The organism is Streptomyces sp. NPDC050548 (assembly GCF_044457385.1).
Taxonomy (GTDB): domain Bacteria; phylum Actinomycetota; class Actinomycetes; order Streptomycetales; family Streptomycetaceae; genus Streptomyces.
In genome coordinates this window covers 115073-170451 of sequence record NZ_JBITGV010000005.1, presented here as the reverse complement: position 1 = coordinate 170451, position 55379 = coordinate 115073, and the positions used below count along the sequence as shown (strand labels likewise).

At 69.8% G+C, this 55379-nt stretch carries 53 protein-coding genes (2 of these 53 running past the window's edge); 21 read left to right on the top strand and 32 right to left on the bottom strand.

The features are described from left to right. Positions 1-174, bottom strand: partial view of a M1 family aminopeptidase gene (locus ACIBJH_RS16430; RefSeq protein WP_399117524.1) — the beginning only. The gene continues 1686 nt to the left of window position 1, outside the view; 174 of the gene's 1860 nt are visible here — the first part of the coding sequence; the start codon lies at positions 172-174; its stop codon lies off the left edge, out of view. 292 nt (positions 175-466) lie between these two features. Between ACIBJH_RS16430 and ACIBJH_RS16425 the strand changes: the two genes are divergently transcribed. Genes ACIBJH_RS16425 through ppk2 form a run of 3 tightly spaced genes read left to right on the top strand, consistent with a single transcriptional unit; the run spans position 467 to position 2804 of the window. Next, positions 467-1621, top strand: coding sequence for an anion permease (locus ACIBJH_RS16425; protein ID WP_399117523.1), 1155 nt, complete (start codon positions 467-469; stop codon positions 1619-1621). A 17-nt stretch (positions 1622-1638) separates the two neighbouring features. Continuing rightward, positions 1639-1872 (top strand): hypothetical protein, encoded by a 234-nt coding sequence (locus ACIBJH_RS16420; protein ID WP_399117522.1) that lies wholly within the window; start codon positions 1639-1641, stop codon positions 1870-1872. A gap of 41 nt (positions 1873-1913) precedes the next feature. After that, on the top strand, positions 1914-2804 hold the full coding sequence (gene ppk2 / locus ACIBJH_RS16415) for a polyphosphate kinase 2 (protein ID WP_262056599.1): 891 nt from the start codon (positions 1914-1916) through the stop codon (positions 2802-2804). Between the two features lie 105 nt (positions 2805-2909). Here the strand turns inward: ppk2 and ACIBJH_RS16410 are convergent, their stop codons facing one another. After that, complete coding sequence (locus ACIBJH_RS16410; protein ID WP_399117521.1) at positions 2910-3296, bottom strand: luciferase family protein; 387 nt, start codon at positions 3294-3296, stop codon at positions 2910-2912. 113 nt (positions 3297-3409) lie between these two features. Next, positions 3410-4696 carry an aminotransferase class I/II-fold pyridoxal phosphate-dependent enzyme gene (locus ACIBJH_RS16405; RefSeq protein ID WP_399117520.1) on the bottom strand — a complete coding sequence of 429 codons (1287 nt, stop codon included), beginning with the start codon at positions 4694-4696 and terminating at the stop codon, positions 3410-3412. Positions 4697-4843: 147 nt separating this feature from the next. Here ACIBJH_RS16405 and ACIBJH_RS16400 point away from each other — a divergent pair, with 147 nt between their 5' ends. The 3 genes from ACIBJH_RS16400 to ACIBJH_RS16390 all read left to right on the top strand — a co-directional run bounded on the left by ACIBJH_RS16400 (position 4844) and on the right by ACIBJH_RS16390 (position 7735). Further along, the gene (locus ACIBJH_RS16400) at positions 4844-6322 is read left to right on the top strand and encodes an AlkA N-terminal domain-containing protein (protein WP_399117519.1); all 1479 of its coding nucleotides are present in this window, start codon (positions 4844-4846) and stop codon (positions 6320-6322) included. Positions 6323-6353: 31 nt separating this feature from the next. Continuing rightward, positions 6354-6839, top strand: a complete 486-nt coding sequence (locus ACIBJH_RS16395; RefSeq protein WP_399117518.1) for a methylated-DNA--[protein]-cysteine S-methyltransferase — start codon at positions 6354-6356, stop codon at positions 6837-6839. 95 nt (positions 6840-6934) lie between these two features. Continuing rightward, positions 6935-7735: a DeoR/GlpR family DNA-binding transcription regulator gene (locus tag ACIBJH_RS16390; protein ID WP_399117517.1), complete on the top strand. Its 801-nt coding sequence runs from the start codon at positions 6935-6937 to the stop codon at positions 7733-7735. Here the strand turns inward: ACIBJH_RS16390 and ACIBJH_RS16385 are convergent. Beyond that, positions 7732-8469, bottom strand: a complete 738-nt coding sequence (locus ACIBJH_RS16385) for an SIR2 family NAD-dependent protein deacylase (protein WP_399117516.1) — start codon at positions 8467-8469, stop codon at positions 7732-7734. The genes ACIBJH_RS16390 and ACIBJH_RS16385 overlap by 4 nt on opposite strands. Positions 8470-8618: 149 nt before the next feature. Between ACIBJH_RS16385 and ACIBJH_RS16380 the strand changes: the two genes are divergently transcribed. Continuing rightward, on the top strand, positions 8619-8819 hold the full coding sequence (locus tag ACIBJH_RS16380) for a type II toxin-antitoxin system VapB family antitoxin (RefSeq protein WP_399117515.1): 201 nt from the start codon (positions 8619-8621) through the stop codon (positions 8817-8819). A gap of 23 nt (positions 8820-8842) precedes the next feature. On the opposite strand, the gene ACIBJH_RS16375 is transcribed toward ACIBJH_RS16380, so the two are convergent. After that, positions 8843-9340 (bottom strand): NUDIX domain-containing protein, encoded by a 498-nt coding sequence (locus tag ACIBJH_RS16375; protein ID WP_399117514.1) that lies wholly within the window; start codon positions 9338-9340, stop codon positions 8843-8845. A 212-nt stretch (positions 9341-9552) separates the two neighbouring features. After that, a complete protein-coding gene (locus tag ACIBJH_RS16370) occupies positions 9553-10272 on the bottom strand; it encodes an SDR family oxidoreductase (protein ID WP_399117513.1) in 720 nt (239 codons plus the stop codon). Between the two features lie 54 nt (positions 10273-10326). On the opposite strand from ACIBJH_RS16370, the gene ACIBJH_RS16365 reads away from it, so the two are divergent. Together ACIBJH_RS16365 and ACIBJH_RS16360 are read left to right on the top strand one after the other, a co-directional pair. Next, a complete protein-coding gene (locus tag ACIBJH_RS16365) occupies positions 10327-10959 on the top strand; it encodes a TetR/AcrR family transcriptional regulator (RefSeq protein WP_399117512.1) in 633 nt (210 codons plus the stop codon). After that, positions 10956-11786 carry an SDR family NAD(P)-dependent oxidoreductase gene (locus ACIBJH_RS16360; RefSeq protein WP_399117511.1) on the top strand — a complete coding sequence of 277 codons (831 nt, stop codon included), beginning with the start codon at positions 10956-10958 and terminating at the stop codon, positions 11784-11786. Before ACIBJH_RS16365 ends, ACIBJH_RS16360 begins: the two co-directional genes overlap by 4 nt. A gap of 64 nt (positions 11787-11850) precedes the next feature. Here the strand turns inward: ACIBJH_RS16360 and ACIBJH_RS16355 are convergent, their stop codons facing one another. Beyond that, a complete protein-coding gene (locus ACIBJH_RS16355; RefSeq protein ID WP_399117510.1) occupies positions 11851-12927 on the bottom strand; it encodes an ADP-ribosylglycohydrolase family protein in 1077 nt (358 codons plus the stop codon). A 198-nt stretch (positions 12928-13125) separates the two neighbouring features. Here ACIBJH_RS16355 and ACIBJH_RS16350 point away from each other — a divergent pair, with 198 nt between their 5' ends. Next, on the top strand, positions 13126-14244 hold the full coding sequence (locus ACIBJH_RS16350) for a glycerate kinase (RefSeq protein WP_399117509.1): 1119 nt from the start codon (positions 13126-13128) through the stop codon (positions 14242-14244). 73 nt (positions 14245-14317) lie between these two features. Here ACIBJH_RS16350 and pssA read toward each other — a convergent pair whose 3' ends face one another. From pssA to ACIBJH_RS16305, 9 genes are all read right to left on the bottom strand, one after another. Continuing rightward, positions 14318-15139, bottom strand: a complete 822-nt coding sequence (gene pssA, locus ACIBJH_RS16345) for a CDP-diacylglycerol--serine O-phosphatidyltransferase (protein WP_399117812.1) — start codon at positions 15137-15139, stop codon at positions 14318-14320. A gap of 22 nt (positions 15140-15161) precedes the next feature. Continuing rightward, positions 15162-15818 carry a phosphatidylserine decarboxylase gene (locus tag ACIBJH_RS16340; protein WP_019071293.1) on the bottom strand — a complete coding sequence of 219 codons (657 nt, stop codon included), beginning with the start codon at positions 15816-15818 and terminating at the stop codon, positions 15162-15164. A gap of 169 nt (positions 15819-15987) precedes the next feature. Continuing rightward, complete coding sequence (locus ACIBJH_RS16335; protein WP_200711546.1) at positions 15988-17193, bottom strand: acyl-CoA dehydrogenase family protein; 1206 nt, start codon at positions 17191-17193, stop codon at positions 15988-15990. Between the two features lie 2 nt (positions 17194-17195). Next, positions 17196-17708 (bottom strand): MaoC family dehydratase, encoded by a 513-nt coding sequence (locus tag ACIBJH_RS16330; RefSeq protein ID WP_383950957.1) that lies wholly within the window; start codon positions 17706-17708, stop codon positions 17196-17198. 5 nt (positions 17709-17713) lie between these two features. After that, positions 17714-18685 carry a CoA ester lyase gene (locus ACIBJH_RS16325; RefSeq protein ID WP_019071296.1) on the bottom strand — a complete coding sequence of 324 codons (972 nt, stop codon included), beginning with the start codon at positions 18683-18685 and terminating at the stop codon, positions 17714-17716. Then, on the bottom strand, positions 18682-20721 hold the full coding sequence (locus ACIBJH_RS16320) for a protein meaA (protein ID WP_399117508.1): 2040 nt from the start codon (positions 20719-20721) through the stop codon (positions 18682-18684). Before ACIBJH_RS16320 ends, ACIBJH_RS16325 begins: the two co-directional genes overlap by 4 nt. Before the next feature lie 10 nt (positions 20722-20731). Continuing rightward, positions 20732-22069: a crotonyl-CoA carboxylase/reductase gene (gene ccrA / locus ACIBJH_RS16315; protein ID WP_399117811.1), complete on the bottom strand. Its 1338-nt coding sequence runs from the start codon at positions 22067-22069 to the stop codon at positions 20732-20734. A 424-nt stretch (positions 22070-22493) separates the two neighbouring features. Next, positions 22494-23303 (bottom strand): TetR family transcriptional regulator, encoded by an 810-nt coding sequence (locus ACIBJH_RS16310; protein WP_399117507.1) that lies wholly within the window; start codon positions 23301-23303, stop codon positions 22494-22496. 148 nt (positions 23304-23451) lie between these two features. Beyond that, the gene (locus tag ACIBJH_RS16305; protein ID WP_399117506.1) at positions 23452-25257 is read right to left on the bottom strand and encodes a 3-hydroxyacyl-CoA dehydrogenase family protein; all 1806 of its coding nucleotides are present in this window, start codon (positions 25255-25257) and stop codon (positions 23452-23454) included. Positions 25258-25596: 339 nt separating this feature from the next. On the opposite strand from ACIBJH_RS16305, the gene ACIBJH_RS16300 reads away from it, so the two are divergent. Further along, positions 25597-26172: an adenylosuccinate lyase gene (locus tag ACIBJH_RS16300; protein ID WP_399117505.1), complete on the top strand. Its 576-nt coding sequence runs from the start codon at positions 25597-25599 to the stop codon at positions 26170-26172. A gap of 17 nt (positions 26173-26189) precedes the next feature. On the opposite strand, the gene ACIBJH_RS16295 is transcribed toward ACIBJH_RS16300, so the two are convergent. The 4 genes from ACIBJH_RS16295 to ACIBJH_RS16280 form a co-directional block, all read right to left on the bottom strand. Further along, complete coding sequence (locus ACIBJH_RS16295; RefSeq protein ID WP_399117504.1) at positions 26190-26723, bottom strand: GNAT family N-acetyltransferase; 534 nt, start codon at positions 26721-26723, stop codon at positions 26190-26192. A 41-nt stretch (positions 26724-26764) separates the two neighbouring features. Then, positions 26765-27163: a RidA family protein gene (locus ACIBJH_RS16290; protein WP_399117503.1), complete on the bottom strand. Its 399-nt coding sequence runs from the start codon at positions 27161-27163 to the stop codon at positions 26765-26767. A gap of 66 nt (positions 27164-27229) precedes the next feature. Continuing rightward, entirely contained in the window at positions 27230-28810 is a 1581-nt protein-coding gene (locus ACIBJH_RS16285; protein WP_399117502.1) for an alpha/beta hydrolase, read from the bottom strand. Positions 28811-28949: 139 nt separating this feature from the next. Further along, the gene (locus ACIBJH_RS16280; RefSeq protein WP_399117501.1) at positions 28950-29996 is read right to left on the bottom strand and encodes an Rv2578c family radical SAM protein; all 1047 of its coding nucleotides are present in this window, start codon (positions 29994-29996) and stop codon (positions 28950-28952) included. Positions 29997-30164: 168 nt separating this feature from the next. Between ACIBJH_RS16280 and ACIBJH_RS16275 the strand changes: the two genes are divergently transcribed. The 4 genes from ACIBJH_RS16275 (at position 30165) to ACIBJH_RS16260 (ending at position 36708) form a co-directional block, all read left to right on the top strand. Next, complete coding sequence (locus ACIBJH_RS16275; protein WP_399117500.1) at positions 30165-30608, top strand: SRPBCC family protein; 444 nt, start codon at positions 30165-30167, stop codon at positions 30606-30608. A gap of 166 nt (positions 30609-30774) precedes the next feature. After that, the gene (locus ACIBJH_RS16270) at positions 30775-33165 is read left to right on the top strand and encodes an MFS transporter (protein ID WP_399117499.1); all 2391 of its coding nucleotides are present in this window, start codon (positions 30775-30777) and stop codon (positions 33163-33165) included. 150 nt (positions 33166-33315) lie between these two features. Then, complete coding sequence (locus tag ACIBJH_RS16265) at positions 33316-35817, top strand: SpoIIE family protein phosphatase (protein ID WP_399117497.1); 2502 nt, start codon at positions 33316-33318, stop codon at positions 35815-35817. Positions 35818-35979: 162 nt separating this feature from the next. Then, positions 35980-36708 (top strand): class I SAM-dependent methyltransferase, encoded by a 729-nt coding sequence (locus ACIBJH_RS16260; RefSeq protein ID WP_399117496.1) that lies wholly within the window; start codon positions 35980-35982, stop codon positions 36706-36708. A 55-nt stretch (positions 36709-36763) separates the two neighbouring features. On the opposite strand, the gene ACIBJH_RS16255 is transcribed toward ACIBJH_RS16260, so the two are convergent. Genes ACIBJH_RS16255 through ACIBJH_RS16230 form a run of 6 tightly spaced genes read right to left on the bottom strand, consistent with a single transcriptional unit; the run spans position 36764 to position 41681 of the window. Continuing rightward, positions 36764-37681 carry an SDR family NAD(P)-dependent oxidoreductase gene (locus tag ACIBJH_RS16255; RefSeq protein ID WP_399117495.1) on the bottom strand — a complete coding sequence of 306 codons (918 nt, stop codon included), beginning with the start codon at positions 37679-37681 and terminating at the stop codon, positions 36764-36766. A gap of 45 nt (positions 37682-37726) precedes the next feature. After that, on the bottom strand, positions 37727-38968 hold the full coding sequence (locus tag ACIBJH_RS16250) for a cytochrome P450 (protein ID WP_399117493.1): 1242 nt from the start codon (positions 38966-38968) through the stop codon (positions 37727-37729). A gap of 49 nt (positions 38969-39017) precedes the next feature. Then, positions 39018-39212: a ferredoxin gene (locus ACIBJH_RS16245; RefSeq protein ID WP_262056625.1), complete on the bottom strand. Its 195-nt coding sequence runs from the start codon at positions 39210-39212 to the stop codon at positions 39018-39020. A gap of 31 nt (positions 39213-39243) precedes the next feature. Continuing rightward, complete coding sequence (locus ACIBJH_RS16240; RefSeq protein ID WP_399117492.1) at positions 39244-40443, bottom strand: NAD(P)/FAD-dependent oxidoreductase; 1200 nt, start codon at positions 40441-40443, stop codon at positions 39244-39246. A 43-nt stretch (positions 40444-40486) separates the two neighbouring features. After that, positions 40487-41227 (bottom strand): SDR family NAD(P)-dependent oxidoreductase, encoded by a 741-nt coding sequence (locus tag ACIBJH_RS16235; RefSeq protein ID WP_399117491.1) that lies wholly within the window; start codon positions 41225-41227, stop codon positions 40487-40489. A 58-nt stretch (positions 41228-41285) separates the two neighbouring features. Then, entirely contained in the window at positions 41286-41681 is a 396-nt protein-coding gene (locus ACIBJH_RS16230; protein WP_399117490.1) for a carboxymuconolactone decarboxylase family protein, read from the bottom strand. A 228-nt stretch (positions 41682-41909) separates the two neighbouring features. On the opposite strand from ACIBJH_RS16230, the gene ACIBJH_RS16225 reads away from it, so the two are divergent. Beyond that, positions 41910-43538: a flavin-containing monooxygenase gene (locus ACIBJH_RS16225; RefSeq protein ID WP_399117489.1), complete on the top strand. Its 1629-nt coding sequence runs from the start codon at positions 41910-41912 to the stop codon at positions 43536-43538. A 73-nt stretch (positions 43539-43611) separates the two neighbouring features. On the opposite strand, the gene ACIBJH_RS16220 is transcribed toward ACIBJH_RS16225, so the two are convergent. Further along, complete coding sequence (locus tag ACIBJH_RS16220; protein WP_399117488.1) at positions 43612-44010, bottom strand: nuclear transport factor 2 family protein; 399 nt, start codon at positions 44008-44010, stop codon at positions 43612-43614. Between the two features lie 52 nt (positions 44011-44062). Continuing rightward, the gene (locus ACIBJH_RS16215; RefSeq protein ID WP_399117487.1) at positions 44063-44461 is read right to left on the bottom strand and encodes a nuclear transport factor 2 family protein; all 399 of its coding nucleotides are present in this window, start codon (positions 44459-44461) and stop codon (positions 44063-44065) included. A 156-nt stretch (positions 44462-44617) separates the two neighbouring features. Here ACIBJH_RS16215 and ACIBJH_RS16210 point away from each other — a divergent pair, with 156 nt between their 5' ends. After that, on the top strand, positions 44618-45667 hold the full coding sequence (locus ACIBJH_RS16210; protein WP_399117486.1) for a cyclase family protein: 1050 nt from the start codon (positions 44618-44620) through the stop codon (positions 45665-45667). Between the two features lie 74 nt (positions 45668-45741). Here ACIBJH_RS16210 and ACIBJH_RS16205 read toward each other — a convergent pair whose 3' ends face one another. Continuing rightward, positions 45742-47730, bottom strand: coding sequence for a pyruvate dehydrogenase complex E1 component subunit beta (locus ACIBJH_RS16205; protein ID WP_399117485.1), 1989 nt, complete (start codon positions 47728-47730; stop codon positions 45742-45744). A gap of 141 nt (positions 47731-47871) precedes the next feature. On the opposite strand from ACIBJH_RS16205, the gene ACIBJH_RS16200 reads away from it, so the two are divergent. Beyond that, entirely contained in the window at positions 47872-48585 is a 714-nt protein-coding gene (locus tag ACIBJH_RS16200) for a TetR/AcrR family transcriptional regulator (protein ID WP_399117484.1), read from the top strand. A 49-nt stretch (positions 48586-48634) separates the two neighbouring features. Here the strand turns inward: ACIBJH_RS16200 and ACIBJH_RS16195 are convergent, their stop codons facing one another. The 3 genes from ACIBJH_RS16195 to ACIBJH_RS16185 form a co-directional block, all read right to left on the bottom strand. Further along, on the bottom strand, positions 48635-49789 hold the full coding sequence (locus ACIBJH_RS16195; RefSeq protein ID WP_399117483.1) for an acyl-CoA dehydrogenase family protein: 1155 nt from the start codon (positions 49787-49789) through the stop codon (positions 48635-48637). Position 49790: 1 nt separating this feature from the next. Next, on the bottom strand, positions 49791-50849 hold the full coding sequence (locus tag ACIBJH_RS16190) for an alcohol dehydrogenase catalytic domain-containing protein (RefSeq protein ID WP_399117482.1): 1059 nt from the start codon (positions 50847-50849) through the stop codon (positions 49791-49793). 61 nt (positions 50850-50910) lie between these two features. Next, on the bottom strand, positions 50911-51675 hold the full coding sequence (locus tag ACIBJH_RS16185) for an enoyl-CoA hydratase/isomerase family protein (protein ID WP_399117481.1): 765 nt from the start codon (positions 51673-51675) through the stop codon (positions 50911-50913). Positions 51676-51897: 222 nt separating this feature from the next. Between ACIBJH_RS16185 and ACIBJH_RS16180 the strand changes: the two genes are divergently transcribed. The 3 genes from ACIBJH_RS16180 to ACIBJH_RS16170 form a co-directional block, all read left to right on the top strand. Further along, a complete protein-coding gene (locus ACIBJH_RS16180; RefSeq protein WP_399117480.1) occupies positions 51898-53433 on the top strand; it encodes a long-chain fatty acid--CoA ligase in 1536 nt (511 codons plus the stop codon). Between the two features lie 3 nt (positions 53434-53436). After that, entirely contained in the window at positions 53437-54216 is a 780-nt protein-coding gene (locus ACIBJH_RS16175) for an SDR family NAD(P)-dependent oxidoreductase (protein ID WP_399117479.1), read from the top strand. A 274-nt stretch (positions 54217-54490) separates the two neighbouring features. Continuing rightward, positions 54491-55379, top strand: the 5' portion of a protein-coding gene (locus ACIBJH_RS16170; RefSeq protein ID WP_399117478.1) for an ATP-binding protein. The gene runs 1877 nt beyond the window's last position; the window shows 889 of its 2766 coding nt (coding positions 1-889); it begins with the start codon at positions 54491-54493; its stop codon lies off the right edge, out of view.

Here is a 55379-nt window from a genome sequence, read left to right as displayed (position 1 = left end):
CGAAGTGCCGCTCTCGAAGCCGCCGTTGGCGACCACCTGCGCCGGGGTGCAGGCGGCGGCCACGGGTGCCGCGTCCGGTACCGCGGCGGCCGGGGTGACGGGGAGCGAGAGGGCGGCCACTGCCGCGACGGCGAAGACGCCGGCTGCGAGGGCCTTGTGGGGGGTCGGTCTCACACGGAACTCCTTATACGGCGGCCGGGATCCCGGCCTGCTCGGTGGCCGCCCGGCCGGACTGGGTGTGCCGGCGGGTGGCCTCGGGAACGCGCGTAGCTGTTGCGTGATCGCGGGGGAAGCTTCGCAGATTTGACCGGTCCATGCCATAAAAAGAAGGAAGTGTGCGCATGGAGTGGAGGAAGGTGCGAAGGGTGGGCGGAGGGGGCCGTACGTACGCCTACGTTGACCGGGCCATGCCTGTAATTGGCCTCCGGTTGGCCGAATGTACGCCTTCGGTTGCTTCCATCGAGCGATGGACCACATCACGTTCCTCGTGGCGGTCGTCATCGTCACGGCCTTGGCCTTCGACTTCACCAACGGATTCCACGACACCGCCAACGCGATGGCGACGTCCATCGCCACCGGGGCACTGAAGCCCAAGACGGCGGTTCTGATCAGTGGAGCGCTCAATATCGTCGGCGCCTTCCTGTCCACGGAGGTCGCCAAGACGATCTCCGGCGGCATCGTCGACGACACCCTGGTCACACCGGGGATGATCTTCGCGGGGCTCGTCGGGGCGATCCTCTGGAATCTCCTGACCTGGCTGCTCGGACTCCCGTCCAGTTCCTCGCACGCCCTCTTCGGTGGCCTGATCGGTGCCGTCTGGGTCGGCGCGGGCTCCAACGGGGTGCACTTCGACAAGGTCGTGGAGAAGATCCTGATCCCCGCGGTGGCCTCCCCGCTCGTGGCCGGCATCGCCGCTCTTCTCGCCACCTACCTCGCCTACAAGATCACCGCCCGGGCCCGCAAGGACTCGGTCACCAAGGGCTTCCGGATCGGCCAGATCGCCTCGGCCTCGCTGGTCTCCCTCGCGCACGGCACGAACGACGCCCAGAAGACGATGGGCGTCATCACCCTGACCCTGATCTCCGTGGGCGCGCTCGGCCACGACGCCGGTCCGCCGGTGTGGGTCATCGCCTCGGCGGGCCTCGCGATCGGCCTCGGCACCTACATCGGCGGCTGGCGCATCATCCGCACGATGGGCAAGGGCCTCACCGACATCCAGTCCCCGCAGGGCTTCGCGGCCGAGGCCGCCTCCACGACCGTCATCCTCACCTCCGCCCACCTCGGCTTCGCGCTCTCCACCACCCAGGTCTGCTCCGGCGGCATCCTGGGCGCGGGCCTCGGCAGGCGCCTCGCCGAAGTGCGCTGGGGCACGGCCGGACGCATGGTCATCGCCTGGCTGGTCACCCTTCCGGCCGCCGCCGCGGTCGGCGGTCTGTCCGCGACCGTCGTCAAGCACGGCGGCAACCTCGGTACGGCTCTGATCGCCCTGATCGCCGCCGCCGTGGCCGGATTCATCGTGATCGCCTCGCGCCGCAACCCCGTGCACGCCGACAACGTCAACGAGACCCACGAGGTCACCATCCGCGGCGGCGCGTCCACCGACGTCCGTACGGCCGCCTGAATCAAGGGAGTCGAGCCATGAGCCTGGACTGGAACGCCCTCGGCGAGGTCTTCGCGGTGAGTGTCGGAGTGACCGTCGGCGTGGTCGTCGTCTTCGCGCTGGGGGTGCTCGGCATCGCCCAGGTCGAGACCGCCCGCGAACGGGACGGCGGCACCCACGCCCTCGGGCTCGCACAGGCGGGGTTGTGCTTTCTCGCGTGTGCGGCTGTCGTGGCCTACGGCATATATCTCATCGTGCCGCAGTTCCACTGAATGCCGCTGATCAACCGAACACCATCGAGAAGGAGGCCGGGATGACCGAACTGTTGTCGGGGCTGCGCGTCGACTACACGGACCAGGACGACCCGGTGCTGATCCGGCCCGACGGCAGCCCGGTGGACACCTGGCGCGAGAACTACCCGTACGAACAGCGCATGGAGCGCAAGGAGTACGACTGGCACAAGCGCCTCCAGCAGATCGAACTGCTGAAGCTGCAACGCTGGGTCAAGGAGACCGGACGCCGGCTCGTCATCGTCTGCGAGGGACGGGACGCGGCCGGCAAGGGCGGCACGATCAAACGGTTCACCGAGCACCTGAACCCGCGCGGCGCCCGCGTGGTCGCCCTGGAGAAGCCCAGCGAGCGCGAGAGCGGTCAGTGGTACTTCCAGCGCTACGTCCAGCATCTGCCGACCGCGGGCGAGATCGTGCTGTTCGACCGGTCCTGGTACAACCGGGCCGGTGTGGAGCGCGTGATGGGGTTCTGCTCGGACGACGAGTACCGCCGCTTCATGCGCCAGGCCCCGCTGTTCGAGCGGATGCTGGCGGACGACGGCATCGACCTGATCAAGTTCTGGTTCTCCGTCTCACAGGGTGAGCAGCGCACCCGTTTCACGATCCGCCAGGTGGATCCCGTACGGCAGTGGAAGCTCAGCGCGATGGACCTGGAGTCCCTGGACCGCTGGGACGACTACACGGCCGCCAAGGTCGCCATGTTCCGGGAGACCGACACCGAGCAGGCCCCCTGGACCGTGGTGAAGAGCAACGACAAGAAGCGCGCCCGCGTCGAGGCCATGCGCAGCGTGCTGGCCCGCTTCGACTACGCCGACAAGGACGAGGAGGTCGTCGGCAGCCCCGACCCACGCATCGTGGGCGCGGCGGCGACCTTGCTGGAGGCGGGGGAGGACGACACGGCGGCGGTGTTTTAGTCCCGGTCCAGGTCAGCGCTCCAAAGGGGCGCGGGGAACTGCGCGGCCAGCCACAGCGGCGCGGCAGCCGAACAACAACACATCGCCACTCAGCCGGCGCAGCGCCTAGTCGCCGTCGCGCGGCACCAGTGTCACCCGGTGGAAGTTGCAGCCGGTCACGGGCGGGTTCCCGGAAGGGGGCCCGCCCGCGTGCGCCTTGAGCGCGACGCTGACCAGGCTCAGCAGCAGGTCGACGTCCGTCTCGCAGTCCAGGTGGACCGTCACCCAACGGGAGCCCGGGATGATCCGGATCGCCGTCGACTCACTGAGATCATGATGGAACCGGAGGATGGCCCCGACGGTGAGATGCAGATCCACATCGTGGTCCGAGTGGAAATGCACGATCTCGCTGTGGACGGACCGCAGCGCCCGCCCCGTGCCGCAGCTGGCCGGGCCCGGACTGAGGTCGGGCCAGCCTGTCAGTCGCTGCATGGCTCTCTCGGCCAGGGTCATGTCCCCATCGTGGACTGCTCACCGCTTCGCAACCAGAGGTTGAGCGATTTGTAACCGGTGCGTGAGGTACCGCACACCTCCGGAGCGTCCGGCGTGCGGTACCCCGCGTCGGGTCAACTCGCGTCCGCCACCAGCTTTTCGTAGCCCACGAGCCGTACACACGTGGCCACCCCGTCGATGATCTCCTCGATCTCCGAGGCGTCCGGGAAGGACGGGGCGATCCGGATCGTACGGTCCCCGGGGTCGTCGCCGTACGGGTGGGTCGCGCCCGCAGGTGTCAGGGCGAGACCGGCGTCCGCCGCGCGGCGCACCACCTCGCGGGCGCAGCCGTCGGGGACGTCGAGGGTGATGAAGTAACCGCCCCTGGGCGTCGACCAGGTGGCGAGACCGGTGTCGCCCAGCCGGTCGGCGAGGATGCGCAGCACGGTGTCGAACTTCGGCCGCAGCAGCTCACGGTGCTTGCGCATATGGGCGCGCACCCCGTCCGGATCGCGCAGGAACATCGCGTGCCGCAGCTGGTTGACCTTGTCGGGGCCGATGGAGCGCTTGGCGCTGCAGCCGCGCAGCCAGGCCACGTTGGCCGGGGACGAGCCGAAGAACGCCACGCCCGCACCGGCCAGGGTGATCTTCGAGGTGGACCCGAAGACGAAGACCCGGTCGGGGCTGCCGTGTTCGGCGCAGGCGGCCAGGAGGTCGGCGATCTCCACCTCTTCGTCGGTGAGGTGGTGCACGGCGTAGGCGTTGTCCCAGAAGATCCGGAAGTCGGGCGTCGCCGTCGGCATCGCGGCGAGCCGTCGTACGGTCTCGTCGCTGTAGCAGGTCCCGTCCGGGTTGCTGTACTTGGGCACGCACCAGATGCCCTTGACCGCCGGGTCCGCGGCCACCAGGCGCTCCACCACGTCCATGTCGGGACCCTCGGCCGTCATCGGCACCGGGATCATCTCGATGCCGAAGCGCTCGCACAGCGCGAAGTGCCGGTCGTAGCCGGGGACCGGGCACAGGAACGCGACCCGCTCCTCGTCGGCCCAGCGGCCCGCCGCCCCGGGAAGCGTGCCGAGCAGTGCGTGCACCAGGCAGTCGTGCATCAGCTCCAGGCTGGAGTTGCCCACGGCGAGCAGCTGCCCGGCCGGGACCTGGAGGAACCCGGAGAAGATCTCCCGGAGCTCCAACAGTCCGTCCGTGCCACCGTAGTTGCGGCAGTCCGTGCCGTCGGCGGCGGTGTAGCGGCCGTCGGGCAGCGTGAGCAGTTCGGCGGAGAGGTCGAGCTGCCGGGCGGAGGGCTTGCCGCGGGTCAGGTCGAGCGACAGCTTCTTCGTGAGGAGGGCTTCGTAGTCGCTCCGGGCCGCGTCGAGGCGGGCCGGGAGGGAATCGGCGCTGTGCGAGGGTGAGGGAGGGGTCACGGAGGTCGACGCTACAAAGCCGCGTCTCACACCACAAACCGATAAGCCCGGGCCTCACCGGGAGGGACCCGGGCGAGGGCCAGGCCACGCGACGTCGATGTCGGATTCCCGCCAGCCCCGGCCCGGCCCGTATCGGATGCTGGACACATGCAGAACGGGATGCACACCGACACGGAGCGCTGCGTGCGCGCGGTCCAGTCCAAGGACGCGCGCTTCGACGGCTGGTTCTTCACGGCCGTCCTGACCACCCGCATCTACTGCCGGCCCAGCTGCCCGGTCGTACCGCCCAAGCCCGAGAACATGACGTTCTACCCGAGCGCGGCGGCCTGCCAGCAGGCGGGTTTCCGCGCCTGCAAGCGCTGCCGCCCCGACACCAGCCCCGGGTCCCCGGAATGGAACCAGCGGGCCGACCTGGTCGCCCGCGCGATGCGTCTGATCGCCGACGGAACCGTGGACCGCGAAGGCGTCCCCGGCCTCGCCGCCCGCCTCGGCTACAGCACCCGGCAGATCGAACGCCAGCTCCTCGCCGAACTCGGCGCCGGTCCGCTCGCGCTCGCCCGGGCCCAACGCGCCCAGACGGCAAGGCTGTTGATCGAGACGACCGCACTCCCGATGGCGGAGATCGCCTTCGCCGCCGGCTTCTCCTCGATCCGCACCTTCAACGACACCGTGCGCGAGGTCTTCGCCCTCTCCCCGAGCGAGTTGCGCAACAGGCGCCCGAAGACAACGGTGTTGACCCCCGGCACGCTCACCCTCCGCCTGCCGTTCCGCACCCCCCTCAACCCCGACAACCTCTTCGGTCACCTGGCGGCGACCGCCGTACCGGGCGTGGAGGAGTGGCGGGCCGGCGCGTACCGCCGCACCCTCCGCCTCCCTTACGGCCACGGCATCGCGTCGCTCACTCCCCAGCCCGACCACATCGCCTGCCGTCTCACCCTCAGTGACCTGCGCGACCTGCCGGTGGCCATCAGCCGCTGCCGCCGCATGCTCGACCTGGACGCCGATCCGGTCGCGGTGGACGACCAGCTCCGTACGGATCCGGTACTGGCCCCGCTGGTGGACAAGGCACCGGGCCGACGCGTCCCGCGCACGGTCGACGAGGCCGAGTTCGCCGTACGGGCCGTACTCGGCCAGCAGGTCTCCACGGCGGCGGCCCGCACCCACGCGGCCCGCCTGGTCACCGCCCACGGCGAACCGGTCGACGACCCCGAGGGCGGCCTGACCCACCTCTTCCCGTCCCCGGAGTCACTGGCGGCGGTGAACCCGGAGTCACTCGCCATGCCGAACACCCGCCGCACCACGTTCACCACGCTTGTCGCCCAACTGGCCGACGGGACACTCCACTTGGGAGTGGAGAGCGACTGGACGGAAGCGCGCGCCCGCCTCCTGGCCCTCCCCGGCTTCGGCCCCTGGACGGTCGACGTCATCGCCATGCGTGCCCTCGGCGACCCAGACGCCTTCCTCCCCACCGACCTCGGAATCCGGCGCGCCGCCCAGGAGTTGGGCCTCCCGTCGACGCCGGCCGCGCTCACCGCCCGCGCGGCGGCCTGGCGGCCGTGGCGGGCGTACGCGGTCCAGTACCTGTGGGCGACCGACACCCACCCGATCAACTTCCTCCCCGCATAAGGGAATCGCAGACGAGCGGAGTACGCACGACATGAAGCACCACACCGTGATCGACAGCCCCTACGGCCCGTTGACCCTCGTCGCGGACGACGACGGCACCCTCTGCGGCCTCTACATGGTCGACCAACGCCACCGTCCCCCGGAGGAATCCTTCGGCACCCTCGACGACACCCCCTTCACCGAGGCGACCGCACAACTACAGGCGTACTTCGCGGGCGAGTTGAAGGAGTTCACCCTCGAACTGCGCCTGCACGGAACCCCGTTCCAACGCACCGTCTGGGACCAGCTCCGCCGCATCCCCTACGGCGAGACCCGCTCCTACGGCGACCTTGCCGACGCCCTCGGCAACCCGGGCGCCTCCCGTGCGGTCGGCCTCGCCAACGGCAAGAACCCCATCGGGATCATCGTCCCCTGCCACCGGGTCGTCGGCGCGAACGGCAGCCTCACGGGCTACGGCGGCGGCCTGGACCGCAAGCAGCGACTGCTGGACTTCGAGAGCGGGGCGGCGCTTTTCTGAGCGCTCACCCGGAGGGCGCCGGGTCCCGCCAAAGTGCTTTGCGGGCAAAGGAGTTGGAAGGAGCCGTTCGGCCGGTCCGTGTAGTGTCCTGTCGCGTGCTGGCCGAACAACGACATCAACTCATCCTGCGGGCCCTGAGATCCGGCGGCACTGTCACCGTGACGGATCTCGCCGGCCGCTTGGACGCCAGCGCCGCGACAATCCGTCGTGACCTCCTCAAGCTGGAAGCGGACGGGTTGCTGACGCGGGTTCATGGCGGAGCGGTCGTGGAGGAGGCCCCCGCGCCGTTCACCGAGGCTGCCGAGGCCCAGGTGGACGCGAAGGACGCCATAGCCGCGGAGGCGGCCACGATGATCGAGGACGGTCAGTCGGTCATCCTGGACTCCGGCTCGACGGTGCACCGGCTCGCCCGCCGGTTGCAGGGGCGCCGGATCACCGTGATCACCAACAACCTGGCGGTGTACGAGGAACTCGTCCAGGACGAGCACGTCCAGCTCATGCTGCTCGGCGGCATGGTCGTACGGGAGTCGCGGATGCTGGACGGCTTCATGGCGGAGGACAACCTTCGCCAGGTGCACGCCGACTGGCTCTTCATGGGAGCCTGCGGGGTCCGCGCGGGCGCTCAGGTCATGGACACCACGGTCGCCGAAGTGCCGGCGAGACGGGCCATGATCGCCGCCAGTGACAAGGTGGCGCTGCTCGTCGACGACACCAAGTTCCCCGGAACCGGCATGGTGAAGATCTGCGGTCCGGAGGACCTGGATGTCGTCGTGACCAACGCGGTGCCCGGCACCGCGGCCTGGACGGCTTTCGAGGAAGCGGGCGTGGACGTGATCCGGGCCAACCCCGTCGGAGCCGTCCAAACCGCCGCTGTCGTCGATGCCGTCGGCGGCTAGGAGTCCTGCACCTGGCCCAGCCGGCGCAGCAGCTCGGGCAGCGCCGTCCCGATCGGTTCCCGTACGACCTCGTCGGCGAGTTCGTCGTACGGCGTGGGCTCGGCGTTGACGATGATCAGGCGGGCCCCGTGATCGGCGGCGACACCGGCGAGCCCTGCGGCGGGCTGCACCTGGAGGCTGGTGCCGACGGCGATGAAGACCTGGCAGGCCTTGGTGATGGCGACGGCCTCGCCGAGGACTGCCGGGTCGAGGCGTTCGCCGAACATCACGGTCGCCGACTTCAGGATTCCGCCGCACTCCAGACACGGCGGGTCCGCCTCGCCGGCCGCGACGCGGGCGAGAGCGTCCTGCATCGGGCCCCGCGCGTGACACTTCGTGCACACGAAACTCCGTGCGCTGCCGTGGAGTTCGAGCACCTTGCGGGCGGGCACACCGCCGAGCTGGTGGAGTCCGTCGACGTTCTGTGTGATGACCCTGACCGGCACCCCGGACCGTTCCAGTTCGGCCACCGCCCGGTGCGCGGCGTTCGGCTCGGCCCGGAGCGCGCGGTTGTCGCGGCGCAGCTGCCAGGAGCGGCGGCGGATCTCGGGGTCGCCCATGTAGTACTCGTACGTCACGAGTTTCTCGGCCTCGGGGTCGCGCCGCCACAGCCCGTTGGGGCCGCGATAGTCGGGGATTCCGGAGTCGGTGGAGATGCCCGCGCCACTCAGGAGGGCGACGAGAGGCTTGTTCATGGGCCGAGGGTAGGTCGCGGGGGCGACAGGAGGCGAACGGATATCAACCGGCCGTCGCCCAGCGGGTCGCCGCGGTCGGAGAGCGGTGTGGTGGACTCCTCGCCTCGTGCGGATGTTCGGGTCGTGCCGGCTGGTGCTAGCGTCCACGCATGGCCAAGGTGAACGTCTCGCTCGACGCAGCGCTCGTCGTGGAAGTCATGGTCCTTGCGGGTGTGAGCAACCCGCAGGACGCCGTCGAACTCGTCGTCCGCGACTACATCCAGCGCGGCCACCGCACCGAGGCCAGGGTCGAGGCCCGCGACGACGCGCGGCGCGAGGCGGACGTGAAGCCCCGCGAGGTCGAGGGCTGAGAGCTGGGCTGTCGGGAAGGGGGTCAGCCCACCCGCCGCCCGTTCTCCAGCTCCGCCGTCCCCGACCCCTCCGCCAGCACATCGAGGCCGACCAGGACCCGGAGCCCCAGGGAACCCGGCAGGTACTCGGTGAGTTCCCCGCGCGGGACGAGGCGCCAGGACAGGAGTTCCTCCTCCTGGAGCCGGATCGACTTGAGGTCGTTCGCGGTGAGGACTCCGCCGTCGTACAGATAGGCCACCAGCGGCGGGTAGTCCGGCCCGTGGTAGATCCAGTCCACGGCGAGCAGTTGGCCGAGTTCGACGTCGAGGCCGATCTCCTCCAGCGTCTCGCGGCGCGCTCCCTGGCGCGGTGTCTCGCCGTCGTCCGATTCGATGGTGCCGCCCGGAAGGGCCCATCCCTCACGGTAGTTGGGCTCGACGAGCAGGACATTGCCCTCGGTGTCGCGGAACAGCGCGGCGGCCCCGGCGAGGATGCGGGGGAGACCGGCGAGGTACGTGGCGAAGTCTGGCGTGGTGGTCATTCAGGAAGGGTAACCAGCCCGCGCGGCCGCCTCTCCGACCCGCCGCCCGGCTCCGGGAAGCGACGGATCGCCGGGCTCGACGTCGGCCCGCCACCGTGGGGACGGCCGAAGTACTGTCACCCTCGGCCGACTTGTCGGTGGGCTTTTGGCGCCGGTGTCCCGCCCTGCCGAGGTGAGACGGCGGGGCGGGACACCACGGTGCGGTGAGCCTGTCAGCCGAGCGGGACCAGGCGTGCGCCCCCGTCGGTCTCGAAGACGGCGCCGGTGAGATTGGGATTGGTGGCGGTCAGGGCCACCACCTCGGCGATCTCCTGTGCCGAGGCGACGTGGCGGACCGGCAGAACGTCGGCCATCTGCGCGAAGTACGCGCGCTTGGCGTCCTCCGGCAGACCGCTCCACCAGGGCGTGTCGACGAGCCCGGGAGAGACGGCGTTCACCCGTATCGGAGCGAGTTCCGCGGCCAGCGGTCTGACCATGGCCTCGACGGCGCCGTTGAGGGCGGCGATGCCGGCGGTTCCCGGCATGCCGGCCCGCGCGGTGATGGCGCTGAGCAGGGTGATCGATCCGTCCGGCGCGAGGTGTGGCAGGACCGCCTGGATCGTGGTGATGTGCGGCCAGAACTTGGCCTCGAACGCGCGTCGCAGCATGGTCAGGTCGAGATCGGCGACCGGCCCCGGCCCCTCGCTGCCGGCGGCGGCCAGGACCAGCCAGTCGACGCCGCCGATCGCCTCCGCGAGGGCGCTCATCTCCTCGGGGTTGCCGGCGTCGGCCCGATGCCCGACCAGTCCGGGGTCGGTGTCGGCAAGGGCGTCGAGGCGCTCCTTGCCGCGGCCGGTGATATGCACCGTGGCACCCCGTGCCTGGAGCAGGCGGGCCGTCGCCAGCCCGATGCCGGACGTTCCCCCGACCACTAAGGCGGTGCGCTGGGACATGACATCTCCTTATTTCGAACCGTCGCGTCTCGAATTAAGCTAGCCTCCATGGTCATGGACAAGCAACCCCCTTCGGAGTCACGCCCGGGACGCAAGCGCAGCGAGGAGAGCCGGATGGCGATCCTGGTCGCGGCGTTCGAACTGGTCGACGAGGTCGGCTACGCGGGCCTGACGATCGAGGGAATCGCCCACCGCGCCGGATGCGGCAAACAGACGATCTACCGCTGGTGGCCCTCCAGGGCCCACGTTCTCCTCGAAGCGCTCGCCGTGAAGGCCGATCTGTACGTCACGAACGCCGACCACGGTTCCTACGCCGACGACCTGAAGGCCTTCCTGGAGGACTCGTTCCGGCTCGGCCGCCGACAGCGCGTCGTCGACATCCTGCGCGTCCTGATGGCGGAGGCCCAGATCGACGAGGAGTTCGGCCGGCTCTTCCGCGGTGCCTTCCTGCAGCGGCGGCGCGACGCGCTCCAAGTCGTCCTCGACCGGGCCCGGACGCGGGGCGACCTGCCGCCTCGTCCCGCCGCGTCCACCGTCCTGGACATCGTGTTCGGCACCTTGTGGTACCGCATCCTGGCCACGGGCGAGCCCATGGGCGCCGACCTCGTCGAGGAGCTCACGGCCCTCCTCACGCAGGCCCTACCACCCCCGACCGGCGCGGCGAGCACTCTGGGAGACCCGCAATGACCCCTTCCCTGACCATCCTCGTCACCGGCGCCACCGACGGCCTCGGCCTGGCCCTGGCCGAACATCTGGCGGCGGACGGCGCCAGCCTGATCCTGCACGGCCGCAACCAGGCCAAACTCGACCGCGTCGCGGACCGGTTCACGGCCCGCGGCGCATCCCGGCCCCGGACCGTGACCGCGGATCTCGCCGACCTCGACCAGGTCCGCCGTATGGCCGCCGGGATTCGCGCATCGACCGACCGGCTCGACGTCCTGGTGAACAACGCCGGCATCGGCGGCGGGCGGCCGGACGGCCGCACCCGCCGTACCAGCGCCGACGGCCACGAGCTGCGCTTCGCCGTCAACCACCTCGCCGGCTTCCTGCTCACTCTCGAACTCCTGCCGCTGCTGCGCGCGTCGGCACCGGCCCGCATCGTCAACGTTGCCTCCATCGGCCAACACCCGCTCGACTTCGGGAATCTGATGCTGGAGCACGACTACGACGGCTTCCGGGCCTACGGCCAGAGCAAGCTCGCCCAGATCGCGTCCGGTTTCGAACTCGCCGCCCGCCTGCCCGCCGGCGAGGCCACGGTCAACAGCCTCCACCCCGCCACCTACATGCCGACGAAGATCGTCCTCGCCGAGACCGGATACAGCATCGACACGCTGGAGGACGGAGTGACCGCCACCTGTCGGCTCGTCACCGATCCGGCACTCGCCGGCATCACCGGACGCTTCTACGACCGCACTCGTGAGGCACGCGCCCATTCCCAGGCGTACGACACCGAGGACCGACTGCGCCTGTGGCGGGCGAGCCTGGAACTCACCCGAGGCGAGAGTCCCTTGTGACGGGTGCCGCTGATGGACGGCGGACATCCGCCCGTGCCCCGAGTCTCATCGCGCAGGGGGCCGTCTAGTTGTCGGCGGCCTCCGCCAACTGCACGGTCCGTTCGGCCAGTTCACTGATCCGCACCCCGTCGAACCCGAACACCGCACTGTGCACGGTGTTTTCGAGGGGGTCCTTCCACTGTCCCGGGATCGCGACGGCACCGTTCAGCACCCCGGCGACCGAACCGGCCGTCGCGCCGTTCGAGTCGGTGTCGAGGCCGCCGCGCACGGTGAGGGTGATGGTGCGGGTGAAGTCGCCGTCGCCGTACAGGAGTCCGGCGGTGAGGACGGCCGCGTTCGGGATCGTGTGGATCCAGCCGAGGCCCGCCGTCTCCTCGGACAGTGTGGTGAGCGTGTCCTCCCAGGTCATCCGGGTCTCGTGCAGCGTGAGCACCCGGCGCACGGTGCGTGCGAGGCGGCAGCCCGGCGGGATCACGGTCAGCGCCGTGTCCAGCGCGTGCCGCACGGTCGGCGCGGTGAACGCCGCCGAGATCAGGGCCGCGGCCCACATCGCGCCGTAGACACCGTTCCCGGTGTGGGACAACACGGCGTCCCTGCGCGCCAGTTGGGCCGCGCGGCGGGGCATGCCCGGGCAGGTCCAGCCGTAGATGTCGGCGCGGATCAGGGCGCCGATCCACTCCTGGTACGGGTTGTCGTACGTCGCCGTCAGCGGCGGTTTGAGGCCGTTGGCGAGGTTGCGGTAGGCGGCGCGTTCGGCCGTGTACGTCTGGAGGTACGGGAGGCGCAGCAGCCACAGTTCGCCGACCTGCTCGGTGCTGAAGCCGAAGCCATGGGTCTCCAGGAGGTCGAGGCCGAGAACGGCGTAGTCGACGTCGTCGTCACGGCAGCTGCCGTGGATCCGGCCGCGCACGCACCGCTGCCACTCGGGGCGCAGGGCGACGCCGTCGTTCTCGCCGGTCGGCTCGGGCAGGTAGTCGGTGAGCGGCAGGGCGGCAGCCTGACGGAGATAGCGGTCGATGCGGTCGCGGGTCCACAGGTCGCCCTGCTCGACCGGCTTGCCGAGCATGTTGCCCGCGATCCGGCCCAGCCAGCCCCCGAGGACGCGGTCCGCGAGCGCCTGCTCAGTACCTACTGGGGTCATGTCTCCGGTCTACCCGATTCCGGGCCCGGCAGCGGCACAGCGGACGCTCAGCCCGGTCCCAGCGTTGGGTCGGGGCATGACGGCGGGGGCGTCCGCCGGTTAGGGTCGCAAGCGGCGCGACTGGCCCTGAAGTGTGCGGGGCCCGTAGAGCAAGGGGATGGCAAGGTGGCGGACGCTGGACAGAGGGGCACCCACAGGGTGCTCATCGCCGCGGACAAGTTCAAGGGGTCGCTGACGGCCGTGCAGGTCGCCGAGCGGGTGACGGCCGGGCTCCGTCGGGTCGTACCCGATCTGGCGGTCGCGGCGATGCCGGTCGCCGACGGCGGCGACGGCACGGTGGACGCGGCCGTCGCCGCAGGGTTCGAGCGACGGGAGATACGGGTCGCAGGGCCGCTCGGCGACGAGATCACCGCGGCCTTCGCGGTCCGCGGCGACACGGCCGTCGTGGAGATGGCCGAGGCGAGCGGGCTGCAACGCCTGCCCAAGGGCGTCTTCGCCCCCCTCACCTCCTCGACGTACGGCTCCGGCGAACTGCTGCGGGCCGCGCTCGACGCGGGCGCCCGCACGATCGTGTTCGGTGTCGGCGGCAGCGCCACGACCGACGGCGGCGCGGGCATGCTCTCCGCGCTCGGCGCGCGTTTCCTGGACGCGGACGGCGAACCGGTGCCCCCGGGCGGCGGCGCCCTGATCGACCTGGCCTCGGCCGACCTCTCCGACCTCGACCCGCGCCTCGCCTCCGTCGCCCTCGTCCTCGCCAGCGACGTCGACAACCCGCTCACCGGCCCCAAGGGCGCCGCCGCGGTCTACGGCCCCCAGAAGGGCGCCGCCCCGGACGACGTGGACGCCCTCGACGCGGCCCTCGGCCACTACGCGAAGATCCTGGAGGAGGCGATCGGCACCAGGGCAGCCGAGTACGCCGTCGCACCCGGTGCGGGTGCCGCCGGCGGCATCGGCTACGGCGCCCTCCTCCTCGGCGCCCGCTTCCGCCCCGGCATCGAGGTCATGCTCGACGTCCTCGGCTTCGCCTCCTCCTTGGAGGGCGCCACCCTCGTCATCACCGGCGAGGGCTCCCTCGACGAACAGACCCTGCACGGCAAGGCCCCGGCCGGCGTCGCCGCGGCGGCCCGCGCGGAGGGCAAGGAGGTCGTCGCCGTCTGCGGCCGCCTCGCCCTGCCCCCACAGGCCCTCGGCCACGCGGGCATCCGCCGCGCCTACCCGCTGACCTCGGTCGAACCGGACGTGGTGAAGTGCATCGCCGACGCGGGCCCGATCCTGGAGCGGGTGGCGGAGAACATCGCCCGGGACTTCCTGGTCTGAGTCCCGTGCGAAGGAACGCCGAAGGGCCCCGAGCCAAGTGGCTCGGGGCCCTTCGTTCCGTCTGCTGCGACGGCTACGGCAGCTGCGCCGCTCGCGCCTCACGCCTGTTGCCGCGGAAGGTGTTCACCCGGCGGGCCGTCGCGAACAGGGGGATCACCGCGCCCATGACCAGCTGGAGCGCACAGCCCGTCTGAAGGAGCAGCTGGCCGCTCGGGGCGTCGAACGCCCAGGCCGCCAGCAGGCCCATCGACAGGACGATCCAGGCGAGCATCGCGACCGCGAGGCGGCCCCGCGGCTTCGGATACTCGACCCGGCTCACCATCAGCCAGGCGGTGCCCAGGATCGCCATGAGCGTCGCCACGAAGGGCAGCTCAAGGAGCACGATCGAGACCACCGTCAGCGCGCCGAACGGGGAGGGCATGCCCTGGAACATGCCGTTCGGCGGCGTCACACACGAGAAACGGGCGAGTCTCAGCACCACCGCAAGCAGCACCACGATCGCGCCGACCGCGGCCACTCTCTGGTGCGCGTCGTCCGCGACCATGCCGTAGACGAGGACGAAGTACGCCGGTGCGAGGCCGAAGCTGATCAGGTCCGACAGGTTGTCCAGCTCCGCGCCCATGGGGGAGGAGCGCAGCTTGCGGGCGACGAGGCCGTCGAAGAGGTCGAAGACCGCCGCGCACAGCATCAGGATGACCGCGGTGGCCGCGCTGTGGCGGGCCATGCCGGTCGACTCGTCGTTGCCCGTCAGGTGCGGGATCAGGATGCCGGTGGTGGTGAAGTACACCGCCATGAAGCCGCAGGTGGCGTTGCCGAGGGTGAGGGTGTCCGCTATTGAGAGGCGGAGAGAAAGAGGCATCTCCTCCTCGTCGTCCACCTCGTCCGCCTCGGGCACCCAGCCCGCCTGTGTCTCCGGATCAATCACGGTCAATGCGAGTCACCCCAGCCACCGTCTTCTGACCGACCTCCACGTCCACCTCGACACCTTCGGGAAGGTAGATGTCGACACGCGAACCGAAGCGGATCAGTCCGATGCGCTCGCCCTGCTCGACCTTCGTGCCCTGCGGGACGTAGGGGACGATGCGGCGGGCGACGGCGCCGGCGATCTGGATCATCTCGATGTCACCGAGCTCGGTGTCGAAGTGCCAGACGACCCGCTCGTTGTTCTCGCTCTCCTTGTTGAACGCGGGAACGAAACCGCCGGGGATGTGCTCGACCGAAGTCACCGTGCCGGAGAGCGGCGCGCGGTTGACGTGGACGTTCAGCGGGCTCATGAAGATGGCGACGCGGGTGCGACCGTCCTTCCACGGCATGATGCTCTGCACCACACCGTCGGCGGGCGAGATGACCCGGCCCGGGGTGATCTCGCGCTCGGGGTCGCGGAAGAACCACAGCATGCCCGCCGCGAGCGCGGTGGCGGGTACGGCCACGGCCTTGGCGGCGCCGGACTTGCGCGCACGTACCAGGCTGAGGGCTGCGGTGGCGACGGTCGGCAGGAGCCACGGCGATGCTCCGCGCGCGAGGCGTACGCCTGCCAGGCTGTCGCGTGGTGCAGAGGTTTGGCTGTGGGGCATGGATGACCTTCGTAGCGGATGATGCCGCACTGTAACGGGGGACGGCGGCTTTCCCGGGATCGTACCGGTCGTGAGCCACAACTGGCTAAGCCAGTAAGTCGAGTCGGCGGCCGAAGAGCGTTGACGGGGTGTGATCTTCTTCTCGAAGAAAACACCCCGAAACGGACAATCAGCCCTGGAATCGATACTCTTCGAGCAACCTGCGCCCGATGATCATTTTCTGGATTTCGGCGGTACCTTCGCCGATCAACAGCATCGGCGCCTCGCGGTAAAGGCGTTCGATCTCGTACTCCTTGGAGAATCCGTACCCGCCGTGGATCCGGAAGGCGTCTTCGACGACCTCCTTGCAGTACTCGGAGGCGAGGTACTTCGCCATCCCTGCCTCAAGGTCGTTTCGTTCGCCGGAGTCCTTTTTGCGTGCCGCATTCACCATCATCGCATGGGCGGCCTCGACCTTGGTGGCCATCTCTGCCAGCTTGAACTGGATCGCCTGGTGCTGGGCGATCGGCTTCCCGAACGTGTGACGCTGCTGCGCGTAGGAGACGCCCAGTTCGAAGGCACGCTGAGCGACGCCGCAGCCACGCGCCGCCACATTCACGCGGCCCACCTCGACTCCGTCCATCATTTGGTAAAAACCTCGGCCGGTCTGGCCGCCGAGCACCCGGTCGGCCGGGATCCGCAGACCGTCCATGATCAACTCGGTGGTGTCGACGCCCTTGTAGCCCATCTTGTCGATCTTCCCGGGGATGGTGAGACCGGGCCGGACCTCCCCGAAACCGGGCTCCTTCTCCACCAGGAAGGTCGTCATCGACTTGTGCGGCGCGGTGCCCTCCGGGTGCCCTTCGTCGCTGCGCACCAGGACGGCCACGAGCGAGGACGTGCCGCCGTTCGTCAGCCACATCTTCTGACCGGTCAGGACGTATTCGTCGCCGTCCTTGACCGCCTTCGACGTGATCGCCGAGACGTCCGAACCGAGCGCCGGCTCCGACATCGAGAACGCGCCCCGGATGTCACCCGCAGCCATGCGCGGCAGGAAGTGGTCCTTCTGCTCCTGCGTGCCGTGCTGCTTGAGCATGTACGCCACGATGAAGTGCGTGTTGACGATCCCGGAGACCGACATCCAGCCGCGCGCGATCTCCTCCACGCACAGGGCGTACGTCAGCAACGACTCGCCCAGGCCGCCGTACTCCTCCGGGATCATCAGGCCGAAGAGGCCCAACTCCTTGAGCCCGTCGACGATCTGCTGCGGATACTCGTCGCGGTGCTCCAGCTCGGTGGCGACCGGGAGGATCTCCTTGTCCACGAAGTCACGGACGGTGGACAGGATTTCCCGCTGGATGTCGGTGAGACCGGCGGTCTGGGCGAGTCGCGCCATGGCTACTTCTCCTGCTCCTTGAGCTGGGGGCGGCCGGGCTGCTCGCCGCCGCGCTCCTTGATGTACGTCTCGGTCGGTACCATCACCTTGCGGCGGAACACGCAGACCAGCGTGCCGTCCTGCTTGTAGCCCTTGGTCTCGACGTAGACGATCCCGCGGTCGTTCTTCGACCTCGACGGCGTCTTGTCGAGGACCGTCGTCTCGCCGTAGATCGTGTCGCCGTGGAAGGTCGGTGCCACGTGCTTCAGCGACTCGATCTCCAGGTTGGCGATCGCCTTGCCCGACACGTCCGGCACCGACATGCCCAGCAGCAGCGAGTAGATGTAGTTGCCGACCACCACGTTCTTGCCGAAGTCCGTCGTGTTCTCGGCGTAGTTGGCGTCCATGTGGAGCGGGTGGTGGTTCATGGTGAGGAGACAGAACAGATGGTCGTCGTACTCCGTGACCGTCTTCCCGGGCCAGTGCTTGTAGACCGCGCCGACCTCGAACTCCTCGTAGGTGCGTCCGAACTGCATGGTGCTCAGGCCTCCGGGGCTTCGAAGGTGGACGTGCGCTGCATACCGGCGGCCCGGCCCTTGCCCGAGATGACCAGCGCCATCTTGCGGCTGGCCTCGTCGATCATCTCGTCGCCGAGCATCGCCGAGCCCTTCTTGCCGCCGGCCTCGGACGTGTAGTAGTCGTACGCGTCCAGGATCAGCTCGGCGTGGTCGAAGTCCTCCTGGGACGGCGAGAAGATCTCGTTGGACGCCTCGACCTGGCCCGGGTGCAGCACCCACTTGCCGTCGAAACCGAGCGCGGCGGCCCGCTGCGCGACCGCGCGGTAGCCGTCGATGTTGCGGATCTGGAGGTAGGGGCCGTCGATCGCCTGGAGGTTGTTCGCGCGGGCGGCCATCAGGATCTTCATCAGGATGTAGTGGTAGGCGTCCGCCGGGTAGCCGGGCGGCTGCTCGCCCACCACGAGGGACTTCATGTTGATCGACGCCATGAAGTCGGCCGGTCCGAAGATGATCGTCTCGACACGTTGACTGGCTTGAGCGATCGCATTGACGTTGTTGAGTCCCTGCGCGTTCTCGATCTGCGCCTCGATACCGATCTTGCCGACCTCGAAGCCCATCGTCTTCTCGATCTGCGTCAACAGCAGATCGAGCGCTACGACCTGCTGGGCGTCCTGCACCTTCGGCAGCATGATGCAGTCGAGGTTCTGGCCCGCGCCCTCGACGACCGTGACGACATCGCGGTACGTCCACTCGGTCGTCCAGTCGTTGACGCGCACGACCCGTGTCTTGCCCGTCCAGTCGCCCTCGTTGAGGAACTTGACGATGGTGTGCCGCGCGTCGGGCTTGGCCAGCGGCGCGCACGCGTCCTCCAGGTCCAGGAAGACCTGGTCGGCCGGGAGACCCTGCGCCTTCTCCAGGAAGCGCGGGTTGCTTCCGGGAACCGCGAGACAGGAGCGCCGCGGGCGGAGCCGGTTGACGGGGGCGGGCGTGGTCATGCGGGGACCTCCAAGGGGTCGAGCAGGGGGTCGAGCTTGTTCGCCTTCCGGATCTCGTCGACGATGCGGCCGATGATTCCGGTGATGTCGAAGTCCTTCGGGGTGAAGACCGCGGCGACCCCGGCAGCCCTGAGCTGCTCGGCGTCGCCATTGGGGATGATCCCACCGGCGATGACAGGTATGTCTGTGGCACCGGCCACACGGAGCCGTTCGAGGACGTCCGGCACCAGCTGGGCGTGCGAGCCGGACAGGATGGACAGGCCGACCGCGTGCACGTCCTCGGCGAGGGCCGCGTCCACGATCTGCTCCGGGGTGAGCCGGATGCCCTGGTACACCACCTCGAAGCCGGCGTCACGCGCGCGTACGGCGATCTGCTCGGCGCCGTTGGAGTGCCCGTCCAGGCCCGGCTTGCCGACCAGGAAGCGCAGCTTGCCGACGCCCATCTCGCGCGCCGTCACATCCACCTTGCGGCGGACCCCGGCCATCGCCGAGCCCTCCTCGGCGGGGACGGCGACCGGCGCCGACGAGACGCCCGTGGGCGCCCGGAACTCGCCGAACACATCGCGCAGGGCCCCGGCCCACTCGCCGGTCGTGACACCGGCGCGGGCGCACTCCAGGGTGGCCTCCATGAGGTTGTCGGTGCCCTTGGCGGCCTCCTTCAGCCGCTCCAGCGCCTTGCACGGGCGCGGGTGGTTGAACGGCGGCTGGTAGCGCGTGTCGCGCCAGTGCTGCAAGGACGCGATGACCCGGGCCTCGACGGCCGGGTCGACCGTCTGGATGGCTTGATCAAGGTCGGCCGTGAGTGGATTGGGCTCGGTCGTGTTGAAGATGTTGACGCCGACGATCTTCTCTTGACCGGACTCAATACGACCCCGCCGCTCCGCGTGCGAGGACACGAGCTGCGACTTCAGATAGCCCGACTCGACGGCGGCCATCGCGCCGCCCATCTCCTCGATGCGGTCGATCTCGGCGAGGGACTCCTCGACCAGAGAGGCCACCTTCGCCTCGATGACGTGCGAGCCGTCGAAGATGTCCGCGTACTCCAGCAGGTCGCTCTCGTGCGCCAGCACCTGCTGGATGCGCAGCGACCACTGCTGGTCCCAGGGCCGGGGCAGCCCCAACGCCTCGTTCCACGCCGGGAGTTGGACGGCACGCGCGCGTGCGTCCTTCGACAGCGTCACGGCCAGCATCTCCAGGACGATCCGCTGGACGTTGTTCTCCGGCTGTGCCTCGGTCAGGCCGAGCGAGTTGACCTGGACGCCGTAGCGGAACCGGCGCTGCTTCGGGTCCTCGATGCCGTAGCGCTCGCGCGTGATCTCGTCCCAGATGCGGCCGAAGGCGCGCATCTTGCACATCTCCTCGATGAAGCGGACGCCCGCGTTCACGAAGAAGGAGATGCGGGCGACGACATCGCCCCTGCGGTCCTCGGGGATCTGGCCGGACGCGAACACCGCGTCCAGGACGGCGATCGCGGTGGACATCGCGTACGCGATCTCCTGGACCGGTGTGGCTCCCGCCTCCTGGAGGTGGTAGCTGCAGATGTTGATCGGGTTCCACTTGGGGATGTGGTTGACCGTGTAGCAGATCATGTCGGTCGTCAGCCGCAGCGAGGGCACCGGCGGGAACACGTGCGTGCCCCGCGACAGGTACTCCTTGACGATGTCGTTCTGGGTCGTCCCCTGGAGCTGGGTGATGTCGACGCCCTGCTCCTCGGCGACGACCTGATAGAGCGCCAGCAGCCACATGGCGGTGGCGTTGATCGTCATCGAGGTGTTCATCTGGTCCAGGGGGATGTCCTGGAACAGCCGGCGCATGTCACCGAGATGCGCGATCGGCACGCCGACCCGGCCGACCTCGCCGCGGGCGAGGATGTGGTCGGAGTCGTAGCCGGTCTGCGTCGGCAGGTCGAACGCGACCGACAGACCGGTCTGGCCCTTGGCGAGGTTGCGCCGGTACAGCTCGTTGGACGCCTCGGCCGTGGAGTGACCGGCGTACGTGCGCATCAGCCACGGCCGGTCTTTCTGACGCTCAGTCATCTACGTGACCTCAGATGTTCCGGAAGCGGTTGATGGCGTCGATGTGCTGGGCGCGCTTCTCCTCGTCGCGCACACCGAGGCCTTCCTCGGGGGCGAGGCACAGGACGCCGACCTTGCCCTGGTGGAGGTTGCGGTGGACGTCGTAGGCGGCCTGGCCGGTCTCCTCCAGGGAGTACACCTTGGAGAGCGTCGGGTGGATCTTGCCCTTCGCGACCAGGCGGTTGGCCTCCCAGGCCTCGCGGTAGTTGGCGAAGTGCGAGCCGATGATCTTCTTCAGGGACATCCACAGGTAGCGGTTGTCGTACTCGTGGTTGTACCCCGAGGTCGAGGCGCAGGTGACGATCGTGCCGCCCTTGCGGGTGACGTAAACGCTTGCGCCGAAGGTCTCGCGGCCGGGGTGCTCGAAGACGATGTCCACGTCCTCGCCGCCGGTGAGTTCACGGATCCGCTTGCCGAACCGCTTCCACTCGCGCGGGTCCTGGTTGTGCTCGTCCTTCCAGAACCGGTAGTCCTCGGCGTTGCGGTCGATGATCGCCTCGGCGCCCATCGACCGGCAGATGTCCGCCTTCTGCGGCGAGGACACGACACAGATCGGGTTGGCGCCGCCCGCGAGCGCGAACTGCGTGGCGTACGAGCCGAGTCCGCCGCTCGCGCCCCAGATCAGGACGTTGTCGCCCTGCTTCATGCCGGCGCCGTTGCGGGAGACCAGCTGCCGGTAGGCGGTGGAGTTCACGAGCCCCGGGGCGGCGGCCTCCTCCCAGGACAGGTGGTCCGGCTTGGGCATCAGCTGGTTGGACTTGACCAGTGCGATCTCGGCGAGCCCGCCGAAGTTGGTCTCGAAGCCCCAGATCCGCTGCTCGGGGTCGAGCATCGTGTCGTTGTGCCCGTCGGAGGACTCCAGCTCGACGGACAGGCAGTGCGCGACGACCTCGTCACCGGGCTTCCAGGCGTTGACGCCCGGGCCGGTGCGCAGGACGACGCCCGCGAGGTCGGAGCCGATCACGTGGTACGGCAGGTCGTGCCGCTTGGTCAGCTCGCTGAGCTTGCCGTAGCGCTCCAGGAAACCGAACGTCGACAGCGGCTCGAAGATCGAGGTCCACACGGAGTTGTAGTTGACGCTCGACGCCATGACGGCCACCAGGGCTTCGCCCGGGCCGAGTTCGGGCACCGGGACGTCGTCCAGGTGGATCGACTTGCGGGGGTCCTTGTCGCGGGTGCTGAGGCCCGCGAACATGTCCGTCTCGTCCTTGTGCACGGTGATCGCGCGGTACGACTCGGGGAGCGGCAGGGCGGCGAAGTCGGCCGGAGTCGAGTCCGGCGACTGGATCGCGGCGAGGATGTCCTTCACGGTCACGGTGTTGCCTCCGGCGAAGTGCGCCCTGAGGGAGGGGCGCCGATGGTTACGTCGGTGCTGCTGCTGAGGGTGGGTGGAGAGGTGCCGTCGGTTCGGCGGGTGGTGCTTCGGCAGCGCTTTGTGGCGCGGGAGGGTGCCTGTGACGCAGGCGTCCGGGCGCGCAGCCCAGTGGTGGGTTGCGGGGACAGCCGACGTACGGGAGATCTCTGTACGCCGGCCGCCCGGACACCTTCAACGTATGACACTGCGTGTCACCCCGCAAGGCACCGAGTGCCATGAATTGCTCTCAGGTGAAATCTTTACGTAACAAATGAGCGATGATCGATCGAACGGGGTCTGAAAGCTGCGCGAAAAGGGGCTCTGACATGCCAAAACGGCCACCCCGGAGGGTGGCCGTCATCACATGGTGCGGAAGGGCTCAGCGGTCCCTGAGTGCCTCTTGGATGGTCCGCATGACCTCGTCCAGCGGGGCGTCGGTGCGGGCGACCGTCACCAGGACCTCGCCCTGCTGGTGGACCATCGCCGTGGCCGGCTTGGGAGCCGTGGTGCGGCCGGCTCCGATGCCGCTGCCGAACGTCTTCCGTACGATCCCGAAGGCGTGGTCGAGCTGTGCCTCCACGTCCCCCTGGCCGCCGGCCCGCAGCCAGCGCCGCAGCACGTGGTTGTGGGCGGTGACCACCGCCGAGGCGGCGACCTCGGCGAGCAGCGGGTCGTCGTTGGCGTCGTCGTCGTGCGCGTGCTCGTCGAAGTGGCCCAGCAGATAACGCGTGAACAGCCGCTCGTAGCGCGCCACCGACGCGATCTCGGCCTCGCGCAGGGTGGGCACCTCGCGCGTCAGCTTGTAGCGCGCGACCGAGATCTCCGGCTGCGCCGCGTACATCCGCATGACTTCCTTGATGCCCCGGCACACCGTGTCGAGCGGGTGCTCGTGCGCGGGGGCGGCGTTGAGGACCGCCTCCGCCCGGATCAATGTGTCGTCGTGGTCCGGGAAGATCGCCTCTTCCTTGGAGCGGAAGTGGCGGAAGAACGTCCGGCGCGCGACCCCGGCCGCGGCGGCGATCTCGTCGACGGTGGTCGCCTCGTACCCCTTCGTCGCGAACAGCTCCATCGCCGCCGCCGCCAGTTCGCGCCGCATCTTGAGGCGCTGGGCGGCGGCACGACTCCCCGCGGCACTCTCCGGTGCGTCGGGCGCGGCTGCGGTACGTGAGGGCTTGGCGGGCTGGGGCATGACCCGAACGTACTGCATGTGCGCAGCCTGCCGCGCACGTCGGGGGTTTCCCCCGCCCGCCAGGGGCAGGGGTCCTCCGGTGGGGTCGAGCAGCCCGCCCCAGTCCCCGTCGCCGTCCTCGTCGTCCCCGAACCAGTCGCCGGGACGATCAGCGGCGGGCATATTCGCGGAAGCCGCGGCCCGTCTTGCGGCCGAGGCAGCCCGCCGCCACCAGGTGCTCCAGGAGCGGCGCCGGAGCGAGGCCAGGGTCGCGGAACTCGCGGTGCAGGACCTTCTCGATGGCCAGGGAGACATCGAGCCCGACGACGTCCAGCAGCTCGAAGGGGCCCATCGGGTAGCCGCCGCCCAGCTTCATCGCGGCATCAATGTCGTCAAGAGATGCATAGTGCTCCTGCACCATCTTGATCGCGTTGTTGAGGTACGGGAAAAGCAGTGCATTGACGATGAATCCAGCCCTGTCGCCACAATCAACTGCATGCTTCTTGATCTTGACGCAGACCTCGTGAACTGTTGAGTGGACGTCAACATCCGTCAACACTGTACGGACGACCTCGACCAACTTCATCGCCGGCGCCGGGTTGAAGAAGTGCATACCGATCACGTCCTGCGGACGCGAGGTGGCACGGGCGCACGCGACGACCGGCAGCGACGAGGTCGTGGTGGCCAGCACCGCGCCCGGCTTGCAGACCTTGTCCAGCGTCGCGAACAGCTGCTGCTTGACCTCCAGGTCCTCGGCGACCGCCTCGACGGCCAGATCGACGTCCGCGAACGCGTCGTAGGAGCCCGCCGGAGTGATCCGCTCCAGGGTCCCCGCGGCGGCCTCGGCGGTCATCCGCCCCCGGTCGACGGAGCGCGAGAGCGACTTGCCGATACGGGACTTGGCGAACTGCGCCTTCTCCTCGCTGCGGGCCGCGAGGACCACGTCGTACCCGGCCTTGGCGAAGACCTCGGCGATACCGGACGCCATGGTCCCGGAACCGGCGACCCCGACGGAGCGGACCGTACGGCCGGGGGCGAGCTGTGCCCCCTCCGGCGGGGTGAGCGCGTCCCGCACGACGGTCGCGCTGCCGGGAGCCTCGTACGAGTAGAAGCCGCGGCCGGTCTTGCGGCCGGTCAGGCCCGCCTCGCTGAGCTGCTTCAGGATCGGCGCGGGGGCGTGGAGGCGGTCGTGGGACTCGGCGTACATGGCCTCCAGGACCGTGCGCGCGGTGTCGATCCCGATCAGGTCGAGCAGCGCGAGCGGGCCCATGGGCAGTCCGCAGCCGAGCCGCATCGCCGCGTCGATGTCCTCGCGGGAGGCGTACTTCGCCTCGTACATCGCGGCGGCCTGGTTGAGATAGCCGAACAGCAGCCCGTCCGCGACGAAGCCGGGCCGGTCGCCGACCGCGACGGGCTCCTTGCCCAGCTCGATCGCCAGCTCGGTGACGGCGGCGACGGCGGTGGGCGCGGTCAGCACCGAGGAGACCACCTCGACCAGCTTCATCGCGGGCGCCGGGTTGAAGAAGTGCAGCCCGAGCACCCGCTCCGGCCGCGCCGAGTCGGCGGCGAGCCGGGTGACGGACAGGGCGTTCGTGCCGGTCGCGAGAATCGTCTCGGGGCGCACGATCCCGTCCAGCTCACGGAAGATCTGGTGCTTGATCTCGTACGACTCCGGGGCCACCTCGATGACCAGGTCGGCGTCGGCCGCCGCGCTCAGGTCGGTGGAGGTGCGGACCCGGGCCAGGGCGTCGGTGCGCTCCTGCTCGGTCAGTCGGCCGCGTCGCACGGCGTGGGCGGTCGCGGTCTCCAGAGCGGCGACGGCGTGCGCGGTCGCGTCCTCGCTGACGTCGATGCCGACGACCTCGCGGCCGGCCCGGGCGAGGACCTCGGTGATACCGGTGCCCATGGTGCCGAGACCGACGACGGCAATGGTCTTGAACGGGGACAGGGGAGCGTCGGACAGGGGAGCTGCCATCGCGGGACTCCTGGAATGAGGGTGACGACTGGGAGCGCGCGCCGTACGCCGAGGGGCGCACGGAGTGCGAGAAGGAGTGTGGGTGGTGCCGGGCAACGAGCGCACACGCCCGGCGAGTTGAGAGTTCCGACCGGCCCTGTCCCAGGCCGTGTCGTACTGCGGCACACGAAGTACCGAACCGACTGCACTCACCGCGGCTGCGTCACCAGGCCACGGCAAGGAGATACGCGAGTGGGTAACTCGCTCACCTGAGCTTAACCGGTGGGTAACGAGCGCGCCAGCCCCCGGAGTTTGTGATGTAGGTCCCGTCTGTCCCGCGACCCCCATAGGCTCGGATTCATGGACGAAGAGTTGCGATCACTCACGGAGCGCTTACGGCGGGAGTCGGGAGGAGCGGCGCCGTACGAGCACCTCGCGTCGACCGGCGACCTCGACGAACTGGCGGAAGTGCTCACCGCCCCCGGCCATCCGCTGTGGGCAAGGGAGTTGGCCGCGTTCCGGCTCGGCCTCGCGGGCGACCGGCGGGCCTTCGAGTCCCTCGTCCTGTTCCTCAACCACCGCGACCCACCGCGCTGCGCCTCCGCCGCGTACGCCCTGGTCCGCCTCGACGACCCCCGCACCGCCCGCGCGGCAGCCGCCCTCGCCACCAATGAACTCCGCGTCGCCTACGCCCTGCACCCCGTCCGGCTCCTGGCCGACCTGCACGCCCCCGAGTCCGTCCCCGCCCTCATCACCACCCTGGAGCGACGCCTGCGCCCCCACGACCCGTACCGCCGCGTGGCCCTCGCCTGCGTACAGGGCCTGGGCGAACTGGGCGACCCCCGCGCCAGACCGGTACTGAACGACGCCCTCGCCCACCCGGCCCTGGCGGAGGCGGCGGTACACGCGCTGGGGCGGATTCCCCGGCAGCGGTGAGCCCCGCTCACCACCCCTCAACGCGTCAGCTCCCTGACGTACCGGATCTCCGGCACCAGTACCCCGTCCACCTCGTACGGCTCCTCCGCCCCGTCCGCCCGGAAGCCCGCCCGCTCGTAGAAGCGGCGGGCGCGGGCGTTGCCCCGGACCACCCAGAGGTACACGCGGTCGTGACCGAGGGCCGCGCACCGCCGTAGCGCCTCCTGCATCAGGGCCCGGCCGGTGCCGGTGTTCAGGTGGTGCGGGTCGAGGTAGATGGCGTACAACTCGGCTTCCCCGGTGCGGACTTCACCGTCCCGGTACGGCCCGACGGCGGCCCAGCCGATGATCTCCTCGCCCCGCTGGGCGACCAGGTTCACCACGCTGCTGTCGTGCTGCGCGAAGCGCGCTCGGCGGCGCTCGGCGTCGTCCTTCGCGCTGAGGGCGTCGAGGAAGGGCTGCGGCATGAGGCCCCGGTACGCGAACTGCCAGCCGAGGACGCGGATTTCGGAGACCCGGTGGCAGTCGGCGAGGACCATGGGGCGGATCTGAAGGGGCTCGGCATCGTCCATGGCGGGCACCCTAAGGACTCGACCGCCCGGTCGGCCCCTGATTATTCGCCGATCACCGCGAAGGCCTCGATCTCCATCAGGAACTCCGGTCGCACCAGCGCGGCGACCTGTACGGCCGATGCGGCGGGGAGCCGGTCGTCGGGTATGTGGGCGGCGCGGGCCGCGCGGATCGCCGGCATGTGGGCCATGTCCGTCACGAAGTAGGTCAGTTTGACCACGTCGTCGAAGTCGGCGCCCGCGGCGGCGAGGCAGCGGCGGAGGTTCTCGAAGATCTGGCGGGCCTGCGCGGCCGGATCGTCTTCGCCGACGAGCTTGCCGTCCTCGTCCAGGGCGAGCTGGCCGGAGATCGCGACGAAGCGGCCGGTGCCCATGACGACGTGCGTGTAGGCCGTCGCGGGGGCGACGCCGTCGGGGGCGGGAATCCTCGTCAGCTCACTCATGCGTCCATGGTGGACCATGGGTCTGACAAAGAGGATTCCCGCCCCCGAAGGACCGTCGGGCGGGGCTCAGCCGCGGAAGCCCAGCAGGCCGTGCAGTGTCGAACCGTGTGCCGTGCTCGTCGCCGACTTCGCCGTGGTCAGCGGTTTCGGGTCCGGCGTCTTCTGGCACACCGCGTCGACCTCGCCGCCGCTGCGCGGCACGTTGCCGTTGGTCAGATACGTGGCCAGGTACTTGTCCAGGCAGGCGTTCCCGCTCAGCGTGATGCCGTGGTTCCCGCCGCCCTGCTCGACCACGAAGCTGGAGTCGGCCAGCAGCTGGTGGACCGTCGCGCCGCCCTCGTACGGGGTCGCCGCGTCGTTCGTCGCCTGGAAGAGCAGCACCGGCGGCAGCTTGCCGTTGGCGATGTTGACCGGCTGCTCGGACTCGGTCGGCCAGAACGCGCACGGCGCGTTGTACCAGGCGTTGTTCCAGACCATGAACGGCGCCTTCTCGTAGGCCGCCCAGTTGTCCTTGCGCCACTGGTTCCAGTCGCGCGGCCAGGACGCGTCACGGCACTGCACCGAGGTGTAGACGCTGTACCCGTTGTCCCCGGAGGCGTCGATCGCGGCGAAGTTGTCGTAGGCCTCGACCAACGGATCGGCGTTCTTGTCGTTCACGTACGCCGCGAACGCCTCGGCGAGGTAGGGCCAGTAGCCGTTGTAGTACCCGCCGGGGATGAAGGTGTCCTCCAGTTCGGAGGCGCCCACCTTGCCGCCCGCCGGCTTCTTGGCCAGTGCCTTCCGCATCGCGTACCACTTGGCCTCGATCTTGGCCGGGTCGGTGCCGAGCTTGTACGTGGAGTCGTACTTCGCGATCCACGCCATCAGCGCCTGCTGGCGGTCGTTGAAGGCGTAGTCCTGCCCGAGGTTGTCGTCGTACCAGACACCCGTGGGGTCGACGATGGAGTCCAGCACCAGGCGGCGCACGCGCTCCGGGAAGAGCTTCGCGTACACGGCGCCCAGGTAGGTGCCGTACGAGTAGCCGAAGTAGTTGATCTTCTTGGCGCCGAGCGCGGCCCGGATCGAGTCCATGTCCTGCACGGCGCTGACCGTGTTGATGTACGGCAGCACACTCGCGTACTTCTTGCCGCAGGCGGCGGCGAAGGACTTCGCGCGCGTGAGGTTGGCCTTTTCCAGCGCCGGGGTGCTCGGCACCGAGTCGGGGCGCACCGGGTTGAAGTAACCGGGCTTGCAGTCGAGGGCGGGGGTGCTCTTGCCGACGCCGCGCGGGTCGAAGCCGATGACGTCGTACTGGGACGCCACCGCCTTGGGCAGCGAGGAGGCCACGAAGCCCGCGAGGGTCAGTCCGCTGCCGCCGGGGCCGCCGGGGTTGACCAACAGGGGGCCCTGGTACGTCTTCGCGGTGTGCGGGACCCGGGACAGGGCGAGCGTGATCCGCGTGCCGTGCGGGTTAGCGTGGTCCAGCGGCACCTTGACGCTCGCGCACTGGAGCGTCGGGTAGTTGGTGGTGGCGCAGCTCTTCCAGCTGAGCTTCGCCGCCTGGACGGTGGTCGCGGAATACGTGGTGCTCGCGTCGGCGGGGAGAGCGGTGACCGTCCCGGCCACGACGACGGCGGCACCGCACAGTACGGCTGCGCGTTTTCTCATGAGTCCTCCCAGGACGGAGAGGCAGCCGACCGCGGTTCTCGCGGCCGGTCCTCGCCGCATAGTCCCGAAAAGCCGGGGCGGAAGAACCTGTTCGGCCGATACTTGACCCAATTGGGCCGCCGGATGCGCTCGAACGCCCTCAGATGAACGAGAGCTGCGTCGGCTCGCTCACCGGCTCGTCGACCGGATCCGCCGGCTCGGGAATCCGGCGCGGCATCCCCGCGCGCGCGGGACCGATGCCGTACTCCTGTGCCAGGTCGTGGACCTGACGGGTGATCCGGCGCTGGTACCACTTCGGGGCGTACGAGCCCTCCGCGTACAGCCGCTCGTAGCGGCGCACCAGGTGTGGGTGGTGCTGCCCGAGCCAGGCCATGAACCACTCGCGGGCACCGGGCCGCAGATGCAGCACCAGGGGAGTCACCGAAGTCGCCCCGGAGGCGGCTATCGCCCTTACGGTGGCGCGGAGTTGGGCCGGGTGGTCGCTCAGGAAGGGGATCACCGGGGCCATCAGGACGCCGACGTCGATGCCGTGCTCGGTCAGTGTCCTCACGGCGTCCAGGCGCCGCTCCGGAGAGGGCGTGCCGGGCTCCACCGTGCGCCACAGCGCCGGGTCCGTGAAGCCGACCGAGACCGAGATGCCGACGTCGGTGACCTCGGAGGCCTGCACCAGGAGGTCCAGGTCGCGCAGGATCAGCGTGCCCTTCGTCAGGATCGAGAAGGGGTTCGCGCGGTCGCGCAGGGCGCTCAGGATGCCCGGCATCAGCCGGTAACGGCCCTCCGCGCGCTGGTAGCAGTCGACGTTCGTGCCCATCGCGATGTGCTCGCCGAGCCAGCGCCGGGAGCCGAGCTGGCGGCGCAGCAGCTCCGGCGCGTTCACCTTGACCACGATCTGCGAGTCGAAGCCGAGGCCGGTGTCGAGGTCCAGATAGCTGTGCGACTTGCGGGCGAAGCAGTACACGCACGCGTGGGAGCAGCCCCGGTAGGGGTTGACCGTCCATTCGAAGGGCATGCGGGAGGCCCCCGGCACCCGGTTGATGATCGAGCGGGCCCGCACCTCGTGGAAGGTGATTCCGCGGAACTCGGGCGTGTCGAAGGTACGGGTGGTCACCGCGTCCGCGCCGAACAGCGCTACGTCGGCCGTCCGGCTGTGGCCGTCGGACTCCAGGGTGAGGTTCTCCCAGCGCATGACGCCTCCTAGGTAGGCCTGCCCCCCGAGTGAAACACTTGTTCGAATTACTGTGCAAGTGTCATTCCCTACCTCTTCCGACGCCCTGGGGCACCCCGATTTGGGTGACCGAGTGCGGGGGTGGTTGGCTTGCCCCGACCCCGAGAACGCAAGTCCTGGAGGAACGAAATGGCGCAGGTCGAGGCCACCACCGAGCGGGTCGTCGCAGCCGACGCGGAGAAGGTGTTCGACGCCCTCGCCGACTACACCGGCACGCGCGCGAACCTGCTGCCCGAGCAGTTCAGCGAGTACGAGGTGCGCGAGGGCGGCGACGGCGAGGGCACGCTCGTCCACTGGAGGCTCCAGGCCACCAGCAAGCGCGTCCGCGACTGCCTCCTGGAGGTCAGCGAGCCGACCGACGGCGAACTGGTCGAGAAGGACCGCAACTCCACCATGGTCACCACCTGGCGGGTCACCCCGGCCGGCGAGGGCAAGTCCCGCGTGGTCGTGACCAGCACCTGGAACGGCGCCACCGGCATCGGCGGCTTCTTCGAGCGCACCTTCGCCCCCAAGGGCCTCGGCCGCATCTACGACCTGGTCCTCGACAAGCTCGCCACCGAGGTCGAGAAGTAGACCCCAAGAGCCAAGCCGCCAGGGCGCGTTGACGCCCTGAGGGCTTCCCTCACCGGTTCGGGTGGATCTCCGTTCGAGCCGGGCGTACGCCGTAACTCGTCACGCTTGCTCACAGTTGTCGCCTAAAGCGGGAATTGTGCGGCAGGCGCGACGAGGGGAGCGGTACGTGGGCGGGACGACTCTGGTGCAGGACGAACGGCCCTCGACGCCCCCGGAGACCCCGGTCCCCGCACCCGTGGAGAAGGCCGAACTCAGCCCGCGCCGCGTGCGGTTGGTGTTCCTCGGCCTGATGCTCGCGCTGCTCCTCGCCGCGCTCGACCAGATGATCGTCGCCACCGCGCTCCCGAAGATCGTCGGCGAACTGCACGGCCTGGAGAAGATGTCCTGGGCGATCACCGCCTACCTCCTCACCTCCACGGTCGGACTGCCGGTCTACGGCAAACTCGGCGACCTCCTCGGCCGCAAGAGCGTGTTCCAGTTCGCGATCGCGGTCTTCGTGATCGGCTCCGCGCTGGCCGGCCGCGCCCAGTCCATGGACCAACTCATCGCGTTCCGCGCGGTGCAGGGCATCGGCGCCGGCGGACTCATGATCGGCGTGCAGGCGATCATCGCGGACATCGTGCCGCCCCGGCAGCGCGGCCGCTTCATGGGCCTGATCGGCGCCACCTTCGGACTCGCCTCCGTAGCGGGCCCGTTGCTCGGCGGCTACTTCACGGACCACCTCTCCTGGAGGTGGTGCTTCTACATCAACGTGCCTTTCGGCGTGGTGACGTTCGCCGTCGTGACCGTCGTACTGAGACTGCCGAGGCCCACCGTCAAGGCTCGCCTCGACATCCTCGGCGCGCTGTTGCTCGCCGCCGCCTCGACGTGCCTTGTCCTGCTGACCAGTTGGGGCGGGACCGAGTACGCCTGGGGCTCGCGCGTCATCCTCGGCCTCGGCGCGGGAGCCGTGGCCGCAGCCGCCCTCTTCCTCGTCGCCGAGCGCTTCGCGCCCGAACCCCTCATCCCGCTACGGCTGTTCAGGGACGCCGTCTTCAACGTCACCGCTCTGGTGGGCCTGGTGATCGGGGTCGCGCTGTTCGGGGCCGCCAGCTATCTGCCGACCTTCCTGCAGATGGTCGACGGGGCGAGCGCCACCGAGTCCGGACTGCTGATGCTGCCCATGATGGGCGGCATCGTCGGCGCGTCCATCGTCTCCGGCCAACTCATCAGCCACACCGGCCGGTACAAGATCTATCCGATCCTCGGCAGCGCCCTCGCCGCGCTCGGCATGTGGCTGCTCTCCCGGCTCGAAGTCGACACCTCCCGGCTCCAGTACAGCGTCTGGATGGCCGTCCTCGGGGCCGGCATCGGCCTGGTGATGCCCGTTCTCGTCCTCGCCGTGCAGAACTCCGTACGGCCCGCCGACCTCGGCACCGCCACCAGCGCCAACAACTACTTCCGGCAGATCGGCGGCAGCGTCGGCGCCGCCGTCTTCGGCACCCTGTTCGCAGACCGGCTCACCGACGCGCTGCGCGACCGACTCCCCCCGCGCGCGGGCGCCGGCCTCCCCGACCCGCAGTCCATCACCCCGCAGCTCGTCCACGCGCTGCCCCCGGCGCTGCGCGACAGCTACATCCGGGCCTACGCCGACGCCATGCCCCGGATCTTCCTCTACCTGGTGCCGGTGCTCGCCCTCGGCCTGCTCATCGCCTTCTTCCTCAAGGAGAAACCGCTGGTGTCCCACAACGCCCCCGCCGAGACGGCGGAGACCGCGCCCTTCAACTCCCCGATCCCGCAGGCCCGTTCGGCGTACACGCCCGGAATCCCCGTCTGTGGAACGGTCCAGCACCCGGACGGGACCGTCGTGCCCCGGGCCGCGCTCACCCTCATCGACGTCGCCGGGCAGCAGATCGGGCGGGGCGCCAGCGGCGCGGACGGGCGGTACGCGCTGTCGACGCCCGGCTCCGGGTCGTACGTCCTGATCGCGGCGGCGGGCGGGCACCAGCCGCAGGCGGTGTCGGTGACCGTGGGGGAGCGGCCCGTCGAACTCGACGTCGTCCTCGGCGGCGCCGGACGCCTCGCCGGGAGTGTGTTGACCGCGGACGGCACTCCGGTGCGGGAGGCCGCCGTGACGCTCACCAATGTGCACGGCGAGGTGGTGGCCAGTACCCGTAGCGGGCGCGAAGGCGGCTATGTGATCAGCGAGTTGGTGGCCGGCGAGTACACCCTCGCGGCCAGCGCGCCCGCGTTCCGGCCGGCCGCGCTCCCCGTCAGCGTGCAGGCGTCCCGCGAGACCCGCCAGGACGTCGAACTCGCCGGCGGCGCCGTGCTGCGCGGCACCGTCAGGGCGAGCGGCGGGCGGCCCGTCGAGGACGCGCGCGTGACGCTCCTCGACGCGGCGGGCAACGTCGTCGACACCCTCACCACCGGACCCGACGGCACCTTCCGGTTCGTCGACCTGTCCTCCGGCGAGTACACGGTGATCGCCGCCGGGTATCCGCCCGTGGCCACCGTGCTCCGAGTGGCCGGCGGGGGACGCACCGAGCGCGATCTGCAACTCGGCCACGAGGACTGATCACCGGCCCCACGGGGCGCGCAGGCGCACGCCGGTGCGGATTGGATGGAACCAATTCCAGGAATGCCGCACATGGCCACCGGCCGCCCACGTAGCGTGGTGGGTGGCGGCACAGATCTTGCGGAGCCGTGGGGAGAGAGGGCCTGGGCCATGGACCGTGGCACCGAGCGGGAGGCGCCTCCCGGCCGCGGAGCCGGGGACGACGTGGTGAGCGAACACGTCGCGGCGGGCCGTATCCCGCTGGCTGTGATCCTGATCGACCGCGACGGACTCGTCTCGCACTGGAGCCGTGGTGCCCGACGGCTGTTCGGCACCACCAAGGAAGAGGCGATCGGCCAGACGGCCGTCGACCTGCTCCCCGTCTCCGGCGCCCTGCCCGACGAGGAGGAGACCGGTCCCTACGGCGCGTTCGCGTCCTACGACGGACTCGGCCCCGACCTGGAGTCCTCCCTGGACGGGCAGCTTTCTTACCCGGCCGCCGGACGCGCCCGCCTCACCGTGCCCGAGCGAAGCGAGACGGGGGTCCCCCGGGCCGAAGGCTGGGGGAGCGATCGCGTGGACGTCCTGTGGTGGGCGTACCCGCTGGTCGGCCCAGGTCAGGAGCGGCTGCTCGTGCTCGCCGCCGACGCGGACGGACTGCGCCAGGACCTCCCCGAGGCGGACGGCGCCTTCGAGCGCATAGCACCCGGCTTCGCCCACCACACCGACTTCTCCGGCGCCGACGAACTCGCCCGGAGGCTCCCCGAGATCCTGCCCAACATGAGCGTCGACGAGAGCGCCCGTATCGTCGCGCAGGTCCTCGAACTGGGCTATCCAGTACTGGAGTTCAGCCAGAACGAGCGGGTGCCGGTGACCCCGGACTGGGGCGTCGCCCGCCGCGCCGAGCGCAAGGCGCGCCGCGAGCGGGCCGCCCTCGCGGTCGCCGAGGGCCTGCCCGTGCCCGAGGAGGTCGTGGACGAGCGCGAGGACCTCGAATACGTCGCCGTACGCGAGCGGTTGGAGTTCCTCAACGAGGTCAGCGGACGTATCGGCACCTCGCTCGACCTCGCCACCACCATCCTCGAAGTCAGCCGGGCCGTCGTCCCCCGCTTCACCGACGTCGCGGGCACCTACCTCCGCGAACAGGTCGTCGCCGGCGAGGGGTTCCCGGACGGTGTGCCGGACACCACCACCATGTGGCACCGGGTCGCCGTCGAGCACACCGACGAACCCGGGCGCTGGGACGACGTCATCCCGGTCGGCGAGGCCATGCCGTTCCCGGCGCACACCCCGTTCTTCCAGTGCATGACCAGCGGCGAACCCGTCCTCGTGCCGCGCATCAGCGAGCAGATGGGGCACATGATCGCCTCGCAGTTCGAGAAGCGCGACATCCGGCCGCTGATCACCGGCCGCTCGATGCTGGTGGTCCCGCTCAAGGCGCGCAATGTCGTCCTCGGCTTCATGATCCTGCTGCGCCACCCGGAGCGCGTCGAGTTCAACGACATGGACCGCGTCACCGGCGCCGAACTCGCCGCCCGCGCGGGCCTCGTGCTCGACAACGCGCGCATGTACACCTACCAGGAGAGTGTCGCCGAGACCCTCCAGGACAGCATGCTGCCGCACATCCCGGCACGCATGGCGGGCTGCGACATCGCCACCCGCTATCTGCCCGGCACGCTCCTCGGGCGGGTCGGCGGCGACTGGTTCGACTCGGTGAAACTGCCCGGCGCCCGCACCGCGCTCGTCGTCGGCGACGTCATGGGCCACGGCCTCAACTCGGCAGCCATGATGGGCCAGTTGCGCACCGCAGTGCAGACCATGGCCGCCATGGACCTCCCGCCCGCCCAACTCCTGCGCAACCTCGACGACTTGGCACAGCGCCTCGGCGACACCTATCTCGCCACCTGCCTGTACGTCGTCTACGACCCGATCGCGGGCGAACTCCACATCGGCAACGCGGGCCACATCCCGCCCGTGATCGTGCGGGCCCGGGACGGCCGCAGCGAGCTGCTCGACCTGCCCACGGGCGCGCCCATCGGCGTCGGCGGGGTGCCCTTCGAGGCGGTCCGCGTGCGGGTGGACCCCGGCGACCGGCTCGTGATGTGCACCGACGGTCTGGTCGAGGTGCGCGGCGAGGACATCGGCGTAGGACTCGCGACCCTGAGCGAGTCGGCGGCGCATCCGGCCGCGTCCATGGACGACGCCTGCGACACGATCATCCGCTCCCTCAACACGCGCGGCGGCCGCAAGGACGACGTCGCCCTCCTGATGGCCCGTCTGAACGGCATCGAGTCCGACGACGTCGCCGAGTGGCGGCTCGCCCCCGACCCGGTCGAGGTCGCCCGGGCCCGTGCGGTGGTCCGTGAACAGCTCCACGAGTGGGGCCTCGCCAAACTCGCCGACACCGCCGCCCTGTTGGCCGACGAACTGGTCACCAACGCCGTACGGCACTCCCACGGCCGCCGGATCGAACTGCGCCTGGTGCGCGGCGACACCCTGCTGTGCGAGGTGGACGACGACGACCCCACCCTGCCGACCCTGCTCAGCGCGGGCCCCGACGCCGAGTTCGGCCGCGGACTGCACGTGATCGGCACACTCGCCCGCGAGTGGGGCGCCAGCCGTACCACCGCCGGCAAGACCGTCTGGTTCGAACTCACCCTGCCCCGCCGCTGAAGCGCAGGTGACCGAGGGGGCGCGCGAGGCGCACATCGGCGTACACGCGTCGAATGAGCGGTGAAGGAATGCGCCGTGTGCTTGTGAGCGGGAGCCGGGCGCGATAAACCGTACTGGCCCGTCACTTACGGCGGAACGGCCTTGCATCCTGGGGAGTTGGGCATGAGCGTGACCAGTCGGTACCGGGACGCATGGGAAGGTTTCTGGCGCGAGGCGCCCGAGGAACAGGGGGCCGTCTTCTGGGACGCGTCTCCGACCCAGACCGTCGGACTCCATCTCGCCCTGTTCGAGCCGAAGTTGCGCGACCCCGGCCTCCAGATGATCGACCTCGGCTGCGGCAACGGCACGCAGACCCGGTTCCTCGCCGACCGCTTCAACCATGTCATCGGCGTCGACCTGTCCACCGCGGCCATCGACCACGCCCGGCACGCGGACCCTGCCGGGCAGGCCACCTACCGGCTCCTGGACGCGACCGACAAGACCGAGGTCGAGACGCTGCACGCCGAACTCGGCGACGCCAACGTCTACATGCGGGGTGTGCTGCACCAGGTCGACCCCGACGACCGGCAGCCGCTGGTGGACGGGATCGCCACGCTCGTCGGGGAGCGCGGTCATGTCTTCCTCGTCGAACTCGCCGAGGCGGCCCGCCCGATCATCGGCGGTCTGGCCCAGGACCCGGAGGGGCCGCCCGCGAAGCTCGCCCCGATCCTCCGCCACGGCATCGCCCCCGGCGAAGTCTCCGACGACGAGGTGCCCGAGCTCCTCCGCGCGGCCGGCCTCGCCATCCTCGCGAGTGGTGAACTCCCCCTGATCACCACCGAGTTCAGGCCCGACGGCGCCCGCATCGAGCTGCCGTCGAAGTGGCACATCGCGGGCCGCGCGACCACGTGAGGCGACAGGGGGAGGCGGGGCGGCTCACCGCCTCCCCCTGCCCGTCAGACGAGCCCTACCCGAACTGGTGCTTGAGGAACGACCCGGACCACGCCATCAGGTCCGCGGGCACGTAGTACCCCTTCTCGTCGTTGATCGCGTCCCAGTTCTTCGCGACGTCCTCGACGGAGGCATCGCCCCCTTCGTGCGCGTACCCCTCCGTCGAGGCCAGGAACACCCGCGCGAAGCGGCCCGCGCCGGCCGTGTAGATCTCCCCGCTCACCGGGACGCTCTCGTGCGCGAGGTAGGCCACCATCGGCGCCACCGCCGACGAGGGCATGTACGGCATGCCTTCCGCGGTCACGGCGGGTTCCTCCTCGGGGCCGCCGCCCATCCGGGTCATCGCGGCCGGCGCGATCAGGTTGACCTTGATGTTGTGCGGCTCGCCGGCCAGCTTCGCGCTGCGGGCCATGCCGACCGTGCCCGCCTTCGCGGCGGCGTAGGACAGGTTGTTGTCCATGCCGAACATGCCGCTGGAGGTGGTGAGGACGACCCGGCCGTAGCCCTGCTCGACGAAGTGCGGCCAAGCGGCGCGCAACGTGTTGAAGGAACCGAGGAGGTGGACGGCCAAGTGCCGTTCCAGGTTGTCGAGTTCGATCTCCGGCAGGCCCGCGTAGCGGATGATCCCGGCGTTGTTGACGAGGACGTCGATGCGGCCGAAGTTCTCGATCGCGGTGCCGATGATCGCCTCGCCGCCCGCGCTCGTGGACACGTCGTGGATGTCGGCCACTGCCTCACCGCCCGCCGCGACGATCCCGTCGACGACCTTCTGCGCGGGTCCGGCGTCCGAGCCCTCGCCCTCCATCGACCCGCCCAGGTCGTTGACGACGACCTTCGCCCCGCGCTCCGCCAGCAGACGGGCGTAGGCGCGGCCGAGGCCACGGCCCGCGCCGGTGACGACGGCGACGCGTCCTTCGAAGCCGAACTCGCTCATGGGTGACTCCAGTTGTGTGCGGGAAAGCGTGGATCGCGTGGGTCGCTACCAGGTGACCGGCAGCTCGTGAATGCCGTAGGCGAGCGCGTCGTCCCTGCGGAACCTCAGCTCGTCGAAGCCGACGGCCAGGCGCAGCGTCGGGACGCGGCGGTACAACGTGCCGTAGACGACCTGCAGTTCGATGCGGGCGAGCTGCTGGCCGAGGCACTGGTGGATGCCCCAGGCGAAGGCGTGGTGGTGCCGTGCCTCGCGGGTGATGTCGAACTTCTCCGGCTCGGGGAAGGCCGCCGGGTCCCAGTTGCCCGCGGGCAGCGCGACGACGATGCCCTCGCCGGCCTTGATGGTGACGCCCTCGAACTCGATGTCCTCGGCCGCGATCCGCCGCTGTCCCAGCGCCGGGATCGTCAGATAGCGCAGGATCTCCTCGACCGCGCCCGCGACGGCCTTCGGGTCGTCCGTCTCGCGCAGCAGGGCGAGTTGCTCCGGGTTCTGCAGGAGCAGCGCGGTACCCAGGGTGATCATGCTGGCGCTGGTCTCGTGACCGGCGATCAGCAGGATCATGCACAGCATGACGGCCTCGGGCAGCGTGACCTCGCCCGCCTTGATCCGCCCGGCGAAGTCCGAGATGACGTCGTCGCTGGGCTCCGCCATCCGCTTCTGCAGCAGCCCGGCGAGATAGCCGCCCAGCGCCTCCATGGCCGCCCGGTCCTGCTCGGCGGTCTTGTCGCTGCGGGTCGCCAGCGAGGCGTGCTCCTGGAAGAACTCGTGGTCCTCGTACGGCACTCCGAGCAGCGCGCAGATCATCAGCGAGGGCAGCGGCAGCGCGAGCGCCTCCACCAGGTCGACCGGTTTCGGGCCCACGAGCATGGTGTCGATCAGCTCGTCGGTGAACCGCTGGATCTCCGGGCGCAGCTTCTCCATCCGGTTGCGCGTGAACGGGGCCGTCATCATGCGGCGGATCCGCGTGTGGTCGGCGCCGTCGGCGTTGAAGATGGTCAGCGGGTGGTGGGGGGAGTTCTCCGCCATGGCCTGGTTCGGATGCGGGAACCCGGCCTGCTTGTCGTTCGAGCTGACCCGCGGGTCGGACAGGATCACGCGCTGCGCGGCATGTCCGGTCACCAGCCACGGGGTGCTGCCGTCCCAGAGCCGGCCCCGGGACACGGGCGCCGTCTCGTTCAGGGCGCGCAGCCCGGCGGGCGGGGCGAAGGGGCAGGTGCGGTCCCGCGCGCCCGGGTAGTCGAAGATCTCCGCGTCGGGGGCGACGAGTTCCGTCTCGGCCTCGGACATGGTCGTTCCTCCAGGTGAGGGTGGGGGGAGGGGAATGCGGGGGTGAGGGTCATCCCTCGATACGGATCGCCAGCGCGGGGCACACGGCCGCCGCGTTCCGTACGTCGTCGGCCAGTTCGGCCGGCGGGTTCTCGTCCAGCAGGACGACGATGCCGTCCTCGTCCCGCTGGTCGAACACGTCCATCGCGGCGGCGACGCACTGCCCGGCGGCGACGCACTTGTCCTCGTCGACGACAACCTTCATGACAACTCTCCTGATCGTTCAGTGGGATCGTTCAGCGGGCGGGGGAGGGGACCGAGTCGACGATCTCCTGACGGCGCTGCCTGGCCTGCTTGGGCATGTTCCAGCCGAGGATCCCGGTGACCCGGCCACCGCTGCGGTACCGGGCGACGAACCGGCGGGCCGCCAACTCGCCGTCCACGACGTCCACTTCTGCATCGGCCGGCAGGAAGCCGTGCACCTGGAGCTTGGCGTCGAACTGGTCGGTCCAGAAGTACGGCACCGGTTCGTAGGGCCGGTCCTCCCCGAGGATCGCGCCGGCGACCGCCATGGCCTGCTCGGTGGCGTTCGTCCGGTTCTCCAGCCGGATCAGCCGGCCGAGCTGCTCGTGGTGCCAGCGGGCCACGTCACCGACGGCGTAGATCCCGGGCGCGGCCCGGCAATGCGAGTCGCACACCACGCCGTTGTCGAGTTCCAGCCCGCTGTCGGCCAGCCACTCCGTCGCCGGACTCGCCCCGATCGCGACCACGACCACATCGGCGGGCAGCACCTCGCCGGTGCTCAACTCGACGCCGGAGACGCGGCCTTGGGCACTGGTGAACCCTGAGACGCCGTTCCCGAGCCGGAGCCGCACGCCCCGCTCGGTGTGCAGTTCCGCGAGCAGCCCCGACACCAGCGGGCCCACTTGAAGGGCCAGCGGTCCCGTCAGCGGGCCCGCCAGAGTGACGTCCAGGCCCAACATCCGTGCCGTAGCGGCGATTTCGGAGCCGAGGACTCCTTCGCCGACGACCACCAGTCGTGACCCGGCGAGCAGATCGCTGCGCAGGGCGAGCGCGTCGTCGAGGGTGCGCAGCACATGCACACCGGTCAACTCGCCCTGCCCGGGCAGCACTCGGGGCCGTAGTCCGGTGGCGATCACGACCGCGTCGGCGCTCAGCTCGCGCCCGGACTCGGTGCGCACGGTCCGGGTCGCCGTGTCGAGACCGACCGCCGGATCGCCGTACACGAACTCGGTGTCAAGGCCGGTCAGCATCTCCTCGGTGCGCAGCGACGCCCGGTCGGGCTCCCAGGCGCCGGAGAGGATCTGCTTGGACAGCGGCGGACGGTCGTACGGGGCGTGCGGCTCGGCGCCGAGCACCGTGATCCGGCCCGTGTATCCCTTGCGGCGGAGGGCCTCCACCGTGGTCAGCCCGGACGCGGAGGCGCCCACCACCAGCACGTGGGCCACGGCCCCGGTGTCGTCCTCGATGCTCATGTTCTGCTCCGTTGCAGCGTCGTCGCGATGTACTTTGCGGGGCTCAGACGAGGTAGCGTCCGCCGTTGGTGCTGAGGGTCTGGCCGGTGACGTAGGACGCTTCCTCGGAGGCGAGGTAGGCCACCGCGTAGGCGACGTCCTCCGGCTGTCCGGCGCGCTTCATCGGCATGTTGGCGGCGGCCGCCTCCACGTCGACGGGGCCCTGGCGGACCAGCGGGGTGTCGATGAAGCCGGGCGGCACGTGGTTGACCGTGATGCCCTTCTCGATGTACTCGATCGCGAGGGCGCGGGTGAGGCCGATGACACCGCCCTTGGAGGACGCGTAGTGGGCCATGGCGGGCGCGCCGGTCTGCGCGGAGGACGAGGAGATGTTGACGATGCGGCCCCAGCCCGCCTCGACCATGTCGGGCACGATCTCCTTCGTGACCAGGAAGGGGCCCTTGAGGTTGATGGCGATCATGCGGTCCCATGACGCCTCGGAGATGCTGGTGAACGGCTCGTAGGCGGTGATGCCCGCGTTGTTGACGAGGATCGTGACGGGACCGAGGTCCTCGCGGGTGCGGGCCGCGGCGGCTGCCACCGCGCCGGCCTCGGCCGCGTCGCCGGAGACGGCGATCGCCGTACCGCCCGCCTCCTGGATGGCCGCCGCGGTCTTCTCGGCGCCCTCGGTGTTGAGGTCCCACACCGCGACCGCGGCTCCCCTGGCCGCGAGCACCTTCGCGATCGCCTGGCCGATGCCCCGGCCGCCGCCGGTGACGACCGCGACCTTTCCCTGCAGTGACATGTGCGCTCCCTTGCGCTCGTGCGCGGTGCCGGAGAACGGGCACCGGTGGTTCGTCCGGCTATTCGCCCAGGGCCTCGCGGGCCGCGGTGCGGGCCGCCACGGCCTTGGGGAAGCCGGTGTACCCGGCGGAGTGGTAGATGACCTCGGCCAGCTCGTCCCTGGTCACCCCGTTGGTGAGGGCGACCCGGACATGGGTCTTCAGCTCGGTCTCGGCGCCGAGCGCGATCAGGATGCCGAGGGTGACGAGGCTGCGGTCGCGCGGGGCCAGACCCTCGCGGCCCCACAGCGCGCCCCACACGGTGGACAGGCCGATCTCGACGAGATCCTCGCCGAACTTGCCGTCCCGCATGTCGAGTTCGCCCTCCGCGGGCACCACCCCGGGCAGCGCGGCACGAAGGGCTTTCAGCCCCGCGGCGCGCAGATCGGTGGTTTCCTTGACGTCTTCGACGCTCATGCGTGACTCCCGGTGCATGCGGATTGCATTCGTCCCAAACGAAAGTTAGATCAAACGGTCGGTACAATCAATGCCTGTCGCGGATATGGCTGGTCCAAGCTCTCTCCGTCATCGCCATTGATCGGGCCAAGCCCCTCATCTACTCTCGGTCTGAATATTCGACCGACTGGTCGAACTAACAAACCAGGCTCATGTGGGAGCCGCAGCCCCAGTCACCATGGAGCGCAAATGAGCGAATCTTCGAAGCCGGCGGTCCAGGACCGGGTCGACGTCCTCGTCGTCGGGGCCGGCGTCACCGGCATATACCAGCTGTACACCGCCCGCGAGGCGGGCTTCTCGGTGCGGCTCCTCGAAGCGGGCACCGGTGTGGGCGGCGTCTGGTACTGGAACCGCTACCCGGAGGCGCGCTTCGACTCCGAGAGCTACACCTACGGCTACCTGTTCTCCAAGGAGCTGTGGGAGGAGTGGGAGTGGTCGGAGCGGTTCGCGGGCCAGCCCGAGATCGAGCGCTACTTCAACCACGTCGTCGACAAGTTCGACCTGCGGCGCGACATCCGCACCGGCGCCAAGGTCACCTCGGCCGTCTTCGACGAGCCCTCCGGCACCTGGACCGTCCGGGTCAGCGACGGCACCGAGGTCCGGGCCCGCTACGTCGTCGCGGCCACCGGCAACCTCTCGGTGCCGTTCATCCCCGGCATCCCCGGCCGCGAGGACTTCCGCGGCGAGCAGCACCACACCTCGCGCTGGCCGAAGACGCCCATCGACTTCACCGGCAAGCGGGTCGCGCAGATCGGCACCGGCTCCAGCGGGGTGCAGATCATCTCCGCGATCGCCGACGACGTAGCGCAGTTGACGGTGTATCAGAAGGACGCCGACTGGCTCACGCCGCTCAACAACGGGCCGATCACGCCTGAGGAACAGACGGAGTTGAAGGCCAACTTCGAGTCCATCCGCGACACGCTGAACACCTCGCCGAGCGGCTTCCTGCACCAGATCGTCATGCGGTCCGGCCTCGACGACAGCCCGGAGGACCGCCAGGCGTTCTACGAGGAGCGGTGGAACGGTCCAGGCTTCACCAAGCTGACCGAGCACTACATGGACATGCTGTCGAACGAGACCGTGAACGCGGAGTGGTGCGCGTTCATGGCCGACAAGATCCGCAGCATCGTCAAGGACCCTGAAACGGCCGACAAGTTGATCCCGAAGGGGCATGGCTACGGCGGCCGCCGGCCCCCCTTCGGCACCGGCTACTACGAGACGTACAACAAGCCGAACGTCTCCCTCGTCGACATCAACACGACGCCGATCACCCGCATCACCGAGGACGGCATCGAAACCGCCGACGGTGTCGAGGAGTTCGACATCATCATCTGGGCCACCGGCTACGACTTCGGCACCGGCGCCCTCAACAGGCTCGGCGTACAAGGCCGTCAGGGCCTCCTGCTGAAGGAGTACTGGGCGGACGGCCCGCGCACCTACCTCGGTGTCGCGACGGCCGGCTTCCCCAACTTCTTCTTCCCCGGCGGCCCGCACGGCGCGACCGGCAACAACCCGCGCTACGCCGGCGACCAGGTCGAGATCATCACCGACGCCATCGTCCACGCGCGCGACCACGGCTACGACGTCGTCGAGGTCACCGAGGCCGCCGAGGAGGAGTGGACGGACGCCATGAACAACAGCAAGATGTCCTCCTTCCTGGAGAGCAGCTACTTCTACGGCGGCAACATCCCCGGCAAGCCGGTCAAGCAGCTCCTCAACCCCACGGGCCGCTGGGCGCTCCAGGAGGCGATCAACACCGTGAAGCAGAACGACTTCCCGACCTTCGTCCTCTCCAAGGCCGAGCGGCCGGACGCCTGAACGCCCGGACGCCCGTGCCGCCCTGGACGTGGGCGGCACGGGCGTCGGGGTCCGTGCGGTGCGGTCGACCGGCCTACGGCAGGAAGGTCGTGGTCCGCTGCTGGAAGCGCCACTCGCCCTCGTGCCGGCGCAGGACGTCGTCGTAACGGCCGACCAGCTCCACGGACCAGCCGGCGTCGCCGCGCCCGAAGAACGCGAGGTTGCTGGTGGCCGTCACCTCGTCCTCCGTGGCGGAGGTGACGACGGTGTTGGCCACCAGGTGCAGCTGCGGCTTCTGGGGCGCGAAGCCGCCGAAGCCCTGCCGGATCGCCTCCCGGCCCTCGAACTTGGCCATGCCGACGATCTCGGCGACGCCGTCGGGGGTGTACAGGTCGGCGAGTTCGTCGGTGCGTCCGGCGTCCAGCGCTTGGGCGTAGGCCGCGATGGCGGTCTGTACGGCCGCGGTGACGGACGGGTCGATCGAGGTGGTCATCTCACTCCAAGGTCGCGGTCAGGAAGGTCAACTGGCTTGTTGGTGGCGGCTGTTACGCCTGGTACGTCGTCTTCCTGCGGTGCAGCAGCCAGGTGCCGTCCTGGCGGCGCAGGGTGTCGTCGTAGTGCCCGACCACGCCGATCGCCCAGCCCGCCTCGCCGCGCTGGAGGAACGCCACGTCGCTCAGCGCGCGGGCCTCGTCCTCGCCCGTGGACGTCACGACGGTGTTGGTCACCAGGTGGAGCTGCGGCTGGACCGGCTCCCAGCCCTTGAAGGCCGCGTGGATGGCGTCGCGCCCCTCGACCGGGTCCATGCCGGGTATCTCCAGGACGGCGTCGGGCGTGTACAGCGCGACGAGGTCGTCGGTGCGGCCGGCGTCCTGGGCCTGGGTGTGCGCGCCGAGCACGGCCCGTACGCCCGCCACGACCCACGCCTGTGTGGATTCGCTCATTCTTCACTCCAAGGTCGGGTGTTTCGACCACTCAGTCTATTGATGAGTCGAAGATAAAGGGAGGGGGTTGCGCAGGATTCGTTGACCGATCGGTACAATCACAAATAACATGCGGGCGGCTGGTCAACGGGGACTGTCGCCGAAGGAGGCGTGAACATGACGAAGCGTTGGAAGCAGCGTCCGCCGGGCTCGACGTGGGGCGATTGGGGCGAGGACGACGAACTGGGTCGTATCAATCTGCTCACTCCCGAGAAGGTCCTCCAGGGGGTCCGCGAGGTCGAGCACGGCATCAGCTTCAGCCTGAGCCTGCCGCTCGACTATCCGGGCGGGAGCGAGCTGAACCAGCGGCGCTACCCTCCGATCCTGCGGCCCACCGAGGACCTGGAACACAAGCAGGACGTCTTCTACAACATCAAGGCGCGCGAGCACTTCTCGCCGCACCTCAGGGACGTCTGGTCCGACGACGTGGTGACCCTCTGGCTCCAGTACTCGACGCAGTGGGACGCGCTCGCCCACCAGGGCCAGGAGTTCGACGCCGACGGTGACGGCGTAGAGGAGGCGGTCTACTACAACGGCTACCGCGCGGACGTCGACATCGTAGGACCGCTGGAGGACGCCAAGGGCGACGGCAGCGGCACCCTCGGCTTCGCCCGCCACCTGGGCCTTGAGCACATGGCGGAGCACGGGGTCCAGGGCCGGGGCGTCCTGATCGACCTCGCCCACCACCTGGGCAACACCTGGCAGCCGGTCAACCTGAAGACCCTTCAGGAGATCATGGCGGCGGACGACATCGTCGTCGAACCCGGCGACATGCTCCTCCTGCACACCGGCTTCGACACCGCCGTGATGGCCTGGGGCAAGAACCCCGACCCCGTGGGCATCCACACCACGGCCTCCTACCTCGACGCGTTCGACCCGACGCTCCTGGAGTGGATCGCCGACTCGCAGATCTCGGCGCTGATCTCGGACAACTACGCCGTCGAGGGCGTCGGCGTCGGCCCCGAGGACAACACCCCGCACTCGCTGCTCCCGATCCACAACCTCTGCCTCTTCAAACTGGGCGTCCCGCTCGGCGAGTTGTGGTACCTGGAGAAGCTCGCGGCCTGGCTCCGCGAGCACGACCGCAGCCGCTTCCTGCTCACCGCGCCCCCGCTCAACCTGCCCGGCACACAGGGCAGTCCGCTGACACCGGTCGCGACCGTCTGACTGCCGGACTGCCGTTACGACGGGAAGGGCCCCCAGAGATTCTGGGGGCCCTTCCCGTCGTAGAACCGTTGTGATCAAACCGCGGCGATCCGGCGCACCGTGTCCGCGATCGTGTCCCGTGAGGGCAGCCAGACGTGCTCCAACGAGGGTGCGTACGGCGCCGGGACGGACGGCGGGGCCACGCGGGTGACCGGGGCGTCGAGGTGCCAGAAGCCTTCGTCGACTGCCATCGCGGAGAGTTCGGCGCCGACGCCGAAGTCCCGTACGGCCTCGTGCGCGATGACCAGGCGGTTGGTCTTGGCGAGGGAGGCGAGGACGGTCTCCCGGTCCAGCGGGGCGATCGTGCGCAGGTCGATCACCTCGACGCTGATGCCCTCGCCCGCGAGCAACTCGGCGGCGGCCAGGGCGTCCTGGACCATCCGCGACCAGGAGACGAGGGTGATGTCGGTGCCCTCGCGGACCACCTTCGCCTTGCCGAGCGGGATCAGGTGGTCGGCCGGGGGCTTGGGGCCCTTGAGGCCGTACTGGAGGCGGTTCTCGACGAAGACCACCGGGTTGGGGTCCTGGATGGCGGCGCGCAACAGGCCATAGGTGTCAGCGGGGTTGGACGGCATCACCACCGTCAGACCGGGGATGTGCGCGAGCAGCGCCTCCAGGCTCTGCGAGTGCTGGCTGCCCGAGGAGCGGCCGGCGCCGAACTGGGTGCGCACGACCAGCGGCATGGAGGCCCGGCCGCCGGTCATGAAGCGGAGTTTGGCGGCCTGGTTGAGGAGCATGTCGAGGCAGACGCCGATGAAGTCCATGTACATGATCTCGACCACCGGCTTCATCCCGGCCATGGCCGCCCCGACCGCCGTACCGACGATGGCGCTCTCGCTGATCGGCGTGTCCCGCACCCGGCCGGGGAAGGCCTGCGCGAGTCCGCGGGTGAGCCCGAAGACGTTGCCGCCCGCGCCGACGTCGATGCCGGCCACGAACACGCTCGGATCGGCGGTGAGTTCGTGCTCCAGGGCCAGGCGTACGGCGTCCATGGAGCGGAAGATCTCGGCATCGGCCGGGAGCGGAGCGGGCTCCGGGATGGGGAGGCGGGGGGCCGAGACGTAGTCGTGCAGGGTCTCGGGGGCGGGCTCCGGCAGGCTCCGCGCCCAGTCGATCGCCGCCTCGATCTCCTTGTCGATCTCCTCGTCCACGGCGTCGGCCGCGGCCTTGTCCAACTGTCGGCGGGCGATCAGCAGCGGGTCGCGCTCCTTGGCGGCGGCGACCTCCTCGGCGGGGCGGTAGCGCTCGGGGTCGCCCTCGTAGTGGCCGTGCCAGCGGTAGGTCTCGGCTTCGAGCAGGACCGGGCCGCCGCCCGCGCGCAGCCGCGCGACCACTCCGGTCATGGTCTGCGCGACCGCCAACACGTCGTTGCCGTCGACGTGTTGGTACTCGATGCCGTATCCGGCGGCGCGCGCGGAGAGCGGGGCGCGGTGCTGCTCGGACTCGGGGGAGAACTCGGAGTAGTGGTTGTTCTCGCAGAGGAAGACCACCGGCAGATCCCATACGGCGGCCAGGTTCACGGCCTCGTGGAACATCCCCTGGGCCACCGCCCCGTCCCCGAAGAACGCCACCACCACGTCACCGGCGGCCCGGAGTTTCGCGGCGGTGGCGACCCCGGCGGCGATCGGGAGGCCGGCGCCGACGATGCCGTTCGCGCCGTAGATCCCGAGGCCGGGGTCCGCGATGTGCATCGAGCCGCCGCGGCCGTGGCAGGTGCCCGCGTCCTTGCCCATCAGCTCGGCCATCATCGACGCCGAGTCCAGGCCCTTGGCCAGGACGTGGCCGTGGCCGCGGTGGGTGGAGGTGATGCCGTCGCGGGCGCCGAGCGGCCAGCAGGCGCCGACGGCGCTCGCCTCCTGGCCGATCGACAGATGCAGGAAGCCCGGGATCTCCGTCGCCTTGTAGAGGTCGGAGGCCCGCTCCTCGAAGCGGCGGATGCGGCGCATCCGCCGGTACATCTCCAGGAGCTGGTCCGCCCGTGCGGTGCCGGTGGTGGTTCCGATGTGGTGCGATGCCTGAGTCATACGGTCCTCGCTTTAATGTACCGTTTGGTCTAGCAAACTAGAGCGACGTCCCCGGGGCCGCTTCCCCCAGGCGTGCCGCAGCGCGGCGCCTGTGCGGACCCGGGACAGCACGCACGTCGTCACAGCAAGGGGAGAGAAGACATGCCACGACCGCCGGGTCATGGGCCGGGCTTCGAAGTCAGACGCCAGAAGATCATCGACACCGCGGCGTCCCTGTTCGCGCAACAGGGCTACGCGGCGACCTCCATCAACGACCTGGGCCGCGCGGTCGGGCTCGCCAAGGGTGCCCTGTACTACTACATCGGCTCCAAGGAGAACCTGCTGATCGAGATCCAGTCGCGGGTGCTCGGCCCGCTGCTGGCCCGCGCCAAGGAGATCGCGGCCCTCGACGAGGTGCCGCTGCTGCGGCTGCGCCTGCTGTCCGAGTCGCTGCTGACGATCATCTTCCGCCGGCTCGACCACATCTGGGTCTACGAGCACGACTACCGCAGCCTCAGCGGCAAGGAGCTGGAGATCGTGCTGCGGCAGCGCGCCGACTTCGAGCACCTGATCACCGGCCTGCTCACCGAGGCCGTCGAGGAGGGGACCTTCCGCGCGGTCGAACCGCACCTGGCCACCCTCCAGTTCCTCAACCTGCACAACCACACCTACCAGTGGGTGCGGCCGGACGGCAGCTGGGACGCCGCGTTCCTGTCCGGCGAGTACTGCGCGACCCTGTTCCGCGGTTTCGCCGCGAACGTCGGCGAACTCCCGGACGTCGAGGCGCTGGCCGCCGACTTCAAGCGGGCCCGGCCCGAACTGCCCCTCGACCCCGAGGCGTTGTGGGAGTCGGAGTCGGTCTCCGTCGCGAGCTGACCGGATCCGCGGTGCGCCGCCGCTTCGGCGCACCGCGGGACCCGTCGCCTCACGCGCCGTTGACGAGGGCCTTGGCGATGACATTGCGCTGGATCTCGTTCGTGCCCTCGCCGATCTCCAGGATCTTGGCGTCGGCGTAGAAACGGGAGATCTCCGACTCGCGTACGTACCCGTAGCCGCCGTGGATCTGCACCGCCTGCGAGGCGGCCCGGTTGGCGACCTCGGAGGCGTACAGCTTGGCCATCGCGGCCTCCGTGCTGTGCGGACGGCCCTGATCGGCGAGCCACGCGGCGCGGTACACCATCCAGCGGGCCGCCTGGTACTCCGTACCGATGTCCGCGATCTTGTGCGCCACGGCCTGGAAGTCCGACAGCGGACGCCCGAACTGGTGCCGTTCCTTGGCGTGTTTGATCGCGAGGGCCAGCGCCGCCTTCGCGAGCGAGAGGCCCAGCGCCGCCACACTGATCCGGCCGCCGTCGAGCACGGACAGGAACTGCCGCAGCCCGTTGCCCTCCTCGCCGATCAGATGGTCGTCGGAGACCCAGCAGTCGGTGAACACCAACTCCCTTGTGTCCATGGCGTGCCAGCCGAGCTTCTTCAGCTTCGCGCCGACCGTGTAACCGGGTGTCCCGGTCGGCACGTAGAAGGTCGCGTACCCCTTCCGGCCGTCCGCGCCCTTGCCGGTCGTGGCCAGCAGGGTGACGCCCTGGCTGATGTCGGTGCCCGCGTTGGTGATGAACATCTTCGTGCCGTTGATCACCCAACCCCCGTCCGCCCGGCGGGCGGTGGTCGCGATACCGGCCGCGTCGGAGCCGGCGTCCGGCTCGGTCAGCCCGAACGCGCCGATCGCCTCGCCCTTCGCCAACGGGGTCAGCCAGCGCCGCTTCTGCTCCTCGGTGCCGTACGCGAGCAACGGCAGCGTGCCGATCGTCGAGTGCGCGTTCCACGAGGAGGCCACCGACTGGTCGGCGGCGCCGAGTTCCTCCATCACCGCGACATAGGTGACCGTGTCCGAGCCCGCCCCGCCGTACTCCTCCGGCACGAGCATGCCCATCAGGCCGAGTTCGCCGAGCTTGGTGAAGATCTTGGTGGGGAAGACCTCGTTCTCGGACCACTCGGCCGCGTGGGGGGTGATCTCGTTGGCCGCGAACTCGCGGACCATGTCCTGGAGAGCGAGGGTCTCCTCGGGCAGGTCGAAGTCCATGTCACAGTCCCTTCGGGGTCAGCAGCACCTTCAGGTGCCTGGCCCGGTCGGCGGCCAGGTCCTCGAAGACACCGGCTCCTCCCGAGAGCGGAAAACGGCCGGTGATCAGGGTGGAGGCATCCAGCCGTCCGGTGCTCATCAGATCGATCACGCGCGGGATGTCGAAGTTGTAGCCGAGCGTGCCGACCACCGACCGCTCGTAGAACACGAGTTGGCCCATGTCGAACTCGACGCTGCCGTGTCCGACGCCGGCGAGTACGACCCGTCCGCCGCGCCTGACGATCGAGACGGCCTGGCCCGCGAGGGCGGGTACGCCGGTCGCGTCGATGACGACGTCCGGGCCGATGCGGTTCGTTCGCACGAACACCTCGCGCCGTACGTCGGTTTCGCGCGGGTCGAAGGCCTCGGTGACGCCGATGCCGAGCAGCATCTCGCGCCGCCCTGCGAGGGGTTCGCTCACGAACAGGCCTGCGGCGCCCGCGATTTGGGCGGCCAGGACGACTGCCACGCCGATCGGGCCGCCGCCGACGACCAGTACGTTGTCGCCCGGCTTGACTCCGGCACGGGTGACTGCGTGCAGGCCTACCGCCAACGGCTCTGCCACGGCGGCCAGTTCGTCGCTGACGTTGTCCGGGAGGCGGGTCAGGCCGGCCAGGGGGACGGTGACGCGTTCCGCGAAGCCGCCGGGGGAGGCGAGGCCGACCGAGCCGCTCTTGGGGCAGATGTGGTACTCGCCGCGCGTGCACCAGAAGCAGGTGCCGCAGCGCCAGACCGGGTCTGCGGTCACTCGGTCGCCGACCTTGATGCCGGGCGCGTCCGCTCCCAACGCGGTTACTGTGCCGCTGAGTTCGTGGCCGAGGGCGAGGGGTGGCTTGGTGCCGGTGAGGGGGTGGGGGCCCTCTCGGATCATGTGGGGGCCTTCTAGGTATTCGTGGAGGTCTGTGCCGCAGACTCCGCACCACGACACTTCTACGACAGCCTCGTGGGGGGCGGGTTCGGGGGGTTCGGGTACCTCTTCGAAACGCAGATCTTGTGCACTGTGCCAGACGAGTGCCTGCATGGTCTTTCCGCCCCTTTCGTCTGCGGGTTCGTTGTGGCTGGTCGCGCAGTTCCCCGCGCCCCTAAGGGGCGCTCTTCTTGCCGCGGTTCAGAAATGAGCGGAGGCCCGCACTCGCGTCCTCCGTGGCGAACACCCCTGTGAACAGGGACCGTTCGAGCGCGAGCCCTGCCGCCATGCCCGCGTCCGTGCCGTGGTCCACCGCCTCCTTGATCGCCTCCAGGGCGGCCGGTGGGCCCTCGGACAGTTGGCGGGCGTAGGTCTGGGCGGCCTTCAAGGCGTCGCCCGCCGGGACGACCTCGTCCACCAAGCCCAGCCGTAGCGCCTCGTCCGCCTTCACCCTGCGGCCGGTCATCAGGAGGTTCTTCGCGCGGGACGGGCCGATCAGGCGGGACAGGCGTTGGGTGCCGCCCGAGCCCGGCATGATGCCGAGCTGGACCTCCGGCTGGGCGAAGATCGCGTCCTCTGCCGCCACCCGGTAGTCGGCGGCCAGGGCCAGTTCCATGCCGCCGCCGAGGGCGTAGCCGGTGACCGCCGCGATCACCGGCATGGGCAACCGCGCCACCTCGTCGAAGGTGCGCTGCAACGCGCGGTTCCAGCCACGTATCTCCTCCGGGCCCATCGCGGCCAGGGCCTTGATGTCGGCGCCGGCCGCGAAGAGCCGTTCGCCGCCGTGGAGGACCACGGCCCGTACCGCGGGGGAGTCGGTCAGCTCGCGTACGCGGGCGGACAGCTCCTCTCTCTGCAGGGAGTCGAAGGCGTTCATCGGCGGGTTGTCGAGGCGGAGCGTGACGACCGGTCCATCGGTGTCCAGTCGGATGCGTGGCACGTAGAACCCTCCTCGTCGGCGGAAGCGGCGGAAGCGGCGGCACGTGCGCCCGGGTGGTTGTCGATGCGCACGTGCCGTCGTAAAGTGCGGCTCATAGGTTTTATAGACCAAGGGGTACACTAAATTATGTGAGTGGGCAACCGACCGGTCGGGATCCGGTTTGCCCCATGAGCCGTGGTCGAGCCGTGTTCAGCGCCGAACACCACAGAGCGAGAGTGAGCCGTGCACAATTTCGCGAGCATCCTCGATTACCACCTGGCGCAGCGGCCCGAGGCCGTCGCCGTCGTCCAGGACGAGCGTTCTCTGACCGTCCGTCAACTGCACGAACGGGTGAACCAGTTGGCGGCCGGTCTGGCGGAGCTGGGTGTCGGGCGCGGCGATGTCGTAGGTCTGCTGCTCTACAACCAGCCCGAATTCCTGGAGCTGGTGTACGCCACCAACCGGCTCGGTGCGGTCTTCCTGCCGCTCAACTACCGCCTCTCGGAAGAGGAGTGGCAGTACATCCTCGGGCACGCCCAGGCCAAGGTGATCGTCACCGAGCCGGAGTTCGTCCGGGCGGTCGAGCGCAGTGCCGGGTGTCTGACGGATCTGGAGCACCGGGTGCTGATCGGCGGGGGTGAGCCCTCCGAGGAGCCGTGGACCGGTTACGAGGAGTTGTTGGCCCGGCACAAGGGGGAGCGGGTGGAGCCCGTGGACGTCGAACTCGACGATCTCCAGCGGCTGATGTACACCTCCGGGACGACGTCTCGGCCCAAGGGTGTTCGGATCACCTACGGCAACCTTGAGGCGAAGAACCTCGCGCACATCGTCCACTTCGGGCTGACGGCGGCGGACACCACGCTGGTGTGCGGGCCGCTCTATCACGTGGGTGGGCTGGACATGCCTGCTCTCGGGGTGCTGCACGCGGGCGGGAGTGTCGTACTTCAGCGGAAGTTCGATCCGCAGGGTGTGCTGGACGCGATCGAGAAGCACCGGGTCACCAATGTGTGGCTGGCGCCCGCCATGGTCAACGCGGTGCTTGAGGTGCCCGATCGCGAGGAGTACGACACCAGCTCGGTGCGCTTCATTCTCGGCGGCGGTGAGAAGACCCCCGAACCGGTGCTGCGGCGGATCATGACCGCCTTCCCGAACGCCTGGTTCGCCGATGCCTACGGGCTGACCGAGACCGTCTCCGGCGACACGTTCCTCGACCGCGAGCACTCGCTGTCCAAGCTCGGGTCGGTCGGGCGGCCCGTGCCGCAGACGCGCGTGCGGATCGTCGGCGACACGGGCGTCGAGGTTCCGGCCGGCGAGCTGGGCGAGATCACGCTGCGGGGGCCGAAGGTCTTCGCCGGGTACTGGCGCGACGAGAAGGCCACCGCGGCGGCCCTGAGGGACGGCTGGTTCCACACCGGCGACATCGGGCACGTCGACGAGGACGGTTTCCTCTATATCGACGACCGGAAGAAGGACATGATCGTCTCGGGCGGCGAGAACATCGCCACGCCCGAGGTGGAGCGCGTGCTGTACGAGCACCCGGCCGTGCTGGAGGCCGCCGTGGTCGGGCTCGACCATCCCCGGTGGGGTGAAGTGCCGCGCGCCTTCGTGGTGTTCAGGCCGGGTGAGGACGCCGGCGCGGAGGAGCTGCGGGAGTTCTGCCGGGCGCGGCTCGCCAAGTTCAAGGTGCCGGCCCGCTTCGACATCGTCGGCGAGCTGCCCCGCACCCCGTCCGGCAAGGTCCTGAAGCGGACCCTGCGCGACATTCCCGCGGAGGGCTGAGCCATGACGGAATCCAACGATGTCAATGCCCAACTCCGGCTCGACGGGCGGACGGTGTGGGTGACGGGTGCGGGGAAGGGGCTCGGGCGGGCGATCGCCGTCGCGCTGTCCCAGGCGGGTGCGACGGTGGCCGCAACTGCTCGTACCGCAGCGGACCTTGAGAGTCTGGAGGCCGAACTCGCCGCGCACGGCGGCAAGGTGCTGGTGCTGCCCGGCTCGGTCGCCGACTCCACCGTCGTACGGACCATCGTCGAGCGCATCACCGACGGCACCGGCCGTCTCGACGCGGTCGTCAACTGTGCCGGTACGAGTCCCCACTTCACCCGCAGCGAGCGGGTCACCGACGAGAACTGGCAACAGGTCATCGACGTCAATCTCCAGGGCACCTTCTACTGCTGTCGCGAGGCGGGGAAGGTGATGCTGGAGCAGCGTTCGGGTTCGATCGTCAACGTCTCCTCGGTGCACGCCCGTACCGGCTTCGAGCGGATCGCCGCCTACGCGGCCAGCAAGGGCGGGGTCGAGGCGCTGACCAAGGCCCTCGCCGTCGAGTGGGCCGACCGCGGGGTGCGGGTCAACGCCCTCGCGCCCGGCTACTTCCACACCGACCTCAGCTCCGGCCTGCTGGCCAGCCGCTGGGGCGAACGCATCGTCGACAGCACGCCGTTGGGCCGCGTCGGCGATGTCGAGGAACTCGGTGGTGCCGCCGTCTTCCTCACCTCGGACGCCTCGCGCTTCGTCACCGGGACGACCCTCACGGTGGACGGCGGGTGGACCGCGCGATAGGAGGCGGATCGAGCGCGCGACAGCAGGCGGATCGACCGTGCGGGAGAAGGCGGGTGGACCGTACGGCAGTTGGCCGATTCACCTGCGGTGGCTGGGGCTTCAGGTGTGCACGGAGGCGCTCGTCCGTGAGCCTTTCTGTCCGTGAACTGGCTTGAAGAAGCCCGGCCGCCCCGGCATCGTGAGGTCGGGGGACGCGGTCCGAATCGTTGGTGGCAGTGCGACTTCGCGGCCTGAACTCTTCCGTTGACGCGGTGCTCAAGGGGGAGGGATCCGCATGCCGGAAACGGTGTTTCTGGGCCGTGAGGACGAACTCGCGCGGATGGCCGCCCGGTTGCGCCGCGTCGGGCACAGCGAACCCCAGGTCGTCGTGGTCGACGGCCCCGCGGGGATCGGCAAGACCTCGCTGGTGCGCCGGTTCCTGAAGGACCTGGGGGCGGCCTACCGGGTGCTGCGGGCCAGTGGCTCGGAGAGCGAGGCGGACCTGCCGTACGGCGTGCTGGCCCAGCTGGTGGCGGGCCTCGCCGACGAACCGGACGTCCCACTGCGGGACTTGAACGGCTGCGGACGGGCCGGGTCCGCACTGCCGGATCCGATCGGCGTCGGCTCCGCGCTCATCGACGCCCTCGGCCGCGCCCAGGACCGGTCCCCGGTCGTCCTGGTGATCGACGACATGAACTGGGCCGACACACCTTCGCTGCACGCGCTCACGTTCGTGCTGCGGAGGCTGCGCGTGGACCGGGTGCTCACGCTGCTGGCGGCCCGCGACACCGTCGACCCGCGACTGCCCGCCGGACTACGCCGCGTCCTGGCCGAGGACGGCACGCTCCGGCTGACCCTGGACGGACTCGGTGTCGACGAACTGGCCGAATTCGGGCGTGCGTTGGGCGCTGCCCCGCTCTCGCGGCGGGCCGCCATCCGGCTGCAGGCGCACACCCACGGCAACCCGCTGCACACCCGTGCCCTGCTCGACCAGGTCCCCCGTGACGTCCTCGCCGCGAGCGACGCGGCACTGCCGGCCCCGCGCAGCTACGCACGTCTCGTCAACGACGGACTCGCCGCATGCACCTTCCCCGCCCAGCGGCTGGTGGCCGCGGCCAGCGTGCTCGGTATGTCCAGCCCGCTCCACAAGGCCGCGCGGGTCGGGGAAGTGGCCACCCCGCTGG

What these genes read in the sequence shown, in the direction of transcription:
- ACIBJH_RS16335 (WP_200711546.1), bottom strand. Translation starts at nt 17,193, where the DNA reads ATGGCGCGACTCGCCCAGACCGCCGGTCTCACCGACATCCAGCGGGAA.
- ACIBJH_RS16200 (WP_399117484.1), top strand. Translation starts at nt 47,872, where the DNA reads ATGCCACGACCGCCGGGTCATGGGCCGGGCTTCGAAGTCAGACGCCAG.
- ACIBJH_RS16280 (WP_399117501.1), bottom strand. Translation starts at nt 29,996, where the DNA reads ATGCGCTGGGAGAACCTCACCCTGGAGTCCGACGGCCACAGCCGGACG.
- ACIBJH_RS16210 (WP_399117486.1), top strand. Translation starts at nt 44,618, where the DNA reads ATGACGAAGCGTTGGAAGCAGCGTCCGCCGGGCTCGACGTGGGGCGAT.
- ACIBJH_RS16225 (WP_399117489.1), top strand. Translation starts at nt 41,910, where the DNA reads ATGAGCGAATCTTCGAAGCCGGCGGTCCAGGACCGGGTCGACGTCCTC.
- ACIBJH_RS16295 (WP_399117504.1), bottom strand. Translation starts at nt 26,723, where the DNA reads ATGGACGATGCCGAGCCCCTTCAGATCCGCCCCATGGTCCTCGCCGAC.
- ACIBJH_RS16420 (WP_399117522.1), top strand. Translation starts at nt 1,639, where the DNA reads ATGAGCCTGGACTGGAACGCCCTCGGCGAGGTCTTCGCGGTGAGTGTC.
- ACIBJH_RS16190 (WP_399117482.1), bottom strand. Translation starts at nt 50,849, where the DNA reads ATGCAGGCACTCGTCTGGCACAGTGCACAAGATCTGCGTTTCGAAGAG.
- ACIBJH_RS16310 (WP_399117507.1), bottom strand. Translation starts at nt 23,303, where the DNA reads ATGCCCCAGCCCGCCAAGCCCTCACGTACCGCAGCCGCGCCCGACGCA.
- ACIBJH_RS16325 (WP_019071296.1), bottom strand. Translation starts at nt 18,685, where the DNA reads ATGACCACGCCCGCCCCCGTCAACCGGCTCCGCCCGCGGCGCTCCTGT.
- ACIBJH_RS16240 (WP_399117492.1), bottom strand. Translation starts at nt 40,443, where the DNA reads ATGAGCATCGAGGACGACACCGGGGCCGTGGCCCACGTGCTGGTGGTG.
- ACIBJH_RS16355 (WP_399117510.1), bottom strand. Translation starts at nt 12,927, where the DNA reads ATGACCCCAGTAGGTACTGAGCAGGCGCTCGCGGACCGCGTCCTCGGG.
- ACIBJH_RS16340 (WP_019071293.1), bottom strand. Translation starts at nt 15,818, where the DNA reads ATGCCCCACAGCCAAACCTCTGCACCACGCGACAGCCTGGCAGGCGTA.
- ACIBJH_RS16365 (WP_399117512.1), top strand. Translation starts at nt 10,327, where the DNA reads ATGGACAAGCAACCCCCTTCGGAGTCACGCCCGGGACGCAAGCGCAGC.
- ACIBJH_RS16395 (WP_399117518.1), top strand. Translation starts at nt 6,354, where the DNA reads ATGAAGCACCACACCGTGATCGACAGCCCCTACGGCCCGTTGACCCTC.
- ACIBJH_RS16375 (WP_399117514.1), bottom strand. Translation starts at nt 9,340, where the DNA reads ATGACCACCACGCCAGACTTCGCCACGTACCTCGCCGGTCTCCCCCGC.
- ACIBJH_RS16330 (WP_383950957.1), bottom strand. Translation starts at nt 17,708, where the DNA reads ATGCAGTTCGGACGCACCTACGAGGAGTTCGAGGTCGGCGCGGTCTAC.
- ACIBJH_RS16215 (WP_399117487.1), bottom strand. Translation starts at nt 44,461, where the DNA reads ATGAGCGAATCCACACAGGCGTGGGTCGTGGCGGGCGTACGGGCCGTG.
- ACIBJH_RS16400 (WP_399117519.1), top strand. Translation starts at nt 4,844, where the DNA reads ATGCAGAACGGGATGCACACCGACACGGAGCGCTGCGTGCGCGCGGTC.
- ppk2 (WP_262056599.1), top strand. Translation starts at nt 1,914, where the DNA reads ATGACCGAACTGTTGTCGGGGCTGCGCGTCGACTACACGGACCAGGAC.
- ACIBJH_RS16205 (WP_399117485.1), bottom strand. Translation starts at nt 47,730, where the DNA reads ATGACTCAGGCATCGCACCACATCGGAACCACCACCGGCACCGCACGG.
- ACIBJH_RS16260 (WP_399117496.1), top strand. Translation starts at nt 35,980, where the DNA reads ATGAGCGTGACCAGTCGGTACCGGGACGCATGGGAAGGTTTCTGGCGC.
- ACIBJH_RS16175 (WP_399117479.1), top strand. Translation starts at nt 53,437, where the DNA reads ATGACGGAATCCAACGATGTCAATGCCCAACTCCGGCTCGACGGGCGG.
- ACIBJH_RS16265 (WP_399117497.1), top strand. Translation starts at nt 33,316, where the DNA reads ATGGACCGTGGCACCGAGCGGGAGGCGCCTCCCGGCCGCGGAGCCGGG.
- ACIBJH_RS16195 (WP_399117483.1), bottom strand. Translation starts at nt 49,789, where the DNA reads ATGGACTTCGACCTGCCCGAGGAGACCCTCGCTCTCCAGGACATGGTC.
- ACIBJH_RS16245 (WP_262056625.1), bottom strand. Translation starts at nt 39,212, where the DNA reads ATGAAGGTTGTCGTCGACGAGGACAAGTGCGTCGCCGCCGGGCAGTGC.
- ACIBJH_RS16220 (WP_399117488.1), bottom strand. Translation starts at nt 44,010, where the DNA reads ATGACCACCTCGATCGACCCGTCCGTCACCGCGGCCGTACAGACCGCC.
- ACIBJH_RS16250 (WP_399117493.1), bottom strand. Translation starts at nt 38,968, where the DNA reads ATGTCCGAGGCCGAGACGGAACTCGTCGCCCCCGACGCGGAGATCTTC.
- ACIBJH_RS16380 (WP_399117515.1), top strand. Translation starts at nt 8,619, where the DNA reads ATGGCCAAGGTGAACGTCTCGCTCGACGCAGCGCTCGTCGTGGAAGTC.
- ACIBJH_RS16230 (WP_399117490.1), bottom strand. Translation starts at nt 41,681, where the DNA reads ATGAGCGTCGAAGACGTCAAGGAAACCACCGATCTGCGCGCCGCGGGG.
- ACIBJH_RS16385 (WP_399117516.1), bottom strand. Translation starts at nt 8,469, where the DNA reads ATGAACAAGCCTCTCGTCGCCCTCCTGAGTGGCGCGGGCATCTCCACC.
- ACIBJH_RS16235 (WP_399117491.1), bottom strand. Translation starts at nt 41,227, where the DNA reads ATGTCACTGCAGGGAAAGGTCGCGGTCGTCACCGGCGGCGGCCGGGGC.
- ACIBJH_RS16410 (WP_399117521.1), bottom strand. Translation starts at nt 3,296, where the DNA reads ATGACCCTGGCCGAGAGAGCCATGCAGCGACTGACAGGCTGGCCCGAC.
- ACIBJH_RS16275 (WP_399117500.1), top strand. Translation starts at nt 30,165, where the DNA reads ATGGCGCAGGTCGAGGCCACCACCGAGCGGGTCGTCGCAGCCGACGCG.
- ACIBJH_RS16360 (WP_399117511.1), top strand. Translation starts at nt 10,956, where the DNA reads ATGACCCCTTCCCTGACCATCCTCGTCACCGGCGCCACCGACGGCCTC.
- ACIBJH_RS16425 (WP_399117523.1), top strand. Translation starts at nt 467, where the DNA reads ATGGACCACATCACGTTCCTCGTGGCGGTCGTCATCGTCACGGCCTTG.
- ACIBJH_RS16285 (WP_399117502.1), bottom strand. Translation starts at nt 28,810, where the DNA reads ATGAGAAAACGCGCAGCCGTACTGTGCGGTGCCGCCGTCGTCGTGGCC.
- ACIBJH_RS16305 (WP_399117506.1), bottom strand. Translation starts at nt 25,257, where the DNA reads ATGGCAGCTCCCCTGTCCGACGCTCCCCTGTCCCCGTTCAAGACCATT.
- ACIBJH_RS16300 (WP_399117505.1), top strand. Translation starts at nt 25,597, where the DNA reads ATGGACGAAGAGTTGCGATCACTCACGGAGCGCTTACGGCGGGAGTCG.
- ACIBJH_RS16290 (WP_399117503.1), bottom strand. Translation starts at nt 27,163, where the DNA reads ATGAGTGAGCTGACGAGGATTCCCGCCCCCGACGGCGTCGCCCCCGCG.
- ACIBJH_RS16320 (WP_399117508.1), bottom strand. Translation starts at nt 20,721, where the DNA reads ATGACTGAGCGTCAGAAAGACCGGCCGTGGCTGATGCGCACGTACGCC.
- ACIBJH_RS16370 (WP_399117513.1), bottom strand. Translation starts at nt 10,272, where the DNA reads ATGTCCCAGCGCACCGCCTTAGTGGTCGGGGGAACGTCCGGCATCGGG.
- ACIBJH_RS16255 (WP_399117495.1), bottom strand. Translation starts at nt 37,681, where the DNA reads ATGAGCGAGTTCGGCTTCGAAGGACGCGTCGCCGTCGTCACCGGCGCG.